At 66.6% G+C, this 44,036-nt stretch carries 46 protein-coding genes (1 of these 46 running past the window's edge); 20 read left to right on the top strand and 26 right to left on the bottom strand.

Translation table 11 applies throughout. From position 1 onward, the window contains the following. Positions 1–272: 272 nt before the first annotated feature. Genes AC56LK_RS18200 through AC56LK_RS18185 form a run of 4 tightly spaced genes read right to left on the bottom strand, consistent with a single transcriptional unit; the run spans position 273 to position 3,064 of the window. A complete protein-coding gene (locus AC56LK_RS18200) occupies positions 273–1,037 on the bottom strand; it encodes an SDR family NAD(P)-dependent oxidoreductase (RefSeq protein ID WP_497185891.1) in 765 nt (254 codons plus the stop codon). Positions 1,038–1,082: 45 nt separating this feature from the next. Next, positions 1,083–1,592, bottom strand: a complete 510-nt coding sequence (locus AC56LK_RS18195) for a TPM domain-containing protein (protein ID WP_497185890.1) — start codon at positions 1,590–1,592, stop codon at positions 1,083–1,085. Next, positions 1,592–2,449: a TPM domain-containing protein gene (locus AC56LK_RS18190; protein ID WP_497185889.1), complete on the bottom strand. Its 858-nt coding sequence runs from the start codon at positions 2,447–2,449 to the stop codon at positions 1,592–1,594. Before AC56LK_RS18190 ends, AC56LK_RS18195 begins: the two co-directional genes overlap by 1 nt. 3 nt (positions 2,450–2,452) lie before the next feature. After that, positions 2,453–3,064 carry a LemA family protein gene (locus tag AC56LK_RS18185; RefSeq protein ID WP_497185888.1) on the bottom strand — a complete coding sequence of 204 codons (612 nt, stop codon included), beginning with the start codon at positions 3,062–3,064 and terminating at the stop codon, positions 2,453–2,455. Between the two features lie 144 nt (positions 3,065–3,208). Here AC56LK_RS18185 and pyrF point away from each other — a divergent pair, with 144 nt between their 5' ends. After that, a complete protein-coding gene (pyrF, locus tag AC56LK_RS18180; protein ID WP_497185887.1) occupies positions 3,209–4,030 on the top strand; it encodes an orotidine-5'-phosphate decarboxylase in 822 nt (273 codons plus the stop codon). A gap of 61 nt (positions 4,031–4,091) precedes the next feature. On the opposite strand, the gene sbcB is transcribed toward pyrF, so the two are convergent. Together sbcB and AC56LK_RS18170 are read right to left on the bottom strand one after the other, a co-directional pair. Next, positions 4,092–5,540 (bottom strand): exodeoxyribonuclease I, encoded by a 1,449-nt coding sequence (gene sbcB, locus AC56LK_RS18175; protein ID WP_497185886.1) that lies wholly within the window; start codon positions 5,538–5,540, stop codon positions 4,092–4,094. A gap of 98 nt (positions 5,541–5,638) precedes the next feature. Continuing rightward, on the bottom strand, positions 5,639–6,604 hold the full coding sequence (locus AC56LK_RS18170; protein ID WP_497185885.1) for a GGDEF domain-containing protein: 966 nt from the start codon (positions 6,602–6,604) through the stop codon (positions 5,639–5,641). Between the two features lie 104 nt (positions 6,605–6,708). On the opposite strand from AC56LK_RS18170, the gene AC56LK_RS18165 reads away from it, so the two are divergent. Next, a complete protein-coding gene (locus tag AC56LK_RS18165) occupies positions 6,709–7,518 on the top strand; it encodes a helical backbone metal receptor (protein ID WP_497185884.1) in 810 nt (269 codons plus the stop codon). Positions 7,519–7,559: 41 nt separating this feature from the next. Here the strand turns inward: AC56LK_RS18165 and AC56LK_RS18160 are convergent, their stop codons facing one another. The 6 genes from AC56LK_RS18160 to AC56LK_RS18135 all read right to left on the bottom strand — a co-directional run bounded on the left by AC56LK_RS18160 (position 7,560) and on the right by AC56LK_RS18135 (position 13,264). Further along, entirely contained in the window at positions 7,560–7,934 is a 375-nt protein-coding gene (locus AC56LK_RS18160) for an HPF/RaiA family ribosome-associated protein (RefSeq protein WP_497185883.1), read from the bottom strand. A 127-nt stretch (positions 7,935–8,061) separates the two neighbouring features. Continuing rightward, positions 8,062–8,937, bottom strand: coding sequence for an extracellular catalytic domain type 1 short-chain-length polyhydroxyalkanoate depolymerase (locus tag AC56LK_RS18155; RefSeq protein WP_497185882.1), 876 nt, complete (start codon positions 8,935–8,937; stop codon positions 8,062–8,064). 68 nt (positions 8,938–9,005) lie between these two features. Continuing rightward, positions 9,006–10,226 (bottom strand): HAMP domain-containing protein, encoded by a 1,221-nt coding sequence (locus tag AC56LK_RS18150; protein ID WP_497185881.1) that lies wholly within the window; start codon positions 10,224–10,226, stop codon positions 9,006–9,008. Continuing rightward, positions 10,219–10,911, bottom strand: coding sequence for a response regulator transcription factor (locus tag AC56LK_RS18145; RefSeq protein ID WP_497185880.1), 693 nt, complete (start codon positions 10,909–10,911; stop codon positions 10,219–10,221). Before AC56LK_RS18145 ends, AC56LK_RS18150 begins: the two co-directional genes overlap by 8 nt. Further along, positions 10,908–12,176 (bottom strand): MFS transporter, encoded by a 1,269-nt coding sequence (locus tag AC56LK_RS18140; RefSeq protein WP_497185879.1) that lies wholly within the window; start codon positions 12,174–12,176, stop codon positions 10,908–10,910. Before AC56LK_RS18140 ends, AC56LK_RS18145 begins: the two co-directional genes overlap by 4 nt. 59 nt (positions 12,177–12,235) lie before the next feature. Continuing rightward, positions 12,236–13,264, bottom strand: a complete 1,029-nt coding sequence (locus tag AC56LK_RS18135; RefSeq protein WP_497185878.1) for a CDP-6-deoxy-delta-3,4-glucoseen reductase — start codon at positions 13,262–13,264, stop codon at positions 12,236–12,238. Positions 13,265–13,413: 149 nt separating this feature from the next. Between AC56LK_RS18135 and AC56LK_RS18130 the strand changes: the two genes are divergently transcribed. The 3 genes from AC56LK_RS18130 to AC56LK_RS18120 all read left to right on the top strand — a co-directional run bounded on the left by AC56LK_RS18130 (position 13,414) and on the right by AC56LK_RS18120 (position 15,062). Continuing rightward, entirely contained in the window at positions 13,414–14,322 is a 909-nt protein-coding gene (locus AC56LK_RS18130) for an SDR family oxidoreductase (RefSeq protein WP_497185877.1), read from the top strand. After that, the gene (locus tag AC56LK_RS18125; RefSeq protein WP_497185876.1) at positions 14,319–14,546 is read left to right on the top strand and encodes a hypothetical protein; all 228 of its coding nucleotides are present in this window, start codon (positions 14,319–14,321) and stop codon (positions 14,544–14,546) included. The genes AC56LK_RS18130 and AC56LK_RS18125 overlap by 4 nt, the downstream gene beginning before the upstream one ends. Before the next feature lie 249 nt (positions 14,547–14,795). Further along, complete coding sequence (locus AC56LK_RS18120; RefSeq protein WP_497185875.1) at positions 14,796–15,062, top strand: hypothetical protein; 267 nt, start codon at positions 14,796–14,798, stop codon at positions 15,060–15,062. Positions 15,063–15,115: 53 nt separating this feature from the next. On the opposite strand, the gene AC56LK_RS18115 is transcribed toward AC56LK_RS18120, so the two are convergent. The 3 genes from AC56LK_RS18115 to AC56LK_RS18105 form a co-directional block, all read right to left on the bottom strand. Continuing rightward, positions 15,116–15,757, bottom strand: coding sequence for a glycine-rich domain-containing protein (locus AC56LK_RS18115; protein WP_497185874.1), 642 nt, complete (start codon positions 15,755–15,757; stop codon positions 15,116–15,118). Positions 15,758–15,999: 242 nt separating this feature from the next. Next, on the bottom strand, positions 16,000–17,820 hold the full coding sequence (locus AC56LK_RS18110) for a sensor histidine kinase (RefSeq protein WP_497185873.1): 1,821 nt from the start codon (positions 17,818–17,820) through the stop codon (positions 16,000–16,002). A 242-nt stretch (positions 17,821–18,062) separates the two neighbouring features. Beyond that, complete coding sequence (locus AC56LK_RS18105; RefSeq protein WP_497185872.1) at positions 18,063–19,820, bottom strand: glutamine--tRNA ligase/YqeY domain fusion protein; 1,758 nt, start codon at positions 19,818–19,820, stop codon at positions 18,063–18,065. Positions 19,821–19,963: 143 nt separating this feature from the next. Between AC56LK_RS18105 and AC56LK_RS18100 the strand changes: the two genes are divergently transcribed. From AC56LK_RS18100 to AC56LK_RS18075, 6 genes are all read left to right on the top strand, one after another. Continuing rightward, positions 19,964–20,107, top strand: a complete 144-nt coding sequence (locus AC56LK_RS18100; RefSeq protein ID WP_497185871.1) for a hypothetical protein — start codon at positions 19,964–19,966, stop codon at positions 20,105–20,107. 108 nt (positions 20,108–20,215) lie between these two features. Beyond that, on the top strand, positions 20,216–20,506 hold the full coding sequence (locus tag AC56LK_RS18095) for a DnaJ domain-containing protein (RefSeq protein WP_497185870.1): 291 nt from the start codon (positions 20,216–20,218) through the stop codon (positions 20,504–20,506). 33 nt (positions 20,507–20,539) lie between these two features. Further along, entirely contained in the window at positions 20,540–21,049 is a 510-nt protein-coding gene (locus tag AC56LK_RS18090) for a hypothetical protein (protein ID WP_497185869.1), read from the top strand. Then, the gene (locus AC56LK_RS18085; protein ID WP_497185868.1) at positions 21,046–21,831 is read left to right on the top strand and encodes a hypothetical protein; all 786 of its coding nucleotides are present in this window, start codon (positions 21,046–21,048) and stop codon (positions 21,829–21,831) included. Before AC56LK_RS18090 ends, AC56LK_RS18085 begins: the two co-directional genes overlap by 4 nt. Positions 21,832–21,848: 17 nt before the next feature. Next, positions 21,849–22,721, top strand: coding sequence for a hypothetical protein (locus AC56LK_RS18080; RefSeq protein WP_497185895.1), 873 nt, complete (start codon positions 21,849–21,851; stop codon positions 22,719–22,721). 7 nt (positions 22,722–22,728) lie between these two features. Next, positions 22,729–23,949 (top strand): MFS transporter, encoded by a 1,221-nt coding sequence (locus tag AC56LK_RS18075; RefSeq protein ID WP_497185867.1) that lies wholly within the window; start codon positions 22,729–22,731, stop codon positions 23,947–23,949. Here AC56LK_RS18075 and AC56LK_RS18070 read toward each other — a convergent pair. Beyond that, a complete protein-coding gene (locus AC56LK_RS18070) occupies positions 23,940–24,941 on the bottom strand; it encodes a lysozyme inhibitor LprI family protein (protein ID WP_497185866.1) in 1,002 nt (333 codons plus the stop codon). The genes AC56LK_RS18075 and AC56LK_RS18070 overlap by 10 nt on opposite strands. A 208-nt stretch (positions 24,942–25,149) precedes the next feature. Here AC56LK_RS18070 and AC56LK_RS18065 point away from each other — a divergent pair, with 208 nt between their 5' ends. Continuing rightward, the gene (locus AC56LK_RS18065; RefSeq protein ID WP_436107109.1) at positions 25,150–25,473 is read left to right on the top strand and encodes a hypothetical protein; all 324 of its coding nucleotides are present in this window, start codon (positions 25,150–25,152) and stop codon (positions 25,471–25,473) included. Positions 25,474–25,524: 51 nt separating this feature from the next. Here the strand turns inward: AC56LK_RS18065 and AC56LK_RS18060 are convergent, their stop codons facing one another. Genes AC56LK_RS18060 through AC56LK_RS18035 form a run of 6 tightly spaced genes read right to left on the bottom strand, consistent with a single transcriptional unit; the run spans position 25,525 to position 30,235 of the window. Beyond that, positions 25,525–26,775 carry a CaiB/BaiF CoA transferase family protein gene (locus AC56LK_RS18060; RefSeq protein WP_497185865.1) on the bottom strand — a complete coding sequence of 417 codons (1,251 nt, stop codon included), beginning with the start codon at positions 26,773–26,775 and terminating at the stop codon, positions 25,525–25,527. 35 nt (positions 26,776–26,810) lie between these two features. Further along, a complete protein-coding gene (gene speD, locus AC56LK_RS18055) occupies positions 26,811–27,170 on the bottom strand; it encodes an adenosylmethionine decarboxylase (RefSeq protein ID WP_497185864.1) in 360 nt (119 codons plus the stop codon). After that, the gene (locus AC56LK_RS18050; protein ID WP_497185863.1) at positions 27,167–27,328 is read right to left on the bottom strand and encodes a hypothetical protein; all 162 of its coding nucleotides are present in this window, start codon (positions 27,326–27,328) and stop codon (positions 27,167–27,169) included. The genes speD and AC56LK_RS18050 overlap by 4 nt, the downstream gene beginning before the upstream one ends. A gap of 10 nt (positions 27,329–27,338) precedes the next feature. After that, positions 27,339–28,790, bottom strand: a complete 1,452-nt coding sequence (locus AC56LK_RS18045) for a DUF4178 domain-containing protein (protein WP_497185862.1) — start codon at positions 28,788–28,790, stop codon at positions 27,339–27,341. Continuing rightward, positions 28,790–29,815 (bottom strand): SPFH domain-containing protein, encoded by a 1,026-nt coding sequence (locus AC56LK_RS18040; protein WP_497185861.1) that lies wholly within the window; start codon positions 29,813–29,815, stop codon positions 28,790–28,792. Before AC56LK_RS18040 ends, AC56LK_RS18045 begins: the two co-directional genes overlap by 1 nt. Positions 29,816–29,848: 33 nt before the next feature. Continuing rightward, entirely contained in the window at positions 29,849–30,235 is a 387-nt protein-coding gene (locus tag AC56LK_RS18035) for a DUF350 domain-containing protein (protein WP_497185860.1), read from the bottom strand. 60 nt (positions 30,236–30,295) lie between these two features. On the opposite strand from AC56LK_RS18035, the gene AC56LK_RS18030 reads away from it, so the two are divergent. The 3 genes from AC56LK_RS18030 to AC56LK_RS18020 all read left to right on the top strand — a co-directional run bounded on the left by AC56LK_RS18030 (position 30,296) and on the right by AC56LK_RS18020 (position 34,735). Beyond that, on the top strand, positions 30,296–31,807 hold the full coding sequence (locus AC56LK_RS18030; protein ID WP_497185859.1) for a polyamine aminopropyltransferase: 1,512 nt from the start codon (positions 30,296–30,298) through the stop codon (positions 31,805–31,807). After that, on the top strand, positions 31,807–33,408 hold the full coding sequence (locus AC56LK_RS18025) for an NAD(P)-binding protein (protein ID WP_497185858.1): 1,602 nt from the start codon (positions 31,807–31,809) through the stop codon (positions 33,406–33,408). The genes AC56LK_RS18030 and AC56LK_RS18025 overlap by 1 nt, the downstream gene beginning before the upstream one ends. Positions 33,409–33,487: 79 nt before the next feature. Beyond that, the gene (locus tag AC56LK_RS18020) at positions 33,488–34,735 is read left to right on the top strand and encodes a glycoside hydrolase family 1 protein (protein WP_497185857.1); all 1,248 of its coding nucleotides are present in this window, start codon (positions 33,488–33,490) and stop codon (positions 34,733–34,735) included. Positions 34,736–34,739: 4 nt separating this feature from the next. On the opposite strand, the gene AC56LK_RS18015 is transcribed toward AC56LK_RS18020, so the two are convergent. Both AC56LK_RS18015 and AC56LK_RS18010 read right to left on the bottom strand, forming a co-directional pair. Continuing rightward, positions 34,740–36,497 (bottom strand): cation:proton antiporter domain-containing protein, encoded by a 1,758-nt coding sequence (locus tag AC56LK_RS18015; RefSeq protein WP_497185856.1) that lies wholly within the window; start codon positions 36,495–36,497, stop codon positions 34,740–34,742. A gap of 87 nt (positions 36,498–36,584) precedes the next feature. Further along, positions 36,585–38,903, bottom strand: coding sequence for a family 1 glycosylhydrolase (locus tag AC56LK_RS18010; RefSeq protein ID WP_497185855.1), 2,319 nt, complete (start codon positions 38,901–38,903; stop codon positions 36,585–36,587). Positions 38,904–39,209: 306 nt separating this feature from the next. Between AC56LK_RS18010 and trpS the strand changes: the two genes are divergently transcribed. Further along, positions 39,210–40,238: a tryptophan--tRNA ligase gene (trpS, locus tag AC56LK_RS18005; protein ID WP_497185854.1), complete on the top strand. Its 1,029-nt coding sequence runs from the start codon at positions 39,210–39,212 to the stop codon at positions 40,236–40,238. Between the two features lie 131 nt (positions 40,239–40,369). Then, on the top strand, positions 40,370–41,419 hold the full coding sequence (locus AC56LK_RS18000) for a serine endopeptidase (RefSeq protein ID WP_497185853.1): 1,050 nt from the start codon (positions 40,370–40,372) through the stop codon (positions 41,417–41,419). 18 nt (positions 41,420–41,437) lie between these two features. On the opposite strand, the gene AC56LK_RS17995 is transcribed toward AC56LK_RS18000, so the two are convergent. Then, entirely contained in the window at positions 41,438–41,860 is a 423-nt protein-coding gene (locus AC56LK_RS17995) for a DUF3597 domain-containing protein (protein WP_497185852.1), read from the bottom strand. A gap of 23 nt (positions 41,861–41,883) precedes the next feature. Continuing rightward, the gene (locus tag AC56LK_RS17990) at positions 41,884–42,426 is read right to left on the bottom strand and encodes a hypothetical protein (protein WP_497185851.1); all 543 of its coding nucleotides are present in this window, start codon (positions 42,424–42,426) and stop codon (positions 41,884–41,886) included. A gap of 149 nt (positions 42,427–42,575) precedes the next feature. On the opposite strand from AC56LK_RS17990, the gene AC56LK_RS17985 reads away from it, so the two are divergent. From AC56LK_RS17985 to AC56LK_RS17975, 3 genes are all read left to right on the top strand, one after another. Further along, positions 42,576–42,923, top strand: a complete 348-nt coding sequence (locus AC56LK_RS17985; protein ID WP_497185850.1) for a DUF1294 domain-containing protein — start codon at positions 42,576–42,578, stop codon at positions 42,921–42,923. A gap of 22 nt (positions 42,924–42,945) precedes the next feature. Beyond that, positions 42,946–43,698 carry a glycerophosphodiester phosphodiesterase gene (gene ugpQ, locus AC56LK_RS17980; protein ID WP_497185849.1) on the top strand — a complete coding sequence of 251 codons (753 nt, stop codon included), beginning with the start codon at positions 42,946–42,948 and terminating at the stop codon, positions 43,696–43,698. Between the two features lie 86 nt (positions 43,699–43,784). After that, a protein-coding gene (locus AC56LK_RS17975; protein ID WP_497185848.1) for a flagellinolysin crosses the window boundary here: on the top strand, positions 43,785–44,036 show its 5' portion. It continues 1,419 nt past the right edge of the window; 252 of the gene's 1,671 nt are visible here — the first part of the coding sequence; the start codon lies at positions 43,785–43,787; the stop codon falls past the right edge of the window.

Raw genomic sequence — 44,036 nt, 5'->3', positions numbered from 1 at the left:
GACAGACTGATTTGTTTGGCGACTATCAATCTACCAACATCAAACCTCCGCCACCACCTCCCGCTCAGTTCGTCAATCCCGTCTTCCCCCATTTCCCGCGAAGAACCAAAAAAAAGCCCGCTCGAGGCGGGCTTAAAACTATTTTCTTGGAGGAGAATAGTGGAGACAGGTGCAAGTATGCTGCGCTGCCAAATATATGTCCAATTTAGTATTCGGATACCAGACATTGATATTTCGCATATCTGTTCATTTAACTCTTCCGTAGTCTCGCGTCATTCGCGCACGGGCACCGTATAGTTCAGGGCCATACGGCCGCCGTCCGCATACAGCGTCTGGCCGGTGACGTAGGATGCGTCGTCGCTCGCCAGGAAGGCGCAGATCGACGCGACTTCCTCGGGCTCGCCACAGCGTCCCAAAGGCGTGCGCGACAGGATCGTGTGGCGCGCTTCCGGGCTGCCGAGCACGGCTTTCTTCGCCAGTTCAGTGAGGATCGTGCCCGGGCCGATTGCGTTGACACGGATGCCATGCGCCGCCATGCTGATGGCGGCGACGCGCGTCAGCTGGTTCACGCCGCCTTTCGAGACGACGTAGGGCACCTGGTTCGGGATGGTCAGTTCGGCGTTCACGCTGGACATGTTGATGATGCAGCCAGCCTGGCGCTTGACCATCTCGCGGGCGGCGGCCTGGCTGCACAGGAACATCGATTTCAGGTTGATGCGCAGGACGCGGTCGAAGTCTTCTTCCTCCAGGTCGAGGAAGTCGGCCGTATGCGTCACGCCGGCATTGTTGACGAGGATATCGATCTGGTCGAAGGCGGAGAGCGTAGCGGCGATCATCGCGTCGACGTCGGCTTTCAGGCTGACGTCGGCCTGGTGGAAGCGCGCCGCTTCGCCCAGCGCCGCGGCGGCATCGGCGCCCTCGGGACGGAGGTCGACGAGCATGACGCGCGCGCCTTCCTGCACCAGGCGCCGGGCGCAGGCGAGGCCGATGCCCTGGCTGGCGCCGGTGACGATGGCGGTCTTGTTGGCTAGTCTCATGGCGGTTCTCATCGTGTTGAAAACCGCCATTGTATCCAGCCGAGGCTACAACATCAGAGGTTTGTCCGGCAATTCGTTGGCGCGGCTGCCGTCGGCCGGGAAGTGCTGGCGCAGCAGCTCGTTGACCTGCCCGATGGCCGCCAGCGTCGCCTCATGGAAGCGCCCTGCCTTGAAGCCCTCGGTCATGGTGCGGCACACCGTCTGCCAGGTGGCGCTGTCGATCTTGCGGTCGATGCCGCGGTCGGCGACGATGTCGACCTTGTGCTCGGCCAGGTTGATGTAGATGAGCACGCCGCAATTGTCTTCGGTGTCCCACACGCCATAGTCGGCGAACAGGGCCAGCGCGCGCTGGCGGTTGCTCACGCCGTCCCAGGCGTCGTCGAAGGGCAGGGCCTTCTCGACGATCAGGCGGACCTCGCCGCGGTGGGTCTGTTCACCGGCGGTGATGGCTTCGCTGATCGCAGTCAGCGTGGTCTCCGGAAAGGCGCGCTTGGCCTCGCCGCTGCTGCTGCCCAGGTGGCGCCAGGCGCGTTTGATCTTTTGTCCGATACCCATTACCAGTCTCCCGAGGCGCCGCCGCCGTCGAAGCTGCCCCCGCCGCCGGAAAAGCCGCCGCCGCCGAAGCCGCCACCGCCGCCGAAGCCGCCGCCGCGTCCTGAACCGCTCAAGATGTTACCGAGGATGATGCCGGTGGCCACGTTGCCCAGGCCGCTGCTGCTGCGGTGCCCCCAGTGATTCGGGGACAGCCGGCTGCGGCGCGGACGGAAGATCGAGCGCAGCAGGGTGAAGCCGATGACCAGGGCCAGGATGCCGAAGATGGAGAAGCCGCCGCCGCCGGAATCCTGCTGTGCCTGGCGCTGGGGAAGCTGCTGTTGGCGGGCCGGAGCCGGGAAGCTTTCCTTGTTCAGCAGGGTCGCGATGGCGCCGACGCCGGCCACCAGGCCTTCGTAATAATGGTTCTGGCGGAAGTGCGGCGCGATCACGTCCTGCAGGATGCGTTTGGACTGGGCATCGGTCAGCACGCCCTGCACGCCGCGCCCGGCCTCGATGCGCAGCCTGCGCAGCGAACTCGGGTTGTCGCGCGCGACCATCAGGAGCACGCCGTCGTCGACGCCCTTGCGGCCCAGCTTCCAGGCGTCGGTAACGCGGATGCTGAACTGCTCGATCGCTTCCGGCTCGGTCGATTTGACCAGCAGGACCGCGATCTGGCTCCCGGTACGCGCCTCGTAGTCGGCGAGCACCGCGGTCAGGCGCTCGCGCTGGGCGGCGTCCAGCATGCCGGCTTCGTCGACGACGCGCCCGCTCAGGGCCGGCACCGGCTTGAGCTGGGCGAAGGCCGGCGCTGCCAGCACGCAAGCCAGCAGCAGGGCCCACAGGGAGCGAAGGAAGCGGCCTCCGGTCGGCGCGTACATCGCTTACTTGCCGAAGTCGACCGTCGGCGCGGTCGAGATCGCTTTTTCGTTTTCGACCGTGAACGAGGGCTTGGTATCGTAGCCGAACACCATGGCCGTCAGGTTGGTCGGGAACTTGCGCACGGTGACGTTATAGTCCTGCACCGACGCGATGTAGCGCTGGCGCGCCACCGTGATGCGGTTCTCGGTGCCTTCCAGCTGCGATTGCAGGTCGCGGAAGCTGGTGTCGGCCTTCAGGTCCGGGTACTTCTCGGACACGGCCATCAGGCGCGACAGCGCGCCGGACAGCTCGCCCTGCACCTGCTGGAATTTCTGGAAGGCGGCCGGGTCGTTCAAAACTTCGGGCGTGATCTGGAAACTGGTGGCCGCGGCGCGTGCGCGCGTGACGGCCTCGAGCGTCTCGCGCTCGTGCGAGGCATAGCCCTTCACGGTATTGACCAGGTTCGGAATCAGGTCGGCACGGCGCTGGTACTGGTTAACCACTTCGCCCCAGGCCGCCTTGGTTGCCTCGTCCTTGGTCTGGAACTCGTTGTAGCCGCAACCGGACAGCAGCGAACCGGTGAGCAGGGCAAGAGCAAGGGTACGGGTCCAGCGCGCGAAGAGGGATGATGTCATGATCTTTCCATGGCAAGTTGTCGAATGGTCAAAATATACATGATGTAAAGATATTCTGGCGCATCATCGGCGTCCATTCGGCCAGCTTCATGGCTGGCGGGTACAATAATGGGTTCGCAATAATCGACTGACAAGGGGCCCGACGTGACATTCATCGACAAACTTTCCGCAGCATGGACCCGCAACAATTCCCTGCTGTGTGTCGGGCTCGACCCGGACCTGGCGCGCTTCCCGGCCCACCTGCAGGGCCAGCCGGACGGGATCGTCCAGTTCTGCAAGGCGATCATCGACGCCACCGCCGACCTGGCCTGCGCCTTCAAGCCGCAGATCGCCTACTTCGCGGCGCTGGGCGCCGAAGCGCAGCTGGAAGAAATCTGCCGCTACCTGCGCGAGAACTATCCGCACATCCCGCTGGTGCTCGACGCCAAGCGCGGCGACATCGGCGCCACCGCGCACCAGTACGCACGCGAAGCCTTCGACCGCTACGGTGCGGACGCTGTGACGGTCAGCCCCTACATGGGCTTCGATTCGGTCGAGCCCTACCTGGAATGGGCCGACCGCGGCGTGATCGTGCTGTGCCGAACCTCGAACGCGGGCGGCTCCGACCTGCAGTTCCTGGACGTGGGCGGACGGCCGCTGTACCAGCACGTGGCCCAGCTGGTGGCGGAGAAGTGGAACCGCAACGGCCAACTGGCGCTCGTCGTCGGCGCCACTTTCCCGGAAGAGATTGCGCAGGTGCGCAAGCTGGTGGGCGACATGCCGCTGCTGATCCCGGGTGTCGGGGCGCAGGGCGGGGATGTGGAGGCGACCGTCAAGGCGGGGCGTAGCGCGAACGGGACCGGGATGATGATCAATTCGTCGCGGGCGATCCTGTATGCGGCGCCGCGGGATGGGGAAGATTTCGCGGCTGCGGCGCGCAGGGTGGCGATGGAGACGCGGGATGCGATCAATGGGGCGCGGGGGTAAGGACGCGCTCTTGGTGCGCTGACAAAGTGGGCCCCGGGCGGGACCCACGTACATTCCAGCTTCAATACCTGCTCGGCGCAATCCCTTCCGCGTAGTCATACAGCGCGCCCAGGATCTCCTCCGCCCGCTCGTCCGCACTCTCCGACAGCGCATCGATCTCCATGAACAGCTGGTCGACCGTGCGCGCTCCCCCAGCGCCGTCGAACAGGCGTGCCGCCCGGTGCGCCTCCCACTGCTGCATCTCCGCTTCCGACAAGGTTTGCGGGAAGTTGCGCGCCCGGTAGCGGAAGAACAGCTCGCCCAGGCGCTCGTCCTCGAAGGAGGGCCGCACCCCGGCCAGCGCTTCGGGTTTCTCGTGGCGCAGCGATTCCAGCTTGCGGCGGTCGCCATTGCCGACGAAGCCGCCGTACAGGTCTTCATCGACGTCGACCTCAATGCCCGAGGCCGGCTTCTTGAACACCTCGGCCCAGATCGCGCTCATGTTGCGTCCGGCGGCCGCCAGCGACGCATGCGCACGCCCGCGCTCCAGGTCGATGTCCCAGCGCGCCGCCATGCTTGGGTGCAAGGTTTTCAGGTTCCCGACCAGCATCGGCGATTTGTTCAGGTGCACGCTCTTGATCGGCAGGCGCGTCATCCCTTCCGGCATGTCGGCGCCGCGGGTGAACATGCGGGTGCGGATGGTGTCGACGTCCAGCTCGAACAGTTCCGACGGATCGTGACGGCAGTCCCACACCAGGATCTCGTTCTTGTTGGTCGGGTGCTGGGCCAGGGGCCATACCAGGCCCAGGCAGCCGTACTCGACCGGGAACATGCCGGACACGTGCAGGAAAGGCTGGCGCTGCGACGGGTCCAGGTGCAGGCCCATCTCGGCGGCGACCCGGTCCTTGCGGCGCAATTCCAGACAAAAATCGAACAGCTTCGGCTGCTTCTGCCTGATCAGGCGGGCCAGCGCAATGGTGGCGCGCACGTCCGACAGCGCGTCGTGGGCCGCATCGTGGACCAGGCCGTTGGCGGCAGTCAGGTGTTCCAGGCGGAAGCTCGGCTTGCCGTCTTCCTTGCTGGGCCATTCGATGCCGTCCGGGCGCAGCGCATAGGTCATGCGCACCACGTCCAGCAAGTCCCAGCGCCCGCAGCCGTTCTGCCATTCGCGCGCGTAGGGGTCGATCAGGTTGCGCCAGAACAGGTGGCGCGTGACTTCGTCGTCGAAGCGGATCGTGTTGTAGCCCACGCCGATGGTGCCGGGCTCGCTGAAGGCGGCCTCGATGCGGCGCGCGAATTCGTGCTCCGGCACGCCATGTTCCAGGCAATGCTGGGGCGTGATGCCGGTGATCAGGCAGGATTGCGGATCGGGCAGGAAGTCCGGCGCCGGCTGGCAATACAGCATGATCGGCTCGCCGATCTCGTTCAGCTCGGCGTCGGTGCGGATGGCGGCGAACTGGGCCGGGCGGTCACGGCGCGGGACCGCGCCGAAGGTTTCGTAGTCGTGCCAGAGGAAGGTATGCGTGCTCATGTGTTGTTATGGTGTCGCCCCATGGAGGGCGGGCAGGCGACATGGTGGCACAGATTGCGCACGGCGTCAGCCGTGAAATCGGCGCGGCACCGGCCCGCTCAAATACTGACGCGGTCGCGTCCCGCCTGCTTGGCGCGGTACAGGGCGGCGTCGGCCTCCGCCATCAGGCCATGCTCGTCGCCGCCGGGCGCCAGGCTGGCCACGCCGAACGAGCCCGTAATATGCGGTAAGGGCAGGCGCATGTCGGGGAAGACCATGGCCGTGCGCAGGCGCTCGGCGAGGCGCTCGGCCACCATCTCGGCCAGGCCGGTCGGGGTGTCCGGCAGTACCGCCATCAGTTCTTCGCCGCCATAGCGCACCGCAAAGTCCGACGGGCGCAGCGACTCGCGGATCACGTTCGCGGCGCTCGACAGGGCGGCGTCGCCGGCGATGTGGCCGTGGGTATCGTTGAAGCGCTTGAAGTGGTCGAGATCGATCATGATGATCGACAGCGGGCTGCCGTCCTGGCGCGCCCGCGTCGCCAGCTTGGGCAGCATCTCGTTGAGCCAGGCGCGGTTGTACAGGCCGGTCAGGCCGTCGTTGAGCGAGAGCTGGCGGTAGAACTCGCCCAGCTTCTGGCGCCGCTTCAGCTGGGCGTTGGCGGCCCGCACGCGGAAGGACAGCAGGCGCAGCAGGTTACGCGCCAGCACGTTCGAGCGGTCGATCAGCTGCCACACCAGGTCCGGTTCGATCACCAGCAGCTCGCAGTCTTCCAGCGCGGTCATCGCGGCCAGGTTCACCGCGTCGTCCAGCACGGCCTGCTCGCCCACGCTTTCGCCGGGCAGCACCCGCGTCACGCCGCTGTCCTCGTTGCCGCTGTGGGCGTCCGGCGCGACTTCCAGGGTGCCCGAGAGCACGATGTAGAGGCGCGCGCGCAGCCCGTCCTCGACGCGCTGGCCGGCCGCCAGCCGGATCACCGCGCAAGGGGCGAGCGCCGCCGCGACGACCGGGTCGTCGGCATCGCGGAACAGCTGCAGCTCGCGCGTGGTGTAGGGGGAAGCACCGAAGGTGCCGATCTGGTCCAAGGGATTCTCAGGAGGAAAGCGTCATTACGGCCCAGCATGATAACCCATCGCAACTCATGCGCACTGGGTGGCGTTTTAGAAACAACAGTGGTCAAATGGCGGCCATGACGAATCCTTCCGACCTGGTCGATGCCCTCGGCCGCCAACATGTTCCCGCACCGGGCGCCCGCATCGTGTCGCTGGTGCCCTCGATTACCGAACTGCTGTGCGATCTCGGCCTGGCGGGGCAACTGGCCGGCCGCACCGGTTTCTGCATCCATCCGCGCGCGGTCGTGGACGCGGTTCCGAAGGTCGGCGGCACCAAAGACGTGAACATCGAGAAGATCCGCAAGCTGGCGCCGACCCACCTCGTGGTCAACATCGACGAGAACGAAAAACCGACCGTGGAGCAGCTGGCGGAATTCGTGCCGAACATCGTCGTCACCCACCCGCTGGTCCCGGGCGACAACCTGGCGCTGGCGCGGCTGATGGGCGGCATCTTCGGGGCCGGAGAGGCGGCCGAGCGCTGGTGCGCGGACTTCGAACGCGAGCAGGCGGCCCTGCGTGCGCTGCCCCGTGCGCCGCAGCGCACCGTGCTGTACTGCATCTGGCAAGACCCCTGGATGAGCGTGTCGAAGGACACCTATATCGCCGCCATGCTGGCCGAACTGGGCTGGACGATTCCGCCGCTTGGCGAGGCGCGCTATCCGCGCTTCGACTGGTCCGAGCAACTGGTAGCCGGGCTCGACGCCGTCCTGCTGTCCACCGAGCCCTACCGCTTCACGGAAGCGCACGCGGACGCGCTCGAGAAGCAGCTCGGCATCCCGGTCTTCCTGGTCGATGGGGAAATGATGTCGTGGTACGGCAGCCGCGCGCTGGCGGGCCTGCGCTACCTGCGCGAAGTAAGGGCGATGGTGGAAGGGGCGGCGGCGTAAGCAACGCACGCCCGGGAGCAGGGCGTGCGCCGGATGCTGTCTTACGAGTCGCTCAGGTGCTTGTCCGACAGCGGATCGTCGATGGCCGGGGAGGTATGCTTGTTCTTGTCCTGCAGGCGGCCGAGGGCGCTGTCGAGGGCGCGCGCGAGCTTGCTGCCGGCGTTCTTGATCGACTGGTGCAATTCCTCGGCATGCTCGTGGACGACAACCGGCTGGTAGCCGCGCACACGCGCTTCCATCATGCAGGAATTGCCGCCGTCGGCATGCTTTTCACGGTTTTCGTTGCTCAGGTGGACTTCGACACTGGTCAGATGGTCGCTGAAACGGCCGATCGCGCCGTTCACCACCGTTTGCACGTGTTCGTCCAGGCCCGGGCTCTTGCTGATGGTACGGTCGGTATTGACGTTGATTTGCATATGCTTGCTCCTGTTGTCATAACGATTACATCTTACCTGCGGCGCGATTTTGGCCGCGTCCCGTTACGACAGGTGGGGCCGCCCGGGCAACTTGCAAGGGCGTCCATATTGCAAGCCAGCCATCCTGTCAGCGCCGGTGCCTGCTGAAGAATTGCCAGATGAGCTCGTTCGCATCGATGTCGCGCGTCGTCTTGCCGATCGGCAGGCCAACATTGAAGGCATCGGCGCCCGGCCAGGTGTGGCCGCCGTCCTTGACCGTCACCAGGGCCACGCGCGTGTCGCCGTCGCCCTGCTCGAGGACGCTGACCTCGGTGCCGTCGCCGCGGTCGGTGTCGATGCTGCGCGTCTGTCCGGGCGCCGCCTCCAGGCCGTTGCGCTTGACCCAGTAGCGCTGGCTGTCCATGGCCGACAGGTAGCCGGTAGGCTTGCCCTCGTAGGCGACCACCTTGTCGGCGCTGCCGTGGATCAGCATGACGCCGACCTTGCCGGTCTTGCTGTGGTTCATGACCAGCGGCTCGGGCGTCGGCCCGCCCACCGAGGCCACCGCCGCGAAGCTCTCCGGCAGCTCGGCGGCCAGGCGCAGCGCGAAGAAACCGCCGCGCGACAGGCCGGTGGCGTAGACCCGCGCCGCGTCGATCCGGTACTCCTTCCTGAGCTTGGCCAGCAGGGCTTCGGTGAAGCCGACGTCGTCGGTGCCCCCAAGCCAGGGCATGCCGAAGCCGACGTTCCAGTCCTGCTTGATCCCCAGCGGGTAGACCACGATGAAGCGGTGGCGCTCGGCCGCGCGGTTCATGCCCGTATAAAGCATCTGCTCGGCCATGCTCATGCCGCCGCCGTGGAAGTTGAACACGACCGGATAGGCTTGCTGCGGCTCGCTGTCGTAGGAGGGTGGGGTGTAGACGATGTAGCGGCGTTTCTCTTCCTTGTGGACCAGGCTGCTCACCTGGGCAAGGGCGCTGCTGCAGACGCTGGACAGGACCAGCAGGGCGATCAGGATTTTCATGGGTGCTCCCTATTGATGGAGCACCCAGCCTAAAGAGGGCGTGGTGAAATCGCGGTGAAATCCGCGGACTATCCGCGCGCCGGACGCGGGACGATCTCGACCCGGTAGCGCGTTTCGCCCGGGTAGAAGGCGATCTCCCAGCCCATGGCGGCGGCGACCCGTGCCAGCAGGTTCTGCCCGTGGGCGAAACCCTGCACCTGGCCGGCGCGCGCCGCATCGACCGTGTTGGCGATGGCGAGCCGTCCGCCCGCGTAGCCAATGATGAGTCTGGCCTGCGGTCCGCCATGGAACAAGGCGTTACCCACGCAGTTGCTGACCAGCAGGGCGGCGAGCTGCTGGTTGCCGTCCACCGGCAGCCGCTCAGGGAGTGTGAGCTGCAGGCGGTCCTCGTCCCAGTGTTCCGCCCCGGGCATGCGCAGCAGGACGCCCTCGATGCAGGCGCGCAGGTCGAACACGGCGTGTCCGATGTGCCCGGCGCGGGCCAGCGCGAACAGGACGTCGATGGTGGCGCGCAGTTCGTCCAGTCCCGCCCGCAGCTGTCCGATCTCCGCACGGCCGAGCGGGCGCGCGGCGGCCAGTGCCAGGGTGTTGTTCATGACGGTGAGCGGGGTGCGCAGCTCGTGGCCGACGTCGCGCGTGAAGTCGTGCTCGCGGCGCAGGGCGGCCTGCAGTGCGTTGAAGCTGGTCTCCAGGCGCTCCGCCAGGACCCCGATCTCGTCGGGGCGGTGGCGGGCGCTGAAGCTGGCCGCGGCGCCCGGATCCAGGGCACGGGCTTCCTGCGCCAGGACCTGCAGCGGCTGTACCAGGCGCCGCGCCAGCAGCCAGGCCAGCAGCAGGGCCAGCGCGACCAGGCCGGCCGCCACGAAGACCAGCACCCCGCCCACGTCCTGCACCACCTTCGACACCACCAGCAGCGGTCCGACGTCGGCCAGCATGGCGATGCGGCCGGCCCCGCCGGGCAGGTCGCGCTGCATCAGGTGGTAGTGCCGGCCGCCGTCGGTGAACACCTCGGCGCGCCGGTCGGCGGGCGAGGTCGCCGCGCGCACCACGGCGGGCAGCGTCGCGCGGCTGGTATGGAGGGTGACCAGGTCGCTGCCGGGGCGGGGCAGGCTGCCGTGGCGGGCAAAGTGACTGTCGATGGCGGCTGCCTCGCGCATCATGAGCCGTTCCACCAGCATGTCTTCGGTGACGTAGGCGATGATTACCGCCAGGCCCGTGTAGCACAGGCAGATCAGGATGGTGAAGCCTGCCAGCGCGGCGAACAGGCTGTGGCGGATCGATCTAAACATCGCCGAGGTCGAGGCGGTAGCCCAACTGCAGGATGGTGGCCAGCATCTTGCGTCCGGAGGCTTGTTCCAGCGCCTTGCGCAGGCTGTAGATGTGCGACTTCAGGGCGTCGCTGTCGGGCGGGCTGGCGCCCCACAGGTGCTGGACCAGGGCCGCGCGCGGAACCGGCCGCGGGTACTCCCGGCACAGCAGGAGCAGGATGTTGAAGCCGAGCTGGGTCAGGGCCAGCGGCGCGCCGTCGTAGAGCGCGCGTTTTTCCCTGGTGAGCAGCGTCAGGGGCCCGACGCGCATCTCCTGCTGCTGGTGCAGGGCGCCGCGCCGCGCCAGCGCTTCGCAGCGCAGGGCGACCTCGCGCAGGTCGAAGGGCTTGGCCAGGTAATCGTCGGCGCCTTCGCGGAAACCCTGGGCTTTGTCCTCGAAGGCGTCGCGCGCCGTCAGCATCAGGACCGGCACGTTGCTCGGCGCCCGTGCCTTGATCTCGCGGCACACCTGCAGGCCGTCGACGTCGGGCAGGTTCAGGTCGAGCAGCACCACGTCGTAGGGCTGCTGCGTGGCCAGCCGGATGGCCAGGGCGCCGGTGCCGGCGTGGTCGGGCTGCCAGCCCAGGCCTTCGAGGAAGTCGACCAGCTGGCGGGCGATGGTCGGATGGTCCTCGACCACCAGCACGCTCAGCACCGGGCGGCTCATGCCTTCACGCTTTCTGGTTCCTTGTCGTGGTGCGGGAAGCGGTCCATGCGCGACAGCACCGGGAACAGCACTGCCCACAGGCCGGTCACGACCAGCGTGGCCGCCCCGCCCAGCAGGATCGCGCGGGTCAGGCCGAGCCAGCCGGCGGTGACGCCCGATTCGAATTCGCCCAGCTCATTGGAAGCGCCGATGAAGACCGAGTTCACCGCGCTGACGCGTCCCCGGATGTCGTCCGGCGTCTCGTGCTGCACCAGCAGGTGGCGGATGTAGACGCTCACCATGTCGCCGGCGCCGAGGATGAACAGGGCGGCCAGGGCCACCGGCAGGCTGTCGGTCCAGCCCATCACCAGCGTGCAGAGGCCGAACACGGCGACGCCGCCGAACATCCACAGGCCGACCCGGCGCGTGATCGGATGGAAGGCCAGCACGATCGAGCACAGCGCCGCCCCCAGGCCGGGCGCGCTGCGCAGCCAGCCGAGGGCGGTGGGGCCGGCATGCAGCACATCGTGCGCATAGGCCGGCAGCAGGGCGGTGGCGCCGCCGAACAGCACCGCGAACAGGTCGAGCGAGATCGCGCCCAGCACGATCGGGCGCGAGCGCACGAAGCGCAGGCCTTCGAACAGCGAAGCCAGGCTCACCGGGCCCTGGCTGCGTGCCTGCCGGGCCGCGCGGGTGCGCGACATGCACAGCACCGCCACCGTCAGCAGGCTGGCCGCGACCAGGTGCACGGTCATCGGGCCGAACACGTACAGCAGGCCGCCGACGATCGGGCCGGCGATCACCGCCACGTGGAAACTCGAGGAGCCCAGGGCCACGGCCTGGCTGAAGTCGCGGTCCGGCACCAGGTTCTTCAGCACCGCCTGCGAGGCCGGCATCATGAAGGCGCGCGCGGAGCCGAACAGCACCAGGATCGCGAACACCGGCCAGACGACGCTGCTGCTGGTTGTCGAAGATGCGGCGGTGAAGCCGACCAGCAGCAGGCTGCAGAGCAGCTGGGTGGCCATGCACAGCAGGACGATGTTGCGGCGGTTGTAGCGGTCGGCCACGTGGCCGGCCCACAGGATCAGTACCAGGAAGGGCGCGAACTGCGCCAGGCCGATCAGGCCGAGGTCGAACAGGCTGCCGGTGATCTGGTAGACCTGCCAGCCGATGGCCACGCTCTGCATCTGCACCGCGAGGGTGCCGAGGAAGCGGCCGGAGAGGTAGAAGGCGAGGTTGCGGTTGCGCAGGACGGCCAGGCCGCTGGAAGAGGACAGCAGGGACATGAAGGGCTTTCGGGGACAATGCTGGGTTGCTACCCATGCATTGTGCCCGAATCTGGCCCTTATGGTTGGGCCAGGTCCGCTTCGCTGGTGAAGGCGTCCGCGAAGAACTCGTCTTCCGGCAGTCCGCACTGGGCCACGTAGTCGCGCCGCGCCGATTCCACCATGATGGGCGCGCCGCAGGCATAGACCTGGTGGCCCGACAGGTCCGGGATGTCCTGCATCACGGCCGCGTGCACGTAGCCGGTGCGGCCCTGCCAGGCATCTTCCGGCAGCGCGTCCGAGATCACCGGGACGTACCGGAAGTCCGGCAAGGTGGTTTCCCATGCGCGGCACAGTTCGTCCATGTACAGGTCCTGCGGGCGGCGGCCGCCCCAGTACAGGCGCACGGGGCGGGTGGACTTCAGGTGCATCAGGTGCTCGACCAGGGCCTTCACCGGGGCGAAGCCGGTGCCCGAGGCCAGCAGCACGATCGGCTTGTCGGATTCCTCGCGCAGGAAGAAGGTGCCGAGCGGGCCTTCGAAGCGCAGGATGTCGCGCTCCTTCATGGCGCCGAAGACGTGGTCGGTGAACAGGCCGCCCGGCAGGTGGCGGATGTGCAGCTCGAGCGGGCCGCTGAACGAGGGCGCGCAGCCGATGCTGTAGGCGCGGCGCTTGCCGTCCTTGAGCAGGAACTCGACGTACTGGCCGGCGCGGTAGGCCAGGGCTTCGTTGGCCGGCAGCTGCAGCGTGACGATGGCGACGTCAGGGGCGGCCTTGCGGATGCCGGCGATCCGGGTCGGCATCTTGCGCACCGGGTACTCCGAACTGCCGCCCACTTCGCGCGCTTCGATCACCAGGTCCTGCTGCGGCACGGCGCAGCAGAACAGCGACATGCCCTGGGTCTTTTCGACGTCGGTCAGGGCGCGCTGCTGGTGCGGCTTGTGGGTCAGTTCGCCGTCGAGTACCTTGCCCTTGCACGAACCGCAGGCGCCGTTCTTGCAGCCGTAGGGCAGGCCGATGCCGGCCCGGATGGCGGCGGAGAGGACGGTTTCGTCGGCTTCGCAGGTGAACTGGTGGCCACTGGGCTGGACGGTGATCTGGAAGGTCATGCGGTGTAGGCGGTTGGTGGCTGCGCGCGGCAAGCCGTTGATTCGACAGGGTTTGATGGGCGGTATTCTACACCGCCACCTTGAAAGCCGCGAAACGCCGGCCGGGGCGCTGTGCTAGAGTAGCAAGCTTTCATCCCGCACCCTCGTCCATGATCCAGCCCGCCCCTTTCCACCGTCCACGCCTGCTCGTCGTCGGCTGCGGCGACGTCGGCATGCGCCTGCTGCCGCTGCTGGCCGGGCGCTTCCGCATCTTTGCCCTCACCAGCCAGCGCGAGCGCTGCGCCGAACTGCGTGCCGCGGGCGCCGTGCCGATCGTGGCGGACCTGGATCGTCCGGCGACGCTGCGCCGCCTGCGCGGCCTGGCCGACTGGGTCGTCCACCTCGCGCCGCCGCAGCCCGAAGGCAGCGTCGACCGCCGCACGCGCCACCTGGCGGCGGCGCTCGGCAAGGCGGCGCGCCTGGTCTACGTGAGCACGAGCGGCGTGTACGGCGACTGCGGCGGCGAACTGGTACGCGAGACGCGGCCGGTGGCGCCGCGCAATGCCAGGGCGCAGCGCCGCGTCGATGCCGAGCGGGTGCTGCGCGCCTGGGCGCTGGCAGGCGGCGCGCGCCTGGCGATCCTGCGCGTGCCGGGCATCTATGCCGCCGGCCGCCTGCCGATCAAGCGGCTGGAGCAGGGCACGCCGGCCCTGCGGCCGGAAGACGACGTGTACACCAACCACATCCACGCCGACGACCTGGCGCGCATCGTGGCGCTGGCCTTGTTCCGCGCCGCCGGCGGCGGCCGGGTGCTGCACGCGGTGGACGATACGCGCATGAAGATGGGCGACTATTTCGACGCCGTGGCCGACGCGTTCGGGCTGGCGCGCCCGCCGCGCCTGCCGCGCGCCGAGCTGCAGGCAGTGGTCACGCCGACCCTGCTGTCCTTCATGTCCGAATCGCGCCGCCTGGACAATACGCGGCTCAAGGGCGAACTGCGCGTGCGGCTGCGTTATCCGGATGTCGCGGCGGCGCTGGCGCAGGTACAATCGGGCACCCAGAACGAGAGGCCAGCATGACCTATGAAGAATACCTCGACGAAGTGACCACGCTCATCGTCGAAAAATACGGCGTCAAGGACGCCGCCGCCATCAAGATCGTCGTCGCCGCGCAGGACAAGGAATATTTCGTCGCCCACGACGACAATCCCGAGATGCGCACCGTCGAACGGGCGCATACCGACGCGCGCACCCTGTACCAGGCCAGCGGGCTGGCCAAGGCCGCTCCCGCGAAAAAGAAGTAATCCTTCCGCCGCCCTGCAGCCGGGGCGGCATTTCCCTCAGACCTTCGAAGGCTTCCGGCCTTGCCGGAGGCCTTCGTGCGTCCCTGCCTTCAAAAATGACAGCGCCTTGTGCAAACATCAAGTCGAGTGTGTATCATTTCGTCCGTTGGTAAAAAAGCCATACGAATGATGCCTTTGCGGCCCGGTATGCAAATAATTCCCTAAAGACCACGGAAAGTGGCAAATAACTAACAATCCTGAAAGAAGCACATGCCCATCAGACGCCTTCCGCCCGGCGCGGAGTACGACCCGAACCGCGTCCTCGACGCCATCATCGCCAGGCTCCGCCTGAAGAACGACGCCGCGTTGTCGCGCGTGCTCGAAGTCGCGCCGCCGGTAATCAGCAAGATTCGCCACAATACGCTGCCGATCGGCGCCACGCTGCTGCTGCGCATGCATGAGGAGAGCGAGTTCAGCATCCGTGAACTGCGCGAGCTGATGGTCAGGCCGCAGCATGGCCACGCGCTGGCCTGCTGAATGAAAAACGGCCGGTATGGCCTGTCGCCATACCGGCCGTTGAGGGAGAAAAGTCAGGCTGCGTGCGACAGCGCCTTGCCCGGAGCGGCGCAATATTCGACGGCATCAGACTGCGCTTGCGACGGCTTGCCGGGCGAGGAGCAGAAGGCGTACGCGGCATTGACGGCTTCGCGCGGCTTGCCCGGCGAAGAGCAGAAGGCGAACGCGGCGCCGGCGGTTTCGCGCGGCTTGCCCGGCGAGGAGCAGAAGGCGAACGTGGCGCCGGCGGTTTCGCCCGGCTTGCCCGGCGAGGAACAGAATGCATTCGCTGCGTTCGCGGCAGACCAGGCGCCGAATTCCGCTTCGTAGATTTCGCGCATGCGCTCGCCTCCGGCAGCGTGGTCGCCGTCGCTCGCATTGGCGCCGATGCCGACGTACGGATAGTGGTGCAGGAAGTAACCGAACACGGCTTCGCAGTCCTGCGCGTACTTCATCGTGTCGAGGATGTGATAGTGCCAGAAGGTGTCGACGTCGACGGTCGGCGAGGCCTGCGCGTCGGGGTATTTCTTCATCAGGAAGAGGAAGCGGCGGTATTCCGTTTCCACTGCATCGGCCCGTAACGCGGACCAGCCCTCACCGGATTCCACATGCATCAGTTTCATTTTGATCGGAGCGAGATCGAGTGCTGCGAAGGCTGCGAATTCGTTAGTCGACATAGTTATCACCTTTTTATTGAACTGTTTGTTAAGGCATTCTTTTAATCCCTAGTGTTGAAGCGGTACGTCAGAGACTCCTCCTTAAAGAATGTGGCGCTTTTATCGGAAGCCAAGAACTGCGTCTTGACCGGTGGCAGTGATAGCTATTGTCCTGCCGCCGGTCAGGCTTAATGTTGAGTTCTGTCAACCGAGAAACAGCTGTGCTGAAACGAGACAACATGGCGGCACATCCGCTGCATGTGTCAGGCGATGGCCGGCAACACGACATCGCTGTCGTGTGCACGGAAAGCGGTTGCCCCGGGCAGATATCCGCCCACGGGAATGGTGACGACGATGGTAGTGCCGGTGTCCGGGCCGCTGCTGATCGAAAAGCTGCCGCCGAGGATGTTGATGCGCTCCTCGATGCCGACCAGGCCGAAGGAACCGTTGCGGTTGCGGCTGCCCGGCTGCATGCCGATGCCGTTGTCGCGGATCGTCATGGTCAGCATGTCCGCGTGCCGGTGCAGGTCGATCCGTACCTTGCTCGCACGTGCATGCCGCGCCACGTTGTTGAGTGACTCCTGCAGGATGCGGAACAGGGCGGTGGCGGACTGATCGTCGATGTGGTATTCGGTTTCGTCCTCGACCAGCTCGCACGCGATGCCGGTGCGGCGCGCGAAGTCGCTCACCTGCCAGTCGACCGCCGCATTCAGGCCGAGGTCGAGCACGTTCGGCCGCAGGTCGTTGATGATCTGGCGCACGCTGCGGATGGTCAGGTCGATCTGACGCACCGTCGCGCTGGCGCGTTCGTGCAGACGGCCGTGTTTGTCGCGGGTGCGGTTGGCGAGGAACTCGGCCTCGATCTTCAGCGCCAGCAGGTTTTGCGCGAGCTCGTCGTGGATCTCGCGCGCGATGCGCTTGCGTTCGGCTTCCTTGATCTGTTCCGCGTGCGCCGCGAGCTGGCGCAGCTTCTCGTTGGTAGCCTGCAGCTTGCCCTGGCTCGCGCGCAGCTCGCGCGTCATGTCCTCGGCCATCCGCAGGGCGCTGCGGCGCGAGGAGGCCATGGTCTGGAACAGCGCATACAGCAGGGCCGTGCTGAGCGAGCCGGCGAGGGCGGCCATCCAGGGGTAGTAGAGGTCGAAGCGCGTGTACAGCGCGGACTTGGCGACACTGAAATCGGCGCGCCACTGGCGCTGGTTGAATTCGATCGGCAGGCTGGCCTTCAGCAGTTCGGCGTCGTCGGACACGGGCGGCGGCAGGTTTGCCGCCGCATGGCTGTCGTACAGGACCGCGCTGATCCGGTTCTCGCCCGGTTCCTGAGGCACATCGTTGAGGTCGGTGAGGACCAGGCGCACCCCACCGACCGGGAAACCCTCGAGTACGCCGTTGACCATCTTGTTGACGCCGAAACCGATGCCGACGGAGCCGAGATAGGCGGCGCGGCGCTGGGCGACGGTGTCGATCGGCATGCCGCCCCGGTACGCCGGCAAGCGCATCGCGAGCACGTTCTGAATGGGGCCGGGCAGTATTCTGACGCGGAAGCCCGAAGCGGCGATGGTATTGTAGTCCCGCGACTGGGCCGCCGTGCGGCGGATGTAGCTGCGCGCTTCCAGATCGAGGCCGAGCTTGTCGAGCGTTTGCGGGGTGGCCGGTTCCATGTAGACGAGAATCGTGTAGCTGTCGCGGCCGGGCAGGGGACGCAGTTCCCTGGCAGGCTCCGGCATGCCGTACTGGCGCAGCCGGCGCCGCACGTCCGCGTCCACTGCCTGCAGTTCAGCCGGGCCGACGCTGCGGGCGTAATTCATGACTTCGATGCCAGGGAAGTTGCGCGGCGTGTCGAGCTGTTCGACGTAGTGACGGAATTCCTCGGGACCGACCTCGTTACTGGCGCGGAACAGCCCGGCCGCGCCGCGCAGGACGTCGGAATAACTCTTGATGCGGGCGTCGATCGCGAACTGGGCGGTGCGCGCCATGCCGCGGAACCGCGTCTGGGCGTCGCTCTCGATCGCCTTGGCGGTGGCCAGGTAGAGGACGGTGCCGACCGTCACGGACAGCAGGGCGCCGGTCAGCATCGTCGTCGGCATCACGACCAGATGGGATGAGTGGCGGCGGGGGAGCATAGTCCGTAACCTCGCTTGCTAGGTGAATGCGTCGCTATAATGCGACAAACATTCATACGCTAAGCTTGTTCACAGAACGAAGTACCTATCAGGCCTGATAGGTATGGCATATATGCAACGAAAGTGAACGAAATGGAAACGTTTCGCCGGGGAAGGGAGCGCGCATACCGCCGACTCTCCCGTCGGCAGTATGGCGCGGGAAGAACTTACTTGCCCCAGCTGTCCTTCAGCGTCGTCACGCGGTTGAACACCGGCTTGCCCGTCTGCGAATCCACGCGGTCCGCCACGAAGTAACCGTGGCGCTCGAACTGGAAGCGCTGGTCGGCCACTGCATCCTTCATGCCCGGCTCCAGGTAGGCGGTCACGGTCTCGAGCGCGTTCGGGTTGAGCGCGGCCTTGAAGTCCTTGCCGCCGGCGTCCGGCTGCGGTTCCGTGAACAGGCGGTCGTACAGGCGCACCTCGGCCTCGAGCGCGGTGGCCGCGCTGACCCAGGTGATGTTGCCCTTGACCTTGTAGTTGTCCGCGCCCGGCGTGCCAGACTTCGAATCCTCGAAGTACTTCACGTGCACCGCGGTCACCTTGCCGTCCGCATCCTTGTCGAAGCCGGTGCACTCGACCACGTAGCCGTACTTCAGGCGCACGCGCGCACCCGGCTGGTCGCCGACCGGCGGCGTGAAGCGGTGGTAGCCCTTGGTCGGCACTTCCATGAAGTCTTCCTGCTCGATCCACAGTTCGCGCGTGAACGGGAAGGTACGCACGCCTAGTTGCGGATGATGCGGGTGGACCGGCGAGGTGCATTCCACCGATTCGCCTTCCGGGAAATTGTCGACGATCAGCTTCAGCGGACGCAGCACCGCGATGGCGCGCGGCGCCTTCGGATCCAGGTCGTCGCGCAGTGCGCCTTCCAGCGTGCTCATGTCGATCCAGCCGTCGGCCTTGGAGACGCCGATGCGCTCGCAGAACAGCTGGATCGATTCCGGCGTATAGCCGCGGCGGCGCAGGCCGACGATGGTCGGCATGCGCGGGTCGTCCCAGCCGGTCACCACGCCTTCGTCCACCAACTGGCGCAGCTTGCGCTTGGAGGTGACGACGTAGGTCAGGTTCAGGCGCGCCATCTCGTACTGGCGCGGCACCGGGCGCGGGAAGAAGCCGCCGTCGGCCAGGGTCTCCACCAGCCAGTCGTACATCGGGCGGTGGTCCTGGAATTCCAGGGTGCAGATCGAATGGGTGATCGACTCCAGCGCATCCGAGATCGGGTGCGTGTAGTCGTACATCGGGTAGATGCACCAGTCGTCGCCCGTGCGGTGGTGGTGCGCATGGCGGATACGGTACAGGGCCGGGTCGCGGTTGGTCATGTTCGGCGAGGCCATCGCGTCTTCCGACATCTTGGCGCGCAAGATGTGCTCGCCGTCCTTGTACTTGCCGGCTTTCATGTCGCGGAAGATCTGCAGCGATTCTTCCACCGGACGGTTACGGAAGGGCGAGTTGGTGCCCGGCGTGCCGAAGTTGCCGCGGTTCTTCGCCATGTCGGCGGCGCTCTGGCTGTCCACGTAGGCCTTGCCTTCGCGGATCAGGTATTCCGCCATCTCGTACAGCTTGTCGAAATAGTCGCTGGCGTAGTGCAGATACTGGCCGTCGCCCTGTTCCCAGGTGAAGCCGAGCCACTTCACGGAATCCATGATGGTGTCGACGTATTCCTGGTCTTCCTTCTCCGGATTGGTATCGTCGAAGCGCAGGTGGCAGCGGCCGTTGTAGTCGCGCGCCAGGCCGAAGTTCAGGCAGATCGACTTGGCATGGCCCACGTGCAGGTAGCCGTTCGGCTCCGGCGGGAAGCGGGTGATGACGGGCGGCATGCCTTCGCGCGCATGCGTCCCGGCCGCCAGATCGTTTTCGATAATGGCGCGCAGGAAATTGGACGATGGGGGATTGCCCGCAGCGGCCGGCGTATTCTTTTCGTTGCTCATGGAAAAAGAGTTCTGTATAGGTAAGTTGCGCACATTTTACCGTAATGCAGGGGGCAGCCGCCCCTGTATGTGGTGGAGCGCACGGTAGGCAGCGTTTGGTGGAGACATACTGGGGCCATACGGTTCTTTCGCAAGGCTCAACCATGAAAACCCTCGCCACCCATCCGGACCTGGTCCGCGCCTGGCTGCTGGCCCTGGCCGGCATGCCGCTGCCCCAGGCGCCTCAGTTGGCCACGCCGCAGGCGGGTCCGCACACGCCGCCTCCCGTCCAGCCTTACCGCCGCTGAACGGTTCCCGTAAAAGCACCGGCCTCGCCAGCTTATCGTTTTATATAGGATAATCTCGGATTGGCCGTCTTGCGGCTTTGCTTTACGGCCTTTGCCGGGAGAGTCTCTTTGGAAAATTTATACGCGATCCTCGGCGTCGCCCCGAATGCCGGCGACGACGAGATCAAGAAGGTCTACCGTTCGCTGGCGATGCGCTACCACCCGGACCGCAACCAGGCGCCGGGCGCCGAAGCGCGCTTCAAGGCCGTCACCAAGGCCTACGAGATCCTGTCGGATCCGGCCAGGCGCGCCGAATACAACCAGAGCGTCAACCACCGCATCGTGCTCGACGCCGAGGCCGAAGCCTTCGAGCTGTGGCGCTCGGTGTTCGCGCTGAACGGCGTGAATTTGCCGCACTGAGCTGCGCCCACCATTGAATCAACAGGACACACAATGAAAAACGTACATCCCGAATTTTCGTTCCAGTCGCGCGAACTGGAAGGACAGATCGAGGGCACGCTGGGCGACCCGCCCAACAGGAAGAACTACGACATGATGGTCAACGCGCTGGTGTCCGAGTACGCCGGCGGATCGGGCCTGGACGACGTCAACCTGATGGCCTTCGCGCTCGTTGATTGCATCAAGTTCAAGGATCCGAAAGGCCTGCTGCGCGAGGCCGCCGACTACGAAGGCAGCGATCCTTCGCGCGTGTTCGCGATGGCCGAGTGCAGCGGTGACGAAGGCCGCGCCATGTACGAGGCGATGACCGCGAATTATCCGGAACTGGCGCGCCAGGCCATCATCACGGCCTTCCTGTACAAGAACCAGGGCCGCTGGGACGACGAAGACCGCTCGCTCGACCGCCTGGCCGAAGGCGACGAGGGCGAGGACGACGACATGGAAGACAGCGCCGCCACCGACGACTTCACCCAGCTGTTCGATGCAGACGGAGAGCGCGAATGAGCGACGAAGGGAACAAAGCCAACCTGCCCGCGCTGACCAGGCAGGTCAGCGAACTGGTGCTGGCCGGCTCGCTCGAGCACGCCGAGGAGGCGTTCTCGAAGGCCGCCGACGAGCACGGCGACTACGCGGTCGTCGAAGTGCTGTCGACCCTGCCGCCGCAGGTCACCGCGCTGCACCTGTCCGGCTTCGACGGCGCCAAGACCTCGGTCGCCACCCTGCTGGTGCCGCCCAAGGCCTGGGCCGAGAGCCTGGCCTACATCGCCGCCACCTGGCCGGACAACCTGATCGAGGACGATCCGGAGCGCATCGCCGAGAACCTGTTCAACCACGTGCACGGCATCGTCTACGCCAACGACGACGAAGACCGCCGCCACGAACTGCTGCACGAAGCCTCGGCCACCGACTACGGCGCGACCGTGTTCGCGATCCTGTGGTCGCTGGCGCCGAAGGAAATCCTCGAGGTGGCCGGCGAAATCCTGGCGAAAGGCCGCTACGTGACGGGCCAGACCAGCGGCGACAGCGACATCGTGCCGCTGGCGGTCGACCTGGCCAAGGCCAGCGAAGACGGCTGGGAGCGTTCGCTGCTCGAACTGTTCCCGGAATTCCGCCACAGCGCCGACCTCGCCGACGTCGAGCTGCCGGACGATCCGGACGAAGAATCGCCCTTCATGCAGCGCAACACGCGTGAACTGCTGTACCGCCTGCGCCGCCAGGTGCCTTCGGTGCGCAGCATGCCGCGCCGCGGCACCCGCCGCAGCATGGGCACGGACATCTTCTCGTGAGCGGGGCGACCGGAACGATGCTGCCCGCCATCGTCATCGAGAAGCTGCCGCGCCTGGTGCGCGCCATCAAGCTGCTGCCGGGCGAAGCCACGGACGAGGAAACCGCGGTGCTGGCGGACGAACTGTCCGGCATCACCGCCATGGTGGCCGAGAAGTTCACCAACGACCGCACCGCCGAAGGCATCCAGCGCGCGCTGCTGCTGACCGTGGGCGGCGTCTCGCTCGGCCTCGAGCACCTGGTCGACAGCGACGACGACCTCGATGCGCTCGACATCCTGATCGAGGAGGGCGCCGAGCTGGTATTCCAGCAGGGTTTCCGCCTGGTGAAGGATCTGTCCGCGCTGCCCGAAGACAGCCTGGTGGGCGAGTACGACGTCGACCCGATCTATTCCCAGCGCCGCCTGAAGGAACTCTTCGTCGACCTGTGCACGGCCGACCCGGGCGAGTCCTGGTCCGGCTACGAGCGTTATCTCGCCCAGCTGAAGCAGCGCCAGGGCGTGCAGGCGATCGTGCGCGCGGCCCAGTGGATCCGCCGCCATCACTACGAAGGTCCGATCAACGATCCGGACCTGAACGCCGAAGGCGTGATCGCGCTGGCGATCATCTTCGCGGTCGAGGGCGGCGGGCGCATCACGGCGCGCACCGGCCAGAAGGAATTCGAGCGCCTGGTGAAATCGGTGCGCAAGAACAAGCCGGACTTCGAATCCGGCTGGGCCGAACTGATGGCGCAGGTGCCCGCCACCCACCAGCCCATCATCGCCGAGCGCATCGCCACCTACCGCGAGCACTGCACGGTGCTGCAGCACATCGGGACCAAGGCGAGCATGAAGCAGCTCTTCACCGAGCTGGAAAACTACGCCGGGTCCGAGCTCGACGCGGATTTGCCCTAAGCCGGTCATGAACAGCGCCGAGCGCGGTCCGATCGCGGCGGGAAGCCAGGAATTCCGCCGCATCAACCGCGCGATGGCCTTCGGCGGTTTCTCCGTCTTCGCATTGCTCTACTGCGTCCAGCCGCTGATGCCGCTGCTGGCGCAGGATTTCTCCCTCACTCCCGCCCAATCGAGCCTGGCCTTGTCGGTGTCCACCGCGACGCTGGCGGTGGCGCTGCTGGCATCGGGCAGCGTGGCCGACCGCATCGGCCGCAAGCAGCTGATGGTCGCCTCGATGGTCGGCGGCGCGCTGCTGACCCTGCTGTCGGCCTTCGCCCTCGATTACACCCAGCTGGTCGGCGTGCGCGTGCTGCTCGGCTTCGTGCTGGGCGGCCTGCCGGCGGTGGCGATGGCCTACCTCAGCGACGAGATCGAAGGGACCTCGCTCGGCCTGGCCATGGGCACCTACATCAGCGGCAGCGCCTTCGGCGGCATGAGCGGGCGGGTGCTGTCCTCGGTGATCAGCGACTTCGTATCCTGGCGCATCGCGCTCGGCTTGTTGGGTGCGGCCGGCCTGTACGCCGCCTGGGAGTTCTCGCGCAGCCTGCCGCCCTCGCGCCACGGCGAGACCAAGCGGGCGAGGGGGCCGGGCTTCCTCGACGGCCTGCGCACCCACCTGGCGGACGAAGGCCTGCCCTGGCTGTTCGTGCTGCCTTTCCTCCTGATGGGCTGTTTCGTGAGCCTGTACAACTACATCAGCTACCGCATGCTGGCGCCGCCCTTCGGCCTGAGCCAGAGCGCGGTGGGCGCGGTGTCGCTGCTGTATTTGCTGGGCATGTTCAGCTCGATGTGGGCGGGCAAGCTCGGCGACCGGCTCGGGCGCCGCAACGTGCTGTGGCTGTTCATGGGCGCGATGATCGCGGGACTGCTCGTGACGCTGCACGATTCCGTCGTCGCGGTCGTGCTGGGAACGGGCCTGGCCACCTTCGGCTTCTTCGCCGCGCACTCGGTGACCAGCAGCTGGGTCGGGCGGCGCGCCCGGCCGCCGCAGGCCCTGGCTTCGGGCATCTATTTGTTCTGCTACTACCTCGGCTCGAGCGTGGTCGGCTGGTTCACCGGCTATGTATGGGAACTCTGGGGCTGGCCCGGCGTGGTGGCGGTGCTCGGCGCGCTGCTCGGCGTGGCGATGGGCATCGCGCTGAGGCTGCGGCGGCTGGCGCCGGCCGCTACCTTGCCGGCTCAGCGATAACGCATGATCGCGTTCAGCTCCGCCAGGCGCTGCCTCGTCAGTTCCACCGCGATCGCCTCCCGGCTCGCGCCGGATGGCAGTTGGGCCCGGAACGCAAGGAAGGCGTCGCGGTAGGCGATCCAGCGCCGTTCAGCTTCGCGCACCTCGGCGCGCGTGACGGTCGACTCGCCGACCCGCTCCGGCCGTCCGGCTTCGGATGGCACCGGCGACATCAAGGCTTTGTAGGCGGCGTTGAGTTCCCTGTCGATGCGCGCGAGGTCCTGCGGCGACGCGGCAGGCAGTCCGTTGTCGAGCACCTTGGTAAGGGTGTGGCCGAACTGTTCCTGTAGCTTTCCTTTGCGCGCGATCGCCAGACCTGGTGCCGCAGTGCCCTGCATGTCGGTCTCGGCTGCGGCTGCGTAACGGTCGGCCGCGGCACGCAGTTGCGTGAGTACGCGCCTTGCGGATGGCGGCAGCGCCGCCGCATGGCGATCCAGCCGCGCCTGGCGGATGCGCGCGGCCTGGCGCTCACGGATGCCGGCGCAAACACTGCCCATATAGCCGCTTGTGATGTCGTCGCACTGGTCGAACACGGCGCCGGCCGGCTGTGGCTTGCTCAAATGGGCGATGCGTGACTCCATCTCCGCCTTCGCGATGAACTCGAGCTTGCAGGCGTGGTGGATGGCGATGTCGGTGTCTTGCTGCACGCCAAAACCGTTCGCATACAACATCATCAGGACGGCATCGTCCTCCTGCGCCAGCGCGCAGGCGCGCACCTGCCGCCATTCCGCTGCCGACGTGAGGGCCTGGCTGCGCTTGTCGTAGTAGAGATCGCTCGCATTGCAGCGTTGTGCCGGCAGCTTGCCGCTCAGGCCCGGCGCGCTGCGCCCTTCGACCCGCATGCACTGGCGGTACCAGGATTCGTTTTGGGAAAAGGGGACGCCGAAGTTGCTCGTGTTCGGATAGGGAGCGGCCTGCACCATGCCGGCGAGCACGAGGGCACTGAACAACATGCGATGCGATGGTCTGGACATGGGCAAGGTACAGGCAAAGTGAATGATGGCATCACCTTACTGCATTCCTGCGGTCCGCAAATCCTCGAATTCTCACTGCCCCAGGCTTGACGCGCGCACGGCTGAAATGCGTGCTTGATATCCCTGCTGGGAGGTCTAAAGTGGTTGATTCCAGCGGTGTCACCGCTTTACGTTCAGGAGGTCAATCATGTTGCAACCTGCCGAAATTCAACAGCGTTTCACCCAGATCCAGCAGACGATTAACCAGGCCGAAGAAGTGACGCGCAACGACCAGGGTGCGCCGGAAGAGATCCGCGACTGCATCCAGAAGATCGCCCACGAAATGCCGGAAGCCCAGCGCGTGATGCAGTCGAACGACCAGTCGCGCATCGTGCAATGCATCGACCGGCTGGAAGAGATGGGGGACGAAGCCAAACGGATGTGCCGCAGCGGGCAGCCATCGCCCCAGGTCGCGTCGGTGGTGACGCGGGTGCATGACGTCCTGTCGGACCTCAAGCACCAGCTGCACTGATACGCGTTGCAAACTGTAGCGTGGGCGGGTCTCCCGCCCACGCTACGACAATCAGACGATTCCCTTGCCGCGCAGGGCGGCAATCTCCGCCTCGCCGAGGCCCAGCACATCGCTCAATACTTCGTCGGTGTGCTGGCCCAGCAGGGGCGGGGCCTTGTCGCTGGTTGCCGGCGTGGCCGACATCCGGATCGGATTGCGCACCAGCTTGACCTTGCCCGCAGTCGGGTGGGGCAATTCGATCGCCACTTCGCGCGCCTGCACCTGTTCATTGGCGAAGACCTCGCCGATGTCGTTGATCGGCCCGCAGGGCACGCCGACCGATTCGAGCAGGGCGATCCACGCGTCGCGGCGCTTTTCCTTCACCATCTCCGCCAGGATCGGCACCAGCAGCTCGCGGTTCTTCACGCGCAGCGGATTGGTCGCGAAGCGCGCGTCGCTGCCCAGCTCAGGCCTGCCGCCGGCTTCCACGAATTTCTGGTACTGGCCGTCGTTGCCGGTGGCGACGATGATATGGCCGTCCGCGCAGGCGAAAGTCTGGTAGGGCACGATGTTGGCGTGCGCATTGCCCCAGCGCTTGGGCGGCTTGCCGCTGTTGAGGTAATTGCTGCCCATATTGGCCAGCATGGCCACTTGCGTGTCGAGCAGGGCCATGTCGATGTGCTGGCCTTCACCCGTGCGGTCGCGGTGGGTCAGCGCCGCCAGTACGGCTACGGTCGCGTACATGCCGGTCATCAGGTCGGTCAGGGCCACGCCGGCCTTTTGCGGGCCGCCGCCCGGCAGGTCGTCGCGCTCGCCGGTGACCGACATCAGCCCGCCCATGCCCTGGATCAGGAAGTCGTAGCCGGCGCGGTGGGCGTAGGGGCCGTCCTGGCCGAAGCCGGTGATCGAGCAATAGACCAGGTCGGGCTTGATGGCCTTCAGGCTCTCGTAATCCAGTCCATAGCGCTTCAGGTGGCCGACCTTGAAATTCTCGAGCACCACGTCGCAGTACTTCACCAGTTCGCGCAGCAGGGCCTGGCCTTCGGCGCTGGCGATATCGACCGTCACCGAGCGCTTGCCGCGGTTGGCCGACAGGTAGTAGGCGGCTTCGCTGGTGTCGCGGCCTTCCTCGTCCTTCGCATAGGGCGGGCCCCAGGCGCGGGTGTCGTCGCCGTTGCCGGGACGCTCGATCTTGATCACGTCGGCGCCGAGGTCGGCCAGGTTCTGCGAGCACCAGGGGCCGGCGAGCACGCGCGAGAGGTCGAGCACGCGGATGTGGCCGAGCGCCTTCGGCAGCACGGAAGGAGTACCGGATTGCGTCATTCTGTTCCTGCTGGGTTGTCTGGACAAGTTCCGGATTATAGCTGTCCGCGTGCGATGGTCCGGACCGAACGCGTGGCCGGCTGGAGCGCGGCGTCGATGACGGCGAGCGCGCGCTGCGGCTGGGCCTCGCCGCACATGAAGATGTCGGCCGCGGCGAAGCCGTGCTCGGGCCAGGTGTGGATCGAGATGTGCGACTCGGCCAGCAGCAGCACGCCGGTCACGCCCATGCCGGGGCCGAACGCGTGGAAGTGGCTGTGCAGGATACGGGCGCCGGCCACCAGCGCGGCTTCGCGCAATAGTGCGTCGATTGCGCCTGGATCGGTCAACAGGGCGGCATCGATGCCGGCCAGGTCGGCCAGCAGGTGGATGCCCGTGGGGCGGTGTGGCGTGTTCACTTGTGGCTGCCGCCCGAGTAGCCGCCGCCGCCGCCGTAGCTGTGGCTGCGCCAGCTGTTGCCGCCGCCGGTGCGGGCCGAGGAAGCCATGCTGACCCAGCACACGACGGTGGTGACCAGGGTGACGACGATGGCGTAGAGGAGGAAATTGCGCTTCATGCGATGGGGCTCATTGTGTCTTGTTCGGGGCAAGCATCAGCGGCAGGAACAGCGCCACCAGCCCGACGGCGAGCAGGAAGATCGTTGGGGTGAAGTTGAAGATCAAGGGAATGAAATTCAGCCCAAGGATCCAGAGCAGGGCGCGCCAGGCGATGTCGGCCTGCGTCAGTGCCTTCTTGCCGGTCTTCGCCCCGGCGGGCTTCGCCAGCCCGAACCAGCTGCGTACCTGGTCTTCCGCCACGGGCGACGAACGCGACCAGCTCAGCTCATCCATCGTGTATTCGGCCGCCAGCCCGTTCTGGCCATGTTCGTACTCCGTCACCTGGACCACATCGCCGGCCTTGACGCGCCAGTTGAAGGCGCCCGCCGCATACGCCACACGCGCCGGATACTCCCAGGTGCGCTCATGGCTCACGCCGTCCACCTGCACGGCATGCATGGCCGGCAGTGGTGGCGTCGGCCAGTCGTCCATCACCTGCGAGCGCGACCAGCCTTCACTCGTTTCGACCAGCCAGAAGAAGGGCCCTTGCGCGGAATACAGCAGGTACTCGTCCCAGCTCTCGCCTTCGTCGTCCTCGCGCCGCATCGCGCCCAGCACCGTGTAGGTCTGGGCGCCGATCCTGGCCGTCGCGCCGAGGGACAAGGTGAACTGGACGCGCTCGTGCTCATCGCCCTTGAGCAGCACTTCGACCTTGGGCGAGGACGCATCCATGCGCGTGGAGCAGGCAGGGCAGACGCAATTGGCCGCCAGCCCGGGCAGATAGCGGATCGAGGTGCCGCAGGAGCGGCACTGCAGCACGTCGACCTTGCCGCGGTACTTGCCGGCGCTGGCCTTGATCTGCTCGTCGTCGCGCAGCAGCTGGCACTTCATGCCTTCCAGCGTCACCGCATTGCCGGCATAAAGGAGGGGCGGCGTGCCGTCCGAATAATCGAGCGTGGCAAAACTCGGGCCGCGCCGGAAGTCGGCCACCCGGGCTTCCCAGCCTTCACCGGCGCGGAAAGGCAGTTCGCCCTGTCCGCCGGTGCATCGGGCCACGCGCTTGTCGGATGCCACGTAGGGACCGAAGCCGATGTCATACTGGCGCGTGACCTGGATAGCGTCGAAGGCCGGGAAGCCGGGCGCCAAATCGCGCTGCGTGGTCAGCACGTACTGGCCGGAGGCGTCGCCCAGCCAGCCGTCCATGCCATCGTCGAACAGCAGGTACCACTCGTTCCACATGCCGGCGTCGTAGCGCAGCTGGATGCGGCCGACCACGGTGAAGCTGCGGCCCCCATGCACGCCGGAAGTCCCAATCTGGATGCGCGAATAGTCTTCCAGCACTTCGGACATCTTGCCGAGGTCGCGCACGGCATCGGCTTCCTTCAGGACGGTCGCGCGGCAGTACTCGCACACCGCCAGGACCGAGGCATGCGAGCGGAAGGCAACTGGCGCGCCGCAGGAAGGACAGGAAACGGTCTGCATCAGCCGATCAGTTTCTTGAGCAGCTCGGCCTTGGTGCTGTCATAGTCGCCCTGCGAGATCAGGCCCTTGTCCAGCAGGCCCTTGAGCTTGGCCAGGCGGTCCTCGATCGACTCGGCGGCTGCCGGCACGGCAGCCGGCTGCGGCGGCGCGAACGCGCCCTGCATGCCCTGGGCCATGGCCTGGCCGATGGCGATGCCCGCGCCGGCGCCGGCGCCGATGCCGGCGATGCCGCCCTCGTTCTGGGCCGCCAGCGGGATGCTGCTCGCCACCTGGAACTGGGTGAAGCCGCCCATCTTGTCGGCGCCCAGGCTGGCCTTCATGCCGGCCGAGATGCGTTCGTCGAGCGCGGCCTGCAGTTCTTCCGGCAGGCTGACGCTGGCGACGTTGAATTCGTCCAGCCCGATGCCGTAGCGGGCAAAGGCATTCGCCAGGTCGCCGCGGATCTGCTGCGCCATCAGGGTCTGGTTGGCGGCCATGTCGAGGAAGGCGATCTTCGACGCGCCCAGCGAGTTGGCCATGGTGGCCAGCATCAGGCCGCGCAGCTGGTCTTCGACTTCCTCGCGGGTATAGCTGGCGCGGGTGCCGCTGATCTCGGTGAAGAACAGGCGCGGGTCCGCAATGCGGTAAGAGTACATGCCGAAGGCGCGCACCCGGATCATGTCGAAATCCTTGTCGCGGATCGTCACCGGCTGCGGCGTGCCCCACTTGCGGCCGGTCTGCACGCGCGTGCTGAAGAAGTAGACGTCCGACTTGAAGGGAGACGCGAACAGCTTGTCCCAGTTCTTCAGGTTGGTCAGCACCGGCAGGGTGGAGGTGGTCAGGCGGTGGGTGCCGGGGCCGAACACGTCGGCCACGCGGCCTTCGTCCACGAACACGGCCACCTGCGACTCGCGCACGACCAGGGTCGCGCCGTTCTGGATTTCGAAGTCCTCCATCGGATGGCGCCAGGCCAGCACGCCTTCGCCTTCCTCGTTCCACTGCAGGACGTCGAGAAACTGCTTCTTGATGAATGAGCCGAGAGACATGATGGGACCTCTTCTATGCGTGGTGAGTAGGTGTCAGGAGATGCTGCCGGCGTTGACCAGGCCGATCGACAGCGAGATGGCGCCGAGCAGGGTGCCGAAGCCCATGTTGTTGTTCTCGATCTGGTCCTTCGACATGCGCAGCAGGCGCGTGGCGATGACGAACACCAGCACCTGGAGCAGCATGGCCAGCGCGGCCCAGCCGGCAAATTCATAGTAGTCGTCGGTGTGCATCAGGGCCGAGGCGATGGTTACCGAGAAGCCGAGCAGGGTGCCGCCCAGCGAGACCGCGGCGGCGCAGTTGCCCTGGCGGATGAGCAGCACTTCGTCGTAAGGCGTGACCCGCGTGTACACCACAAAAAATGCCAGAACCAGCGCGATTGCCGTCGCAAGATGCAGCACATAGTTTAGGATGGCGGGCACAAGATTCTCCAAAGAAAAATAGACGAGATTGCAAGCGCGATCTTAGAACAAATTTGTCTCATGACCAAAAGAATTCTGATCCTCTCGGTATTCGTCGTCGCTTCCTGCGGCCTCGCCTATGAATTGATTGCCGGTGCATTATCCAGCTACCTGTTGGGCGATTCGGTCCTCCAGTTTTCCACCATCATCGGCTGCTATTTATTCGCCATGGGTGTGGGCGCGCACTTCTCGAAATACGTGCGCGACGAAGACGTGCTGTCGCGCTTCATCGACATCGAGCTCGCGGTCGGCCTGATCGGCGGGCTCTCGGCGGCGATGCTGTTCATGACCTTCACCTGGATGGGGGCGCCCTTCCGCACGGTGCTCTACGTGACCGTGTTCCTGATCGGCGCCATGGTCGGCATGGAGGTGCCGCTGGTGATGCGCGCGCTGAATGAGCGCCGCACCGAGTTCGCCGAGATCGTCAGCCGCGTGCTCACCTTCGACTACCTCGGCGCGCTGGCGGTGTCGCTGCTGTTCCCGCTGGTGCTGGCGCCGCACCTGGGCCTGGTGCGCACCGGCTTCCTGTTCGGGATGCTCAACGTCGGCGTCGCCATGTGGACCCTGTACGTGTTCCGCGCCGAGTTGAACCACCTGCGCGGCAAGGCGATCCGCGCCAGCGCGGTGCTGTTCACGCTTGTGCTGGGCTTCGGCTTCTCGGACCGGATGGTGGAGTGGGGCGAGCACGGGCTGTTCGGCGACGACGTCGTGTACTCGACCACCACGCCCTACCAGCGCCTGGTGATCACGCGCTTCAAGGACGACCTGCGCCTCTACATCAACGGCAACCTGCAGTTCTCCTCGCGCGACGAATACCGCTACCACGAAGCGCTGGTGCACCCGGCGATGCAGTCGCTGCCCTGGGCCAGGCGGGTGCTGGTGCTGGGCGGCGGCGACGGCCTGGCGCTGCGCGAAGTGCTGCGCTACCCGCAGGTCGAAGAGGTGACCCTGGTCGACCTCGACCCGGCCATGACCGGCGCCTTCGCCACCCGTCCCGAACTGGTCAAGCTGAACGCCGGCGCGCTCCAGGACAAGCGGGTGAAGATCGTGAATGCCGATGCCGGCATCTGGCTGCAGAAGGAAGCCGGCATGTACGACGTCGCCATCGTCGACTTCCCCGACCCGTCCAGCTTCGCCCTCGGCAAGCTGTACTCGGTGCCCTTCTACGGGATGCTGCGCAAGCACGTGGCCGCCAACGGCCTGATCGCGGTGCAGTCGACCTCGCCGTTCTTCGCCCCGAACGCCTACTGGACCATCGAGGCGACGCTGCGCGAAGTCGGCCTGCAGACCTGGCCCTACCATTTGTACGTGCCTTCATTCGGCGAGTGGGGCTTCATCATGGCTTCGCCGCAGGGCCGCTTCGCGCCGCCGACCGCGTATCGCCTGCCGATGCGCTACCTCACCGGCGAGACCACCCGCGCCATGTTCGACTTCCCGCCCGACATGCCGCGCCGCCCCATGGCGCCGAACCGGCTCGACACCCAGTCGCTGGTGCGCGAATTCGAGGAAGACTGGCAGCAGGTGATCCGCTGATGGACCGGCGTTCCTTCCTGGTGAGCGCTGCCGGGGCCGGGGCGGCCGGGCTGGCGACCGCCGCCGGTTTCCATCGCTGGCAGGAGATCTTGCCGGCCGTCCATGCACCAGGCCGGGCGGAAGGGCACTTCCTGCGCGACCGCGGGGCCATGCCGCCGCCTTCCGAAACCATCGAGACCGATGTCGTGATCCTCGGCTCCGGCATCGCCGGCCTGAGCGCGGCCTGGAAACTGGGACGGCTGGGGCACGATGATTTTCTCTTGCTCGACGGGCCGGAAGCCTTCGGCAACGCCGCCGGCAGCCGCTACGTCGAGCTGGCCTGCCCGACCGGTGCGCACTACCTGCCGCTGCCGGGGCCGGAGTCGACCCACGTGCGCGAGATGCTGCTTGATCTCGGCATCATCCTGCGCGACGCCGGCAAGGACCAGCCCTACTACGACGAGCGCTTCATCCTGCACGGGCCGGAGGAGCGCCTGCTGCGCGGCGGCGAATGGCACGAAGGCCTGGTGCCCACCGATGCCGGCGATGCGGCCGAACACAAGGCCTTCTTCGACGAGATGGCCCGCTTGCGTCACCTGCGGGGAAGCGATGGACGGCGCGCTTTCGTCTTCCCGCTCGCGCTTTCCTCCAACGATCCCGGGTTCGCAGCGCTGGACGGCGTCAGCTTCGCGCAGTGGCTGGGCGATCAAGGCTACCGCTCTGCGACGCTGCGCTGGTACCTCGATTACTGCTGCCGCGACGACTACGGCGCCGGCCTCGATCGCGTCTCCGCCTGGGCCGGCGTTCATTACTTCGCTGGACGCTGGGGCCAGGCCGCCAACGCCGGCGAGAACGCGCTGCTGACCTGGCCCGGCGGGCTGGCGCCGTTGGCTGAAGCATTGGTGGCGAAGGCGGGTTCGCGCCGGCGTTCCGGGACGGCAGCGTCCGTGCGAGAAGTGGACGGCAAGGTCGAAGCGCTGTGCTTCAGGCTGGAGGAGGGCAGGCCGCATACCTTTCTCATACGTGCGCGCCGGGCGATTTGCGCGATGCCGCTATTCGTCGCCAGCCGCGTGGTCGAGGGCATCGAGCGCTACGGCTTCGACTCCCGCAAGCACTTGCCGGACTACGCGCCCTGGATGGTGTCGAACTTCCTGATGCGTGACTTCCCGCGCGAGCTCGACGGGGCACAGCTGGCCTGGGACAACGTGGTCTACCAGGGCAGGGGACTCGGCTACGTGGTCTCGACCCACCAGGAAATCCGCTCGCGCCCGCCCGAGAAGACCGTCTTCACGGCCTATACGGCGCTGTCGCATCACACGCCGGCGGCGGCGCGGCGCTGGATGCAGTCGGCCAGCCCGGCCGAGCTCTTGGCCCTGGCGAGTTCCGACCTGAAAGATGCCTACGGCTGGGCTTTCACGCCCTGCGTCGAGCGGGTCGACATTACCTTGCGCGCGCATGCGATGGCGGTGCCGCAGCCGGGCTTCCGGGCCAATGCGGGCCTGGCGTCGTTGCGCGAAGCGAAGGGGCCGGTGCTGTTCGCCCATGCCGACCTGTCCGGCCTCTCGGTATTCGAGGAGGCCGCATGGTGGGGATGCCGCGCAGGAGAACAGGCACTCGCCTGACGTGCACGGCGATAGATCGACTCGTGGCATGCTAGGGCTCCGGCCTGGTTTTTCCAGGCAAGCACCGAAAGGAGTTCGCATGGTACGGCGTCCGGGGATCTTCCCCACCTTCTTCCTGTCCGGCTTCGAATGCTCGAATTTCCTGTGGAAAGGCGGCGTGCGGCGCAACCTGGTTGCGGAAACCGGGCACGACCGCCACGTCGCCGAGGACTACCAGATCCTGAACCGCCTGGGCATCGCCGTGGCGCGCGAAGGCATCCCCTGGCCGCTGGCGGACCGGGGCGGGAGCTATGATTTCTCGCTCCTCGATCCCTATATCGCAGCCATGAACGCGGCCAAGATCATGCCGATCTGGGACCTGTGCCACTACGGCTATCCGGATGACCTCGATCCGTTCTCGGATACCTTCGTGGCCCGCTTCGCCAACTATTGTCGCGCCGCGGCCGAATATGTGCTGCCGAAGGTCCCCCACAGTCCCGCCTTCTTCACGCCGATCAACGAGATCACCTTCTTTTCCTACTGCGCCGGCGAATGGGGTTGGGCCGCGCCCTATCGCTGCACCCGCGAAGACCGCCTGCGGCTGCGGGTGGCCCTGTCTCGGGCGGCGATCGCCGGGGTGAACGCGATTCGCCAGGTCGATTCCGGCGCGCGTATGGTGCACATCGATCCGCTGGTGCGGGTGGTGGCGCCGCGCGACCGCCCCGACCAGATCGAGGCCGCGCGCCACGAGACCGAATCCGACACCTTCCTTGCCTGGGACATCATCAGCGGGCGCGAGCATCCCGAATTCGGCGGTTCGCCCGAGATCCTGGACATCGTCGGCGCCAACAATTACTCCTTCGGGCAGATGGAGTACCGCGAGAGCGGGCCGCATGCGGCCCTGCCGCCGGGCGACGACCGCATCGCGCCGCTGTGCGACATGCTGGACACGGTCTGGCAGCGTTACCGCCGGCCGATGATCATCGGCGAAACCAGCGGCCTCGGGCACGGGCGCCCGGACTGGCTCAGGGATGTGATGGGCGAATCGCTGGCGGCGGTGCAGCGCGGCATGGACCTGCAGGGGGTCTGCCTGTTCCCGGCGGTCGACATGCCGAACTGGCATACCGGCGAGTGGGTCGGCAACGGCATCTGCGACCTGGTCAAGGAAAACGGCATCCTGAAGCGGGTACCGCACCAGCCCTATGTCGATGAGCTGCGCCGCTGGCAGAAGGAGCTGAACCGGGTCACCGAACTGGACCCGGACCCGTTCAGCGACCCGGTGGATCTGCAGGATATCGTCGATGCGGCGCACCGGCTCAACATGCGCCCGGATAAGGATTGGCACTGAGCGTCTAGCCCGCGCGTTCGGGCTCCAGCAGTCTGGCGGTGACCAGGTCGCGCTCGTGGTCGACGATGCCGTCCACCATGCGCTCGTCCAGTCCCATCGCCTCCAGCACGAAGGCCGACAGCTGCAGGCTGGCTTCCAGCGTCTCCGGCACCACCACGCTGGCGCCGGCCAGGCGCAGGGCGCGCGCGTGCTTTTCGTCGCGCGAGCGCACGAACAGGCGCGCGTGCGGGAACTCGCGGCGGATGCCGCGCACCGCCTGCATGGCCGACGCCGGATGGTCCATGGTCAGCACGATCGCGGGCGCCTCGTCGGCATGCACGCGGCGCAGCAGTTCCGGCCGCGAGGCATTGCCGAAGTAGACCGGCCGGCCTTCCGCATGCAGTTGCGACACCAGCTTGGCGTCGCACTCGAAGGCCACGAAGGGAATGTTCTGCTCGCCCAGCAGCTTGGCAAGCTGCTGGCCCACGCGGCCGAAACCGGCGATGATGACGCGGCCGCGCGCCGAGGCCAGCGCAGCGTCGTCGCTGGCCGCCGCCTGTTCGTGCCGCGCATGCTCGTGGCGCTCGCCGATGAAGCGACCCAGGCGCGCCAGCATCGGCGTGAAGAACAGCGACAGGCCGACCACCAGCATGACCTGCGCGCCCAGCGTCGTTTCGAGCACTTGCGAAGTCATGGCGTAGCCGATCGCCACGAAGGCGAATTCGCCGCCCTGGCCCAGCAGCAGGCCGCCCTCGACGGCGCGGCTCCAGGGCTGGCCGCCGATGCGCAGCAGGATTGCGACCACCAGCGCCTTGAGCAGCACCAGCCCGGCCACCGAGGCCGCCAGCAGCAGGGGCGCGTCGAGGATCTGGCGGGTGTCGATGCTCATCCCGACCGTCATGAAGAACAGGCCCATGAGCAGGCCCTTGAAGGGCTCGACCATCAGTTCGACTTCGTGCTTGAACTCGGTCTCGGCCAGCAGCAGGCCGGCGATCATCGCCCCCAGCGCCATCGACAGGCCGGCGGCGGCCGACAGTCCCGCGATGCCGAAGGTGCTCAGCAGGATCAGCGCCATGAACACGTCCGGCTGGCGGTGTTCGGCGAAGGAGCGGAACAGTTTGCGCACGATGCGGCCGCCGACCAGGTAGATCAGGCCGATGGCGATCGCGGCCTTCAGCAAGGTGGTCAGTGCCAGCAGGGCGATGCCGTCGCCGTGGTCTCCACCCAGGGCGCCGATCAGGAGCAGGATCGGGACCACGGCAAGGTCTTGCAGCATCAGGATGGCAAACGCCGCCTGGCCGAGTGGACTGCCGGTGGCCTGCTGCTGGGCGAGCAGCTGCATGACGACGGCCGTGGAAGACAGCGACAGCACCAGGCCGACGACGAGGGCGGTCTGGGAGTCGAGTCCATAGGCCAGGAACAGGACGCCGCCGGCCAGCGCCGCGCTGGCCAGCACTTGCGCGGTGCCGGCGCCGAACACCCAGCGCCGCATCGCCCACAGGCGGGCCGCCGAGAGCTCGAGGCCGATCATGAACATCAGGAACAGCACGCCGATTTCGGCCAGCGCCGCAATGCCCTGGTCGCGCGGGAAGGTGAGGAAGGCCAGCCATGGGACCTCGCCGGCCAGCAGGCCCAGGCCGAAGGGGCCGACCAGGGTGCCGACCGCCAGGAAGCCGACCACCTGGTTGATACGCAGGCGCTGCAGGGTGGGGATCAGGATGCCGGAGAGGACCAGGAAGAGGAGGATCTCCCGCAGGAAGGGGAACGAGTGTTGCTCTTGCACGGTGGATGGCCGGTGGTTGTTGTTGGCCGGATTGTAACGTCCCGGCGCAGGCCGGGCCCCAAGTCTGCTAGCGCGGGCTCACCGCCATCAGCAATTCCCCGCCTGCACCGCCTCCGGCGGCGTCTCTTCCTGCTGCCGGTGCCCGCTCGCCACCGGCTGGCGGCTTTCGGCGGTGTGCTGGAGTTCCTCGATCTCCGGGTCCTCGACGTTGCGCAGTTCGAGGTAGCGGTCGAGCGCCTGGTCGAGGCGCGGCAGCAGGATGCCGCGTTCGCTGGTCAGGGCGCAGTACGCAGGCCGCGCCGCCGGGAAGGCGATCGCACGCGCCTCCAGCCGGCTCGCATCCACGCCGGCCCGCTCGGCCGCCTTCTGCGCCAGTTCGGCCCAGGTCAGGGCGCCGCCGTTCGACAGATGCCAGATGCCGGCTTCGCGGTCGATCGCCAGGTCGAGGCAGGCGTGCACCAGGTCCGGCACGTAGGTCGGCGTGATGGTCAAATCGTTGGAGGCGGCGAAAGGCTCGCCGCGCTCCAGCGCATTCAGGGCCAGGGTGACGAAGTTGTGCTGGTCCCAGGGCCCGAAGAAGGCGCTGGTGCGCACCACCAGCGCGTCCGAATGCTTGTCCAGCACGGCCGTCTCGGCCTCGGCCTTGCTGCGGCCGTAGACGTTGAGCGGCGCCACCGGGTCGGATTCCACGTAGGGGCGGTCCTGGCGGCCGTCGAACACCAGGTCGCTCGAGAAGGTGGTCAGGTGGATGCCGTGGCGCGCGCAGGCCGCGGCCAGGAGCGCCGCGCCGAGCGTGTTCTCGCGCAGGCAGCGCTCCGCATCGTGCTCGGCCTCGTCGACACGCACGTAGCCGCAGGTATTGATGACCGCCCAGGGCTGGTGCTCGGCCAGCGCGCGCTCGACCGAATCGGCGTCGGCGATGTCCATCTCCTTGCGCGACAGCAGGCGGTAGGACAGGTTGCGCTTGCGGCAGACGCGGGCGAAGGCGCGGCCCAGGGTGCCGGTCGCGCCAAGGATCAGGATCGGCGCCGCGCCCGTGCCCACCAGGCGGTGGCCGTCGGCCGAGATCGAGGTCAGCGCGCTGGGGGTGGCCACCGGCGGGTGGCACAGGAAACGGCCCGGGCGGCGCCACCAGCCCTGGCCGCGCAGCACCGGGTGCGACAGCGGTGTGCCGGAAGATAGTTCCTTCATCATCTTCGCCAGTGCGGTCGGGCGCGGCATCGGCGAACGCACGTCGAAGGGGCCCGGCTCGTAGTAGCCCTTGTTCTGGGTGACCAGGCTGTTCCAGTCGAAGGAACCGAGCAGCGACCAGACGGTGACGGCGCGCACGTCGACGCCGTTCTGCTGCGACTGCTGGGCCGCTTCCCAGATCTCGAGCAGCCAGCGCAGCTGGTCTTCGCGGTTGGCGTCGATGTGGGCTTCGGTGATGGCCAGCGGGATGCCGTAGCGGTCCCAGATCTCGCTGAGCAGCGGGGCGATGCCCGGGGTCGGCGTGGCCAGCACGCGCGAGGCTTCGATGTCGGCGCAGGGGATGCCGTCCGCCACGCCGCGGTGGTGCTCAGGGAAGCGCTCGGGTCGGTGGTCGAGCCAGCGCTCGGACGTGACGTAGTAGTTGACGCCGATGATGTCGGGCGGGCAGGGGTTCTCGCGGAACCACAGGAATTCGGACGCGTCGATGCCGGTCTTGAGCAGGTACTTCCACAGCTTGTGCTGTTCGTCGACCATCCCGCACAGCAGGTCCCAGGCCAGCCAGCGCCGCTCGTTGTAGAACTCGGCGACGTGGGCGAGTTTCGGAGTGCCGTAGGTCTTGCCGAGGTCGTCGGTCTGGACCAGCTTGGCATCCGGATTGACGGCGCGGATCGCGCGCATCGCCAGCACCACGGCGCGGCACTGGATCAGCAGGGCTTCGATGAAAGTGCGGTCGTCGCGGCCGTGCGGGTACCAGACGCCGTACAGGCCGGCGAAGCGGGCGGTGGTGCAGGGCTCGTTGACCGGGGTGTAGTACTCGATCCAGGGATAGCGCGCGGCCACGGCGCCGGCATACTCGGCCAGCTGCTCGGCAAAGCTTGGGTCGACCAGGCTGGTGTGGCGCGGGCCGCTGCCGTGGTGCACCAGGCCGGCGATCGGGGTCACGCCTGCGCCGCGCAGGGCTTCCAGGCGCTCGTCGGCCCAACGCCAGTCGGCACTCGCCAGGCCGTCGGGTGCGGTACGTTCCCATAGCACGGGATAGCGGATTGCCCGGATGCCGGTGGACGCGAAGCGCCCGATGTCGCAGGCGCGTGCGGCGTGGCCATTGCGGTCGAGCTGGCTGAAATACTCGTCGCGGACGCGGTTGACCGTACATTCGAGGCCGCCCCAGAGTTCCAGTGGGCGGGTTTGGCTGTTCGTGCTCTTTTGTGGATTCATCAGTTTCACCAAATATTAGTTTTCTAACAACAATTTCCGTGCAGCTCGGCGTCCCAGGTACAAAAGCGTCGAAAGGGGGAGCCGGCCGGCAGGCCATGTGCCAGGTAGCGGTTGACATCCTTGCGCCAACCTGCAACCATGCGGTCCATGAATTTTCCGAAAGCACATCATCTTTTCTTGACCTGGTGGCGCCGCTCCTAGCGTGCGGCCACAGGAAATGATCTGCATTTCGACTAACGCCGCCTCGATCCGGGTGGCGTTTTTGTTTCTGGCGCAGGAGGATCGGGGCAATAACAAGGAAACCCGATGAGCTCCCAAACCCCTTCCACCGCCGCGCCAGTCATCCTCACCGGCGACCGTCCTACCGGTCCGCTGCACCTCGGCCACTTCGTGGGCAGCCTGCGCAACCGCGTGGCCTACCAGGACACCTACCGCCAGTTCGTCATGCTGGCCGACGCCCAGGCGCTGACCGACAATATGGATGACATCGGTAAGGTACACCGGAACGTGGTCGAAGTGGCGCTCGATTACCTCGCCTGCGGCATCGATCCGGCCCGTACGACCATCCTGATCCAGTCGCAAATCCCCGAACTGACCGAGCTCACTTTCTATTACCTGAACCTGGTGACCGTGGCCCGCCTCGAGCGCAACCCGACCGTGAAACAGGAGATCATCCTGCGCGGCTTCGAGCGCGACATCCCGGCCGGCTTCCTGACCTACCCGGCCAGCCAGGCCGCCGATATCACCGCCTTCAAGGCCAGTGTGGTGCCGGTGGGCGAGGACCAGATCCCGATGATCGAGCAGTGCAACGAGATCGTGCGCAAGTTCAACCGCACCTACGGCGGGGACAAGGACATCCTGGTCGAGTGCAAGGCGATCGTGCCGGAAGTCGGCCGCCTGCCGGGCATCGACGGCCGCGCCAAGATGAGCAAGTCGCTCGGCAACACCATCAACCTGGGCGCCTCCGCCGACGAGATCCGCGCCGCGGTCAAGCAGGTCTATACCGACCCGCTGCACCTGAAGGTGTCCGACCCGGGCCACCTGGAGGGCAACGTGGCCTTCATCTACCTCGACGCCTTCGACACCGACAAGGAAGGCCTGGCCGAGATGAAGGCCCACTACACCCGCGGCGGGCTGGGCGACAGCGTGGTCAAGAAGCGCCTCGAGGGCATCCTGCAGGAACTGCTGGCGCCGATCCGCGCGCGCCGCGAGGAGTTCGCCAAGGACCGCGGCCAGGTGCTGCAGATCCTGAAGGAAGGCACCATGAAGGCGCGTGAAGTGGCGGCGCAGACCACCGATGAAGTGAAAAAGGCGCTGGGACTGTCGTACTTCTGATCTGAAGCCAGGTGCCGGTATCGCGCGGTGGTACCGCGCGTATCGGCACCTGCCTCCCTCGCGGTCCGCACTGGCCCGCGATCTCCTCCGGTGGCAAGCTGCAGGCTTCAACGTCACTGGAGGACTCCCCCATGAGCAAAGGCCTGCGCCTGACCGAAAAATGGATGCAGCGCGCGCTGTGGCTGGTCGCGCTTGCGTTCGCGTCTTTCCTGATTGGCCTGGGCGGCAAGATCGTTCACAACCTGTGGAACGTCGAGCAGCCCTTGAGCATCGAGCAGTTCATGGACCGCAACCAGGTGGACGCCTTGCGCGACGGGCAGGCTGCGGCAAGGGCGCGCCGCGAGGCCGCCCAGCTGCAGCTGGAGCAGGCGGCCCAGCAGCACGAGGTGGCGCGCGCGAATACCCGTTCGGCGCGCGAGACCTTCGACAACTGGCTGGCGACGCGGCGCGCCACCGCCAGGCCGGACCAGGATCCCGAGCTGCTCGAACGTACCCGTGGACTGGATCGGCTGGAGCGCGCCGAGCGCGCCGCGCTGGCGGTGGTCCAGGCCCAGCAGCAGGCGCTGCTCGACGCCGACCAGGCCCTGCAGCGCGCCCAGATGCGCTGGGAACGCATGGAAAAGCCGGCGCGCGACGCCTATGCGCGGGCCGCCACCAGCAAGGAGCTGCGCGTCTTCCTGTATCGCCTGGCGCTGACCCTGCCGCTGCTGGTGCTGGCCGGCTGGCTGTTCGCACGCAAGCGCCAGAGCGCCTACTGGCCCTTCGTATGGGGTTTCATCTTCTTCGCACTGTTCGCCTTCTTCTTCGAGCTCGTGCCTTATCTGCCGAGCTACGGCGGCTATGTGCGCTACCTGGTCGGCATCGCCGTCACCGTGCTGGCGGGGCGCTATGCAATTCAGTCGCTGCAGCGCTACCTGGCGCGCCAGAAGCAGGCCGAGGCACTGCCGGACCTGCAGCGCCGCCAGACCCTGCGCTACGACGCGGCCCTGGCCCGGCTGGGCAAGGGCGTGTGTCCTGGATGCGAGCGGCCGGTCGACCTGAAGGATACGAGCGTCGACTTCTGCCCGCACTGCGGCATCGGCCTGTTCGACCGCTGCGGCTGCTGCTGCAGCCGCAAGAACGCCTTCGCCCGCTTCTGCTTCTCGTGCGGGACGGCGGCGAATACCTCCCTGGCTGAATGAGCCCATGGGAGAGCAGCTTTAGTCACGCAGGTCGGCCGGGACCTTTCCGCCGTTAGCCGCCAGCTTGTTCATGACCTGGCGGTGCAGCCAGATGTTCATCGCGGCCGAGTCGCTGGTGTCGCCCGTGTAGTGCAGCTCGGCGGCCAGCTCCTTGCGCGCCTGCAGGCTGCTGTCCAGGTCGAGCAGCTTGAGCAGGTCGACAATGGACGTGCGCCAATTCAGCTGCTGGCCGCTGGATGCCTGCATCTTGCCCAGGATTTCCTCGACGTCCACCTGGTCCATCATGGCGGGTGCGGCCTGCGGCTGGGCTTGCGGAGCTGCGGGAGCGGCCGGCTTGGGTGCCTGCGCCTGCGGCTGGGCCTGGGGTTGTGCCTGAGGGCCCTTGTTGGCAGCGTGAGCTTTCGGGAAAATCTTGCTGAAGATATTGCTTAGGATGCCCATATAGTCCTCTTTGCTTGGTGAGATTATTGGCGACGCATGTTCTGCGCCATGTGGCCCAAGGCAATGGCAAGGGCGGCGCCGCCGATTGCCTTGACCAGGGTGGGATTCTGGGCATAGAAATCACCCATCCGGTCGACGATGCTCGGATTTTCCTGCTCCGCTTTTTCGGCCAGTTCGCGCACCTCTTCAGGCGAGACCTGCGAAGCCTGTTCCGGCGTCACCTGGGTGGGCGCCCGTCCACCGCCGAAAATGCTGCCGAGACCGCCAAGGCCGCCGGACCCGCGACTGGCGAGCTGGGACAGCACCGCCGGTCCCAGGGTCGCCAGCAGCTGGTTCAGCATGCCTGCGCGCTGGTTCGGATTGCTCTGGCCAAACATCTGGCTGACCATCTGCGGAAAGGGCGGGGTCTGGTCGGAGCGCAGGGCCCCGGTCACGCCGCGCGCCAGCATATCGGGCGGCGCGTTCTGCGCCACCCGGTCGAAGTCGTCGTTGGCCTGGCTGATGTTGCCGCCGCCGGCGCCGCCGCCCAGGTATTGGTTCAATAGGTTGCCAAGATCAAATGCCATGTTGTACTCCCTTGCTTTCAGAAGCTGGAAGGTCGAGAGTAGGTGTTTTGACAGGGATTTCTCTGTTCGTTATCCAACGGTCGAGGGTCGAAAGCTGTATTTACTTTCCATGTAGACATCAATAGGGCAGGCAGGTTAAGCTGGCCGGCATGTCTTACCTGTTGCTCCTGCTATTTGCCGCCGCCTATGCCTTCGCCACCGTCCGCTGGAACCTGCCCCTGCTGGTCGGCGGCGCCTACCTGGCGATCAGCCTGAGCTGTTTCGTGGCGTATGCGATCGACAAGTCGGCCGCGAAGAAGGGCAACTGGCGCACGCCGGAGTCGACCTTATTGCTGCTCGGCCTGGTCGGCGGCTGGCCGGGCGCCCTGCTGGCGCAGAAGTGGCTGCGGCACAAGACGTCGAAACAGTCGTTCCAGTGGAAGTTTTACCTGACGGTCGTGCTGAACCTGGGCTTGTTCCTGTATCTTTCCCGGTTGGGCGCAGCACCGATTCCTTGACTCCAGCGCGGAGGAAGAGAGCATGTGGCGATATCCCCGGATCCTGGCCCACCGCGGCGGCGGCACGCTGGCTCCCGAGAACACGTTCGCCGGCCTGCGGCGCGGCATGGACTACGGCTTCCGCGCGGTCGAGTTCGACGTCATGCTGGCGCGCGACGGCGTGCCGGTGGTGATGCACGATCCCTACCTGGGCCGCACCGTCAGCGGCGCCGGCCACGTGTTCGACTACGACGCGCACGAGCTGGCGCAGATGGACGCCGGCAGCTGGTTCGGCCCGGACTTCCATGGCGAGCCGGTACCCCTGTTCTTCGAGTTCGTGCAGTACTGCAAGGCGCGCGGCATCTGGATGAACATCGAGATCAAGCCGGCCCGCGGTTTCGACCGCGAGACCGGCGACAAGGTCGCACGCATCACGCGCGCCGTGTTCGCGGACGAGATCGCGGCCGGACAGCTGGAGCGGGTGCCGCTGCTGTCCTCGTTCAGCCTGGCCACCCTGGAAAGCGCGCGCGACGCCGCCCCGGACCTGCCGCGCGCCTTCCTCATGAGCGAGCTGCCGCCCGGCTGGGAGCCGCTGGCGCGCTCGGTCGAGGCGGTGGCGATCCATACCAACCACCGCCACCTGACCCCGGCGCTCGCCAAGGTCGTGCGCGACGCCGGCTTCGGGCTGTTCTGCTACACCGTCAATGAACCGCAGCGCGCCCGCGAACTGCTGGACTGGGGCGTCGAGGCTTTCTGTACCGACCGCATCGACCTGATCGGCCCCGACCTGGCCTGATCCGTATTAAGAAAATTTCAACAGGGCCCTTCAGAAAATTGACCGGTTGTCGATAAGTTCTGACAACTGCCTAAACGGATGACTTGATGTCATTGTCAATCAATAATAATTCGCTGTCGCTCCATGCCCAGCGCAGCCTGCGCCTGCACGCCGCCGTACAGGAGACCCTGCTCATGCGCCTGACTGCGGGCACGCGCATCAACAAGGCCGCCGACGACCCGGCGGGCCAGGCCATTGCCGCGCGCATGGATGCGGGCATGCGCGGGGTCAGCCAGGCGATGCGCAGCATCAGCGACGGCAGTTCGATGCTGCAAGTGGCGGACGGCGCGCTCGCCAAC

This window comes from Telluria sp. ZB4P36, from assembly GCF_059685865.1.
The sequence above is the reverse complement of the archived record's forward strand: the minus strand, read 5'-3'. Positions and strand labels throughout refer to the sequence as shown.

Coding starts and splice junctions, on each gene's coding strand:
- AC56LK_RS18200 (WP_497185891.1), bottom strand. CDS start 1,037: ATGAGACTAGCCAACAAGACCGCCATCGTCACCGGCGCCAGCCAGGGC.
- AC56LK_RS18195 (WP_497185890.1), bottom strand. CDS start 1,592: ATGGGTATCGGACAAAAGATCAAACGCGCCTGGCGCCACCTGGGCAGC.
- AC56LK_RS18190 (WP_497185889.1), bottom strand. CDS start 2,449: ATGTACGCGCCGACCGGAGGCCGCTTCCTTCGCTCCCTGTGGGCCCTG.
- AC56LK_RS18185 (WP_497185888.1), bottom strand. CDS start 3,064: ATGACATCATCCCTCTTCGCGCGCTGGACCCGTACCCTTGCTCTTGCC.
- sbcB (WP_497185886.1), bottom strand. CDS start 5,540: ATGAGCACGCATACCTTCCTCTGGCACGACTACGAAACCTTCGGCGCG.
- AC56LK_RS18165 (WP_497185884.1), top strand. CDS start 6,709: ATGACGAATCCTTCCGACCTGGTCGATGCCCTCGGCCGCCAACATGTT.
- AC56LK_RS18160 (WP_497185883.1), bottom strand. CDS start 7,934: ATGCAAATCAACGTCAATACCGACCGTACCATCAGCAAGAGCCCGGGC.
- AC56LK_RS18155 (WP_497185882.1), bottom strand. CDS start 8,937: ATGAAAATCCTGATCGCCCTGCTGGTCCTGTCCAGCGTCTGCAGCAGC.
- AC56LK_RS18150 (WP_497185881.1), bottom strand. CDS start 10,226: ATGTTTAGATCGATCCGCCACAGCCTGTTCGCCGCGCTGGCAGGCTTC.
- AC56LK_RS18145 (WP_497185880.1), bottom strand. CDS start 10,911: ATGAGCCGCCCGGTGCTGAGCGTGCTGGTGGTCGAGGACCATCCGACC.
- AC56LK_RS18140 (WP_497185879.1), bottom strand. CDS start 12,176: ATGTCCCTGCTGTCCTCTTCCAGCGGCCTGGCCGTCCTGCGCAACCGC.
- AC56LK_RS18135 (WP_497185878.1), bottom strand. CDS start 13,264: ATGACCTTCCAGATCACCGTCCAGCCCAGTGGCCACCAGTTCACCTGC.
- AC56LK_RS18130 (WP_497185877.1), top strand. CDS start 13,414: ATGATCCAGCCCGCCCCTTTCCACCGTCCACGCCTGCTCGTCGTCGGC.
- AC56LK_RS18125 (WP_497185876.1), top strand. CDS start 14,319: ATGACCTATGAAGAATACCTCGACGAAGTGACCACGCTCATCGTCGAA.
- AC56LK_RS18120 (WP_497185875.1), top strand. CDS start 14,796: ATGCCCATCAGACGCCTTCCGCCCGGCGCGGAGTACGACCCGAACCGC.
- AC56LK_RS18115 (WP_497185874.1), bottom strand. CDS start 15,757: ATGTCGACTAACGAATTCGCAGCCTTCGCAGCACTCGATCTCGCTCCG.
- AC56LK_RS18110 (WP_497185873.1), bottom strand. CDS start 17,820: ATGCCGACGACGATGCTGACCGGCGCCCTGCTGTCCGTGACGGTCGGC.
- AC56LK_RS18105 (WP_497185872.1), bottom strand. CDS start 19,820: ATGAGCAACGAAAAGAATACGCCGGCCGCTGCGGGCAATCCCCCATCG.
- AC56LK_RS18100 (WP_497185871.1), top strand. CDS start 19,964: ATGAAAACCCTCGCCACCCATCCGGACCTGGTCCGCGCCTGGCTGCTG.
- AC56LK_RS18090 (WP_497185869.1), top strand. CDS start 20,540: ATGAAAAACGTACATCCCGAATTTTCGTTCCAGTCGCGCGAACTGGAA.
- AC56LK_RS18085 (WP_497185868.1), top strand. CDS start 21,046: ATGAGCGACGAAGGGAACAAAGCCAACCTGCCCGCGCTGACCAGGCAG.
- AC56LK_RS18080 (WP_497185895.1), top strand. CDS start 21,849: ATGCTGCCCGCCATCGTCATCGAGAAGCTGCCGCGCCTGGTGCGCGCC.
- AC56LK_RS18075 (WP_497185867.1), top strand. CDS start 22,729: ATGAACAGCGCCGAGCGCGGTCCGATCGCGGCGGGAAGCCAGGAATTC.
- AC56LK_RS18070 (WP_497185866.1), bottom strand. CDS start 24,941: ATGTTGTTCAGTGCCCTCGTGCTCGCCGGCATGGTGCAGGCCGCTCCC.
- AC56LK_RS18065 (WP_436107109.1), top strand. CDS start 25,150: ATGTTGCAACCTGCCGAAATTCAACAGCGTTTCACCCAGATCCAGCAG.
- AC56LK_RS18060 (WP_497185865.1), bottom strand. CDS start 26,775: ATGACGCAATCCGGTACTCCTTCCGTGCTGCCGAAGGCGCTCGGCCAC.
- AC56LK_RS18050 (WP_497185863.1), bottom strand. CDS start 27,328: ATGAAGCGCAATTTCCTCCTCTACGCCATCGTCGTCACCCTGGTCACC.
- AC56LK_RS18045 (WP_497185862.1), bottom strand. CDS start 28,790: ATGCAGACCGTTTCCTGTCCTTCCTGCGGCGCGCCAGTTGCCTTCCGC.
- AC56LK_RS18040 (WP_497185861.1), bottom strand. CDS start 29,815: ATGTCTCTCGGCTCATTCATCAAGAAGCAGTTTCTCGACGTCCTGCAG.
- AC56LK_RS18030 (WP_497185859.1), top strand. CDS start 30,296: ATGACCAAAAGAATTCTGATCCTCTCGGTATTCGTCGTCGCTTCCTGC.
- AC56LK_RS18025 (WP_497185858.1), top strand. CDS start 31,807: ATGGACCGGCGTTCCTTCCTGGTGAGCGCTGCCGGGGCCGGGGCGGCC.
- AC56LK_RS18020 (WP_497185857.1), top strand. CDS start 33,488: ATGGTACGGCGTCCGGGGATCTTCCCCACCTTCTTCCTGTCCGGCTTC.
- AC56LK_RS18010 (WP_497185855.1), bottom strand. CDS start 38,903: ATGAATCCACAAAAGAGCACGAACAGCCAAACCCGCCCACTGGAACTC.
- trpS (WP_497185854.1), top strand. CDS start 39,210: ATGAGCTCCCAAACCCCTTCCACCGCCGCGCCAGTCATCCTCACCGGC.
- AC56LK_RS18000 (WP_497185853.1), top strand. CDS start 40,370: ATGAGCAAAGGCCTGCGCCTGACCGAAAAATGGATGCAGCGCGCGCTG.
- AC56LK_RS17995 (WP_497185852.1), bottom strand. CDS start 41,860: ATGGGCATCCTAAGCAATATCTTCAGCAAGATTTTCCCGAAAGCTCAC.
- AC56LK_RS17990 (WP_497185851.1), bottom strand. CDS start 42,426: ATGGCATTTGATCTTGGCAACCTATTGAACCAATACCTGGGCGGCGGC.
- AC56LK_RS17985 (WP_497185850.1), top strand. CDS start 42,576: ATGTCTTACCTGTTGCTCCTGCTATTTGCCGCCGCCTATGCCTTCGCC.
- ugpQ (WP_497185849.1), top strand. CDS start 42,946: ATGTGGCGATATCCCCGGATCCTGGCCCACCGCGGCGGCGGCACGCTG.